Source organism: Pseudenhygromyxa sp. WMMC2535 (genome assembly GCF_011083025.2).
In genome coordinates this window covers 8,692,753-8,750,423 of record NZ_JABJWV010000001.1, presented here as the reverse complement: position 1 = coordinate 8,750,423, position 57,671 = coordinate 8,692,753, and the positions used below count along the sequence as shown (strand labels likewise).

Below are 57,671 nucleotides of genomic sequence, written 5' to 3'. Positions count from 1 at the left end.
TCGGGGGAAAAAAGCGGCTGGTGTGACTATGTGTCAGCGCATGCATATAATTACTATTTGGAGTGAATGGAATCTGTGTACTACCGAATAAAAGACTACTCCTACGAAGGCCGAGAAGACCTCTCCCTGGTCAAGCGCGCCAGCTTCGTCCACATCCCCTGGCTCCTGGGCATCCCCTGGACCGCCACCGTCACCGCCCCGATCACCGTCGACCTCTCCAAAGACATGGGCGGCGACATCATCCCGGACCTCTTCCTCACCGGCCTCCCGCTCCTCTCCCCCAAGGTCCTCGCGATCCTCGAGTCCCTGGGCATCGACAACTTCGACCTCTACGACGCCGACATCACCACCCGCACGGGCGAGCACATCACCGACTACAAGGCCTTCTACCTGATCGGCGCCCTGGCCTGCATGGACGAGGGCAACTCGAACTTCCGCAAGCTACACCCCGGCCGAATCAGCGTCTGGGACCTCGTCATCGACGAGTCGCGCACCATGGGCATGCCCATGTTCCGCCTGGCCGAAGACCCGCTGTGGCTGCTGATCTCCGAAGAGGTCAAGGAGGCCTTCGAGGCCGCCGACGTCCTCGGCGCTTACTACACCCCGGTGCCCTGCACCTGATCCAGCCTGATCCAGCCTGATCCAGCCTGATCCAGCCTGATCCAGCCTGATCCAACCCAGCTCAGTCCTCATCCTCCGGGCAGCCCCACTCGCGCGTGCGCGCCCCTGGCCAGCCCGCCAGCGCCCGGCGCAGCTCCTCGGCGCGCTCGCCTCCCAGCTCCTCCTCCAGCCGCCCAGCGAAGCGCTCCCCCGCGTCATAGCGCAGCCGGTTGTAGCGGTTGTAGGCCGAGAGCGCCGCGGGATCCTCGGGCGGGGATCGCATGCCAGCGCGCTCTTCGGCGACGTGGCGGCGCAGCTGATCATCCCCGGGCTTGCGCGCGCGGCCGACCTTGCGGACCAGGGCCCGGCGCAGGTCCGCGAGGGCGAGGGTGTCCGCCTCGGGGTCGTCGGGGACGAGCTCGCGGTAGATGGCGCGGTAGTGCTCGGCCTCGTCGGCGGCGAAGGCCTCGATGGCGCGCTGATAAGCCGCGCGCTCGTCGGGGTCGAGGCCGAGGTCCTCGGCGCTCTGCTCGTCCAGGCGCGTGGGGTAGTCGGTGCGCACGTCGCAGTGCCGGGCCATGGCCTCGAGCTCGCTTTGGGCCATGCCGTAGTAGCTGAGCTCGCCGGTGACCGAGCGCTCGGCGAGCAGCTCGTTTTGAGCCTCGAGCGTCTCGATGCGCTCGCTGGCCTGGCGGAGGTCGACGCGCGCGGCGGGGTGCGGGCGATCGAAGCCGTCGAGCTCGCCGCCGCCGCGCGCGGGCTCGTCCGTGGGGATGGGCAGCTCGCGGGTGCAGTCGCAGCTCGAGTCGTCGCGGGGGGCAGAGCCGAGCACGCCGAGCTCGTAGAGGGCGACGGTCAGCAACACCGAGGTCGGGGCCGCCAACCAGGGCAGGGCGCGCTCGAGGGACCGCGGGGCCATGGGCGGATGATAGCGCGGCTCGGCTCAGCTCGGGCGTTTGAAGGCCGCGCGGGCCGCCTCGACCTCGGGGCGGGTGGCGCAGCCTTCGAGGTGGTCGTTGACCATCCCCATGGCCTGCATGAAGGCATAGGCGGTGGTCGGCCCAAAGAAGCGAAAGCCGCGGGCTTCGAGGTCCTTGGCCATGGCCTTGGCGCTTGGGGTCTGGCCGAGCGCGGCCAGGCTGGCCTTGTCGTATTTGCGTGGGCGCTCGCTGGGATCGGGCTCCCAGCGCCAAAAGTAGGCCGCGAGCGAGCCGTACTCCTCGGCCAGGGCGCAGGCCTGGCGGGCGTTGCTCAAGGTCGCCTCGATCTTCCCGCGGTGGCGGACGATGTCGGCGTTGGCGAGCAGCTTCTCGGTCCGGCTCGCGGGGCGCCAGCGCGCGATGGCCTCGAAGTCGAAGTTGGCGAAGGCGCGGCGAAAGCCCTCGCGCTTGCGCAGGATCGTCAGCCAGCTCAGCCCCGACTGGAAGCCCTCGAGGCACAGCTTCTCGAACAGGCGGTGGTCGTCGTCGACCGGGAAGCCCCACTCTTCGTCGTGGTAGCGCTGGTAGTCCTCGAGCTCGCCGCACCACCAGCAGCGGGTGATGCCATCGTGGGTGATCAGACCGTCGCGCTTCGCCATTTTCGCGCGGAGTCTCGCACGCCTGGGGAGCCTCGCCGATCCTGGCCAGCGCGCGGCGGAGGGGACGCCCGCGGGGCTATGGTCATATGAAAACCGTGCAGTGTGCATTGCTGGATTTTCATTTGGTGCCATATTCGAAGTGTTGGCAAACCAGGCCCTCCGGGGCCCTTGGCAGCGGGAGAGCGGCTGATGTCGCGCATCGAGGTCATCACCGATTTCGAGCCCATTCGGCTCATGGTCCAGACGGGGCAGCCCTCGGAGCTCGAGCTGCGCGCATTCTTGGCGCAGGAGCGCGAAGACCATGCGCGCTTGTTGTATCGCGGCCAGCGGGCGCTCGCGGTGCTCGATCCCAGCTGCGGTCGAGGGATGCGCTGGGTCCACGAGGAGCTGCGCGCGCTGTGGGTGCTCGAGCACCGCGCGATGCTCGAGCAGACGCTGATGGGGGTCGCGGTGCTGGCGGGGGACTGCGTCGACGCGTGGGAGTGGTTCTCGGCGCTCGCGGTGCCGCGGGTGGTGCTCCGGGACCTCGACGCGGCGATCGAGTGGGGATACGCGCTCTTGGCAGCCGAGGAGCTGCGACTCGAGCGGGCGTCCTAAGCCAGCTCGCGGCGGCCCAGGACCTGGCGGACCAGCGCGAGCACGGTGACCTCGCCCTCGTCGTTCGCGGTCAGGCGCAGGTCGGGGAAGTCGGGGTTTAGGCTGCGCAAGATCAGGGCGCTGCGCACGAGCTCTCCGCTGGGCAGCGGCGCCCACTCGACCTCGACAACCTTGACGCTGAAGCGTCCCGCGTCGGGGGCGTCGCCGGACAGGCGGATCAGGGCTGGGCGGCCGACGGCCTGCTCGATCGGCGCGGGGCGAAATAGGCACCAGTCGCCGTCGGAGATCATCGGCGCCATCGAGGCGCCGCGAACCCGCGCGACGAAGTCGCCAGGGAAGAAGGCGGGGGCGCCCTCCCAGGTCACCCAGTCTTCGCTGTGGGCGGGATCGATAAGGTCTCGCCACGCGCCGCTGAAGCCACCCGCCGCGGCCTCGAAGTCGAGGAAGGGCACGGCCTCGGTCCACGGGGAGCCGCTCGCTGGCTGGACGGAGCGAGGCGCAAAGCTGCGCGGAGACTCGGGCGCGAGGCGTAGGGGTCGAGCTTTGGAGTCGCGGGGTAGTGGAGCGCCGACCGCCAGGCGCTGGCGAGCCGGCCTCGCGGCCAGGCAGGCGCGCAGGTGCTCTCGGGTCTCGTCATCGAGCACGAAGAGGTGGGTCGATCGCATGCCGCGTGTGAGCAGCACGCGGTAGACGTTGCGCAGCTTCTCGACCGGATCGAGCGCGCTCTTGCGCAGCTGCTTTTTGAAGTCGTTGTCCTTGCTGTACTCGAGCTGCGCGACCCAGCGATCCCCTCGCCACACCAGATCCTCGCCCCAGATCACGCCGATGTCGTCGAACTCGAAGCCCTGGACCGCGTAGATGCTCCCGACTTGTTCGTAGGCGTCGTCGTCGAGGGCCCACTTGAAGTACTGGTTCTCCGTTGGCTTTCGATGCTGGCCGGTCTTGTGGATCCACGCGCCCGACCAGCCGCCAAAGCGGGCGTCGAGGAGGTCGTGGGGCTGCTGGCCGAGGCCGTCGAGCTTGGACCAGCGCCAGCAGTAGCCCGCGAGCAGACGGCAGCGTCGCCCCTGGCTGGCGAGCGCGCGCAGGTGGTCATCCATGGCGCGCATCTCGTCCCAGATCCGCGCCTGATAGACGCCGTCGCTCTGCCATTCGTGATCCAGGCCGGCGCGAAAGTCGAGCAGGCCGTCGACCCAGTGGATGTAGCTGGTCGAGCCGGCGCAGCGAAATTGTGCGTCGAGCTCGTGGAGCTCGTGGGGGATGCCGAGGGCTGCGGCGCGCTCGATGATCAGCGAAGAGTTGCCGATCTCTCCGGCGCGCACGGACTGGTTGTCGTCGAGGAAGAACACGCTCACTCGGCTGGCGGCGAGCACCTCGTCGATCATCGAGACCTCGCTGAGCCACTCGACCTTGCCGTTCGGGTACTTCATGCGCCGGTGCTTCCACAGCCGGTGGGCCTCGTCGCAGATCGCTAGATCGAGGCGCTGGGGATCTCGAGCGCCGAGCTTGGCGAGATCGGCGAAGGTCGTGAACAGGTCGCCGAGAGGGAGCGCTTTTTTGGTCCGTACGCCGTGGATCCGCTTGGCCATGTCCAGGGCGAAGGCCTGGGTGCGGCCTTGGAGCACGACCTGGAAGGCCTTGGAGCCGGTCGCGTGGGCGACGGCCCACTGCTGGCGAGCGGCGTCTGCGAGCAGCTGGATCGCCAGCACGCTCTTGCCGGTCCCGGGTCCGCCGCGGACGATGACCACGCGCTGCTCGCCGCCGTCTCGGGCGAGCTGAACGGCGTGGCGGATCGAAAAATAGGCGGTCTTCTGCTCGTCGAGCAGACGCCAGTCGGACTGGCCCTTGATGCACTCGACGAGGGTGTCGAGGAGCTTGGGGCTGGGCAGGGGGTGACCGCGCTGGATCCTGTCGGCGGCGGGCTTGCCCGGGCCGGGGACGAGGCGCTGTGCCAACCACTTCGCGAATAGACGGCGCTCGCGTGCGAAGAAGAGCGGATAGTCCCGAGGGGAGGTTGCGTAGCGCTGTTCGTCACGCAGCTCGGCCTTGTCGCTTCTCGGGTCGAGCTCGTGCAGGAAGCTGGCGCCGTGCAGGGCGATGGGGGCGAGCTGGCCGCTCTTGTTCCCAACCCCGATCTCCGGCGAGGTGAAGGCGCTGTGGTAGTGCCGCAGGGTCTCGACGTAGTCTCTGACCTGCACCGAGGGGTGCAAGACGTTGCGGCCGCCGGCGAACACGTGGTCGCTGAGATGGGAGCTGGTCACGAAGGACCACTGCTTGAGCTCGATGACGATCGCGCTGGGGCCTGCGCTGGTGTGACCGGTGATCAGCGCGTCGCAGCGCCGGCCGTTGAGGGGCATGAAGAGCTCGACGAAGATCTCGCCCGTGGCGAATACCGGGTCGGCGAGGACCTCGGCCAGGGCGGGGAGCGAGCGTCGCCAGGACTCGACCTCGGCGGCGCTCGGTGGGCGATCGGAGAGCTCGAGGAGTCGATCGCGGAGCGTGGGGACCAGGGTCTGGTCGTCCACCGCGGTCAGGAAGTCATGGAGGGGAGCAAAGTAGAGATAGCGAGCCATTGCCCGTCGCCCTTCGCGAAGCTTGGCGATGGTAGCGCCACGTTGGCAGTGCTCCCAGTCCCCGCGGACGAGCAGCGTTGGAGAAGGATGTGCTCCAAGGGCTCACAGTCCGCCCCTGCGAGCTTCGCAGTCCAGCTGCCGGCAAAGCATGCAGGCTTCGCACGCGTCGCCTCGAGTTTCCCGCAGCATTGTCCCAAACCCCGCTCAGCGCCCTCTCACGCCGGTCTGAGCCTCGGCACGGCCTTCGCAATGCAGACCTTGCGATGCTTAGCAAGCCCGATATCGAGCACCTGGCTTTTTTCTTCACCCCTGCCTCGATCGCCACGGCCGTCCTGGTCCTGCCCTTGCTGCTCTCGGGCTGTGACATCGACGAGGACGCGGCCGGCGATGACGAAGCGGAGGCGACCGATGGATCGAGCAACGACGAGTCGAGCGTCGACGAGTCGAGCGCCGACAGCAGCGGCGAGGAGGCGCTGGCCGAGCTGCCCTCACCGACGCTGCCCGATGCGCTGCTGAACTACAGCCCCGAGCTCCCCGATCACTTTCAGACGACCTTCGTGATCAACTCGGACAACACCCCCGGCGACAACCTGATCACCGACGCGGGGGCGACCTTGGGGCGGGTGCTGTTTTGGGACAAGCGGCTGAGCCAAAACGGGAGCGTGGCCTGCGGCTCCTGCCACGATCCGGCCCTGGGCTTCTCGGACGACGTGGCGCTGTCGACCGGCTTCGACGGCGACCTGACCGGGCGCAACTCGATGCCCTTGATCAACCAGCGCTGGTACGGGCGTGGGGCGATGTTCTGGGACGAGCGCGCGGATACGCTGGAGGACCAGGTGCTGATGCCGATCCAGGACAGCGCGGAGATGGGCCTGACCCTCGACGAGCTGCTCGTTCGTGTCGAGGATGCGGACTACTACGCGCCGCTCTTCGAGGCGGCCTTCGGGGACGCCGAGGTGAGCGAGGAGCGGATCTCGCAGGCGCTGTCGCAGTTCGTGCGCTCGATCGTTTCATACCAGTCGCGCTGGGACGAAGGCGTGATCGCCCTGGCCGGCGAGGTGGATCAGGACTTCCCCAACTTCACGGCGGAGGAGAACCTCGGCAAGGACATCTTCTTTGGGCGGGGGCGCTGCGGGACCTGTCACATGTTCGCCAACCCCCTGACGCCGCCGCCGGCCGGGGTCGTTCCGCCGCCGCCCACGGACAACCTGGCCATTGCCTTCGTCAACATTCCCGCCAACAACGGCCTGCCCGACGATGGGGACGAGGGCTACGGGGCCGTCACTGGGGTGGCCACGGACATTGGGACGTTCAAGAGCCCCTCGCTGCGGAACGTCGCGCAGACCGGGCCCTACATGCACGATGGGCGCTTCGACACCCTGGATGAGGTGGTCCTGCACTACAGCGAGGGGATCGAGCTGACGCAGAACCTCGACGCGCGCCTGCGAGATCCAAACAACCCTCAGCTGCCGCTGCGCCTGAACCTCGACGCGAACGAGCGCGCGGCCCTGGTGGCCTTCCTGGGCACCTTCACCGACGAGACCCTGGCTGGGGAGGCGCGCTGGGCCGATCCTTTTTGAGGGGTGCATCGTGCGCAAAAATGAGCGAGCATGGTCGGGCCGGAGCTCGACCATGACTCGACTTGCACCTTGCCCCACCTGCAAAAACCACGTGCTGATCAGCGAGCGCGAGTGTCCCCACTGTGGCGGCGCGCTGCGGACCACGAGCCACAACCCGGCGCTGCCGCTGGTCATGTTGGGCCTGACCCTGGCGGCCTGCCCAGCGGATGCTGAGCCCGCGTACGGGGTGCCGGATCCGACGACCACGGCGGAGAGCGGGAGCGAGACGGCGGACACCGGAGACGCCGACGCTACGGCCGAGACCACGACCGACACGACGACCACGGGGGAGTCGGAGTACGGGGTGCCGGACACGGGGGAGACGACGAGCGCCACGGAGGACTCGGAGTCCACCGGCGAGCCGGAGTACGGCGTGTCCGAGACGGGCGAGAGCGACACCTTCGCGGAGCCGGACTATGGCGTGGCGGAGACGGACTCGGGCGAGACCGACACGATGGGTGAGCCGGAGTACGGCGTGGCCGAGACCGACTCGGGGAGCTGAGCGCGGCTCGCTGGAGCGCGGCGGGTCGCGCTCGCGTTGTCCTCGAGGGGTGCATTTTGCGCAAAAATGAGCGAGCATGGTCAGGTCGGAGCCCGACCATGAATCGACTCACACCTTGCCCCTCCTGCAAAAACCACGTGCTGATCAGCGAGCGCGAGTGCCCCCACTGTGGCAGCGCGCTGCGGACCGCGAGCCACAACCCGGCGCTGCCGCTGATCGTGATGGGCCTGACCCTGGCGGCTTGTCCGGTGGTCGCCGAGCCCGAGTACGGGGTGCCGGATACGACCACGGCGGAGAGCGGGAGCGAGACGGTGGACAGCGGGGACGCCGAGACGACGACCGAGACCACGACGGATACGACGACCACCGGGGAGTCGGAGTACGGGGTGCCGGACACGGGGGAGACGACGAGCGCCACGGACGACTCGGAGTCCACCGGTGAGCCGGAGTACGGCGTGTCCGAGACCGACTCGGGGGAGAGCGACACCTTTGGCGAGCCGGAGTACGGCGTGGCCGAGACCGACTCGGGGGAGAGCGGCGCGCTCGGTCTGGCGGAGATCGACTCTGCGAGCGACACCGACGGCGAGCCGGAGTACGGCGTGCCCAACTCGGGCTGGTAGGGTCCTCCTAACGCTCGGCGAGCCAGGCCGCGAGGCGCTCGCGCTCCTGCTCGGCGGCCATGCTGCCGGCATCGTCGAAGTCGGCCAGGGCGGCGCGGGCGACCTCTCGGGCCGCTTGGTGATCGCCCCGCTGCCACAGCGCGCGGGCTCGGGTCGCGCGGGCGTCTCCCAGCATCGCTTTGGAGTGGCCATCGGCCTCGAGGATGGCGATCGCTCGATCGGCGAGGCTGATGGCTTCGTCGCTGTGCTCGCGGTGGAGGGCCTCCTTGGCCAGGGGGATCAGCGAGTCTGCGACCTCGGGCTTGTCGGGGCCGATGGAAGCCTCGGTCGTAGCGAGGGCGTGCTCGAGCAAGTGGTGGGCTTCGTCGTGGCGGTCGAGCTCGGCGTAGACCAAGGCGAGCTGGACCTGGACGCGGGCGAAGTCGAGGTGCTCGTGCTCGCGGTTGGCCGCGACGATGGCCAGCGCGCGCTCGAGCTGCGCCGCGGCCTCTGGGAGGTTGTCCGCGCGACGCTCGACGAAGCCCAGCAAGGACAGGATCGTGCCGTAGTCGAGGTGGTTCTCTCCGTGGACCCGACGCACGATCTCGAGGGCCGCCTCGAGGGCCTCGCGGGCCTCGTCGAAGCGGCCGAGGTCCGTGAGCGCGAGGGCTTCGGCGGTGTAGTCGTCGGTCAGCTTGGGATTTTCGGGGCCAAAGCTGGTCAGGCGGATCTCCTTGGCGCGGCGGAGCAAGGAGAGCGCGCGCTCGGGCTCGCCGAGGCCCTGCTCGAGGAGCCCGAGGTTGCGCAGGGGGGTCGCTAGCTCGGGGTGGTCGGGGCCGAGGGTGAGCTCGAAGTCGGCGACGATCTGGGCGAAGATGTCGCGGGCCCGCGGCTTGTCTCCGCTGACATCGATGATCGCGGCGAAGTTGCTGCGCTCGTGGTTGAGGAAGGGGTGCTTGGGACCATAGAGCGCTTCGTAGGCTTCGAGCACGCGCTCGTAGCTGCGCGTGGCCAGCGGGTAGTCGCCCTGTTGAAAGGCGGTGAGCGCTCGCGCTCGGTCGAGCCGCGCGTGGAGCAGGCGCTGCTCGCCCTCGAGGCGAACCAGCGCGCTCTCGGCGAGGCGAGCCCACAGCGCGGCGTCTTCGCTGCGCCGGTCGAGGTAGCCCGAGAGGGTCATCAGCTGGATCGCCGCGTCCGCGCGCAGGCGGAGGGTCTCGCTGCGATCGGCGAGGAAGAAGGCGTCCGTGGCGGAAGAGCGCGACTCTTCGAAGCGCCCGAGTTGCAGCTGCATGCGCGCGAGTTGGGCCATGGCCCGAGCCTCGAGCGGGGCCCAGTCCAAGGTCTCGGCGGCGGCGACGGCCTTGATGGTGTGCACGAGGGCGGCGTCGAGCTGCCCGAGCAAGGACAGGGCGTCGGCGCGCGAGAGCGTCTCGATGACCGCGAGCGCCTCGCCCTGGCGCGCCTCGGGGAGCGTGGGCAAGCTGGCGAGGTTCGTGGGATCCCTGCACCAGGCGACCGGGGGGAGCGAAGCCGCGGCGGAGATGGCCCGGGTGGTCGCTAGCTCGTGGCCTTCGCTGAGCTCGTCGAGCAGCGCTTCGAAGGCGGCCCGGCCGTTCTCGAGGCACCACGCGGCCTTGTTCGCCAGGGCGTCGTCGATCTGTCCGCGCAGCTCGTGGTCGAGGCAGGTCTGGGTCTTGGCTTCGCGCCAGTCTTTGGCGTAGTCGTCGAGATAGGCGAGGGCGCGGGTGGTGGCGTCGGCGGCGTAGTCGAGCTCGCTGGATAGCAAGGCGGCGCGCAGATCCTGGTGGCGCGCGGGGGTCCAGGGCTGCTCGATGCTCGCGCCGGCCTGCTCGCAAGCGGCGACGACGCGCGCTTCGCTGCGCTCGCTGGCGATCTGCGAGGCCCCTGCCGCGCCACTGGCCACGGCCACGAGCACGCCGAGGCTGAGGCCGAGGCCGCGCAGGCGGGCGCGCGAGCGGCCCTGGGCCAGGGTCTCGACGAGGGCGTCGATGCTCGGCCAGCGCTGGTCGGGGGAGAGCGCGAGGCCGCGCTCGCAGGCTCGCCGCAACCAGCGAGGCACTCCCGCGCCCGTGCGCGTTGCCCTGCGCTCGCCCAAGACCCCCTCGGTGTCGCCGCGGGCGAAGGGGCGCTCGCCGTAGAGCGCCTCCCACAGCGTGGCGCAGAAGCTGAATTGATCGGCGCGGGCGTCGATGCTCAGCCCGGTGAGCTGCTCCGGGGCCATGTAGGCCGGGGTCCCGAGCACGGCCCCGGGCTGGGTGAGCGTCTCGACCAGGGGATCGTCGCGCCGCGGCGCCTCCCCATCCGCGGGCTCCTGCTCGTCCGCCTCGCCACGCGCGAGGCCAAAGTCCATGACCCGCGCGCGCCCGTCCTCGCCGATCATGATGTTGCTGGGCTTGAGGTCGCGGTGGAGCACCGAGGCGGCGTGGGCAGCCGCGACGCCACGGCCGACCGCGACGAAGATCGCCAGGACCTCGGGCCACGACCGCGGGCGTGCAGCGAGCCACTCGTCGAGTGTCGAGCCGTCGACGAATTCCATCGCCAGCCACAGCTCGTCGCCGAGCACCCCGATATCGTGGACGGCGACAACGTTGGGGTGCGAGAGCCGGGCGAGGGCCCGCGCCTCCCGGCGGATCCGTGTGCTCGAGGCCTGACGCCGATCCCCGCGCAGCATCTTGAGCGCGACCTTGCGATCGAGATCGGGGTCGTAGGCCGCGTAGACGACTCCCATCCCCCCGGCGCCGACGCGGGCCAAGATCACGTAGCGATCGACAAAGTCACCAGGCGCGAGCTCGGTGTTGTCGTGGATCACTGCGGGCAGCGACTGGGCGTGTGTCGTCGACTCGAGCTCGGACAAGCTGGGCTCCCGCGTCGAGCGTATACTCGACTCGTGGCGGACGACAGCACGACTCAGCTCGTCTGGCCCCACGCCTCGGCGGCCTTCCTGCGGTTGGGCTTCGAGATCCTCAATGGCGTGGAGACCGGGCGCGAGCTCTTGCTCCAAAATGCCGAGCATGTGCTCGGTAGGGGCGCAGAGGCAGATTTGCGCATCGATGACACGGGCGTCTCGCGGGTCCACGCCAAGGTCCTGCGCACGTCGCAGGGCATCACGAACTTGATCGATCTCAACTCGAAAAACGGGATCGCGGTCAACGGTCGTCGCGTGGACGTGGCTGTGCTTCGTGTTGGCGATCGCGTCATGCTCGGCCCCTTTGTCGAGCTTCGCTTTGGCGATCTACATGGAGAGGCTCGGACCGTGGAACGCTTGCACCATGCAGAGCAGCTGCGAGCGTTGCTCACGGCGCGTCAATTACAGGTCGCCAAGCTCGTGGCCCAGGGGCTGGGGAATCGCGAAATTGCTGCGCTGCTCGGGCTGCGGGTGCGCAGCATCGAGAGCCACCTCGAGCGGATCTATGGCCGCCTCGACATCAACACGCGCTCGGCGTTGACGCGGATGGTGGTCGAGGCGGGCTTTGGCGAGCTGAGCTGAGCTCAGCCGTGCTCAGTCGATGCCGAGGTCGACGGACCAGCTGCCAGAGTTGTCGCTGAAGATGTCGCCGTCGTTGAAGCCGAGGTAGAGCCGGCCGGCTTCCTCGGCGACGAAGCTGCCCGCGGTGCCGATACACTGCGAGATCCCGTCGGTGCCAACCTTGGCGACGAGCGACCAGGCCGGGCAGCCCGGGGCGATGGACAGCTGCCAGTAGGTGCCCTCCTGGCCGGCGCAAGTCTGAGGGGCGCCGTCAGTCCAGCTGATCTCGCCGGCGTCGTCGGGGCACGAGAGGCTCACGGTCTGACCGGCCGCCACGTCGATCTCGGTGTCCTCCCACCATGACGCGCAGGCCAAGCCGCCGCAGTACTCGGCCTTGTAGCCGCTGACGACCACGGTGGTCTCGAGCGTCTCGCCGGGCGCCTCCTCTTGCTGGCCCTCGCCGTCGAAGAGGTTCTTGGTGCAGTAGCCGAAGCTCGCCGAGCCGCCTCCGGGGAAGTCGTCGTCGGGATCGTCGGGGGTGAGCACGTCGTTCCAGCCTGCGCCAGAGAAGGTGCAGGTGGTCCCGTCGCAGTCGCTGGCCACGGCGTTCCAGGGCGAGCCGGACTGGAGCTCACCTTCGACCTCGAGGATCACCTGCCACTCGACGTAGTCGGTGTCGTAGTTGACCACGCTGACGTTGCGGCACAGCCCAGTCTCCCACTGGGTCGTGACATAGGAGTCGACGACGAGCCCCTCGCAGCCGGTGGAGCCGAGCTCGCAGCCGGCGCTCAGGCCCTCGCGGCAGTAGCCAAAGGAGGCGGTCTGCCCGGGCTCCAAGGTGGCCTGGTAGTCCGCGCCCTCGAACACCAAGCTGGTGCCCTGGTCATCGAGCAGGTTGGCGCTCCAGTACTCGAGATGCTCGCCCTCGGGGGCGTCGACCGTGGCGATCCAGGACACGGGGTAGTCGTGCTCGTTTTTGACGGTGTAGTAGCGACACACGCCGTCGCCCCAGGCGTTCTCCGCGTCGAGGGTGACGGTGGCCTGGGCGCAGTCGCCCTGCTTGGACCAGGGCTCGTTCATGTCCGTCGCGTTGCAGTGCCAGAGGAGGTGGTCTGGGCCGCAGATGACGTCGCCGTTGCGCCCGATGAAGTGCTCGCGCTCATGGGGCAGGCCCTCGCCGTCGTCGCCGGCGCAGAAGGCCCCCTCGCTGGTCCACTGCAAGTTGGGCGGGGTGAAGTCGTCGTAGACGTCGACCCACTCGTCGCCGCAGTCGAGATCTTGGTCCTGGGCGGGGCCGCCCTTCCAGAACATGTAGCTGCACATGTCGTGCTCGAGGCAGTCTCGGCTCCATATGTCGATGGCCTCGATGGAGTCGATGCCGAGCGCCTCCTCGAACATGTCGGGGGTGTCGACCTCGAAGCCGAGCGGACTGCAGCCGTCGCCACACTTGCCCATGCAGGCGTAGTCGCCCACGCCGCCCAGGGATTGGACGTAGTTCGCGCCGACGAGCACCTCGACCTCGTAGCGGTTCCCGTAGCGGTCATCGAAGGACGCGACGACGACCTCCCCAGGCACGATCTTCTGGCTGTGATCGTTGTCGTGCCCGCAGTCATCCATGAGCTCGTCGACATCGCAATCCCAAGAGCTGGAGCAGGCGAGGGCGGCGACGAGGTCGCAGCGTCCGCAAGATTCGAGGCGTTCACCGACGCTGCATTCGAGGTCGAGGCGGCACGCGAGGATCGACGGCACAGCGCAAGGATTGAGGTCTGCGCGCAGCTCGGCGCTGGCGCTGGGGTCGAACTCGGCGGCTGGATCCACGCAGGCGCCAGCGGCCAGACCCGCGCTCAGGGGGAGGATGAAGAGGGAGAGCTCGAGGAGGGGGCGCTTGGAGGGGGAGAGCATGGCCGCAAGCTAGGCCCTACGCGGCGCGGGCGAAGCTGTGAAACCACCTCAGCTGCTGTCTTCGTTTGGGGTAATTTTACGTCAGAGCACCGGCAGGGAGCGGCGCGCGCTTGGCTTGGGGATGTCCGCAGACCAGGGCTGCTCGCGCAGCTCGAAGCGGCCAAAGTCATAGGGCGCGCCAGGAGGGGCGTCGGCGTGGACCAGGAGCTCGCGCAGGCCCTCGCGGCGCAGCTTGTCGGCGCGGTAGTAGCAAAAGGGGTTGTTGCCGCGGCGGCCCAGGGTGCTGTGGCTGGTGAAGGAGCAGCCGGCCCGGCAGATCTCGGCGTAGTAGCAGCTCGCGCAGCGCCCCCACAGCTCCGAGGTCCCGCGCTCGCGCACGAAGGCCAGGTGCTCGGTGTGCTTCCAGATGTCCTCGAGGCTGAGCTCGCGGACGTTGCCGCCCACGTAGGGGGCGGTGGGCAAGGAGGGGCAGCCCTTGACCGCGCCGTCGGACTCGATGCCCATGACGAAGCGCCCGGCCTGGCAGCCGCTGAAGAAGCGGTCTTGACGATCGGGGCGCGAGCGCAGCGTGGACTCGTGCGGCCCGTAGTAGCCGAGGTTGTTGCCCAAGGTGATCCGGAAGCTCTGCATCGGCCCCAGCCCGCGGGCCTCGGCGCGGGCCCGGGCGTCGCGCTGGATCTCTGCGAGGGTGTCGATGATGTCGAGGATCATGTAGGGCTGGATGATCCACTCGGGGTGGTCGCCGGCCCGGCCCATGGGCGCGGTCAGCTGGCCGCGCCAGACGAGCACGCCGGCCGCCTCGAGCTCGGCGGCGATGGCCGGGAGCTCGCCCATGTTGAGCTGGTTTATCTGGGTGTTGCTGGTCACCGTCATCCCGACCGCGCGGGCGTTGCGGATCGCCTGGATGGCGGCGGCGTGGCTGCCCGGGCTGGCGCGCAGGCGATCGTGGACCGCCTCGCTGCCGTCGATGGACACGCCGATGGCGGCAAGGCCGGCGGCGCGGAGCTTCTCGGCCCGGGTCGGGGTGAACCCGCGCCCGCCGGTCTGCATGGTCACCCGGATGCCCTTTTGGGCGAGGTAGGCGACGAGCTCGTAGACGTCGCCACGCAGGTAGGCCTCGCCGCCGATCAGCGTGACCTCGCGGGCGCCGAGGCGCTCGAGGGCGTCGGCGACCTCGAAGAGCTCGGCGGTGTCGAGCTCGTCATCGCGCACGGGGCCCGCGCGCGAGCCACAGTGATCGCAGGCGTGGTCACAGCGGAGGGTCGTCTCCCAAACGACGTAGATGGGTCGCGGGGTGTCGAGCTCCTCGGGGCGGACGCTGCGTGGGCTGGCCATGGCCCCGCGATTGTATCAGCGCACCGCGTAGCGCTCGCGCAGCTCGGTCATGAGCTCGGCCTCGACGCTCTCGAGGCGGGCGGCTCGCTCGGCGGTGACGAGCTGCTCTTGGACCTTGGGGTCGTCGAAGGGCAGGGTCGTCGCGGGCTGGATCTCGTCGACCTCGCCGATGAGCACCACGGTCCCCGAGAGCACGGGCACCGGCAGGGGGTCACCCTCGGCGAGGGCGGGGTCGAAGAGCGCGCTGTGGAAGGTGGGGTACTCGTCGTCGTCGCGCTTGGTCAGGGGCGTGCGCAGGACCTTGCCGTCGGGGAGCTCCGCGGCGAGCTCCTCGAGGGTGGCCTCGCCGGCGAGCATCCGGGTGAGGGCCGCCTCGGCGAGGTCGAAGGTCGGGAAGCCGGTGGCCCGCATGCTGCGACGCTCGGGCTCGGTGAACTGCTCGCGCTCGCGCTCGTAGCGGGCGCGCAGGGCCTCGGTGTCGGCGGCGACGCTGGCCCGGGGGAGGCGACGCTCGAGCACGGCCGCGCGCTGGAGCTCGGCGAGCTCCTCGAACACCGCCCACTCGACGCGCGGGTCGTCAGCGAAGCCAGCGTCGCGGGCCTCCTGAACCAGCAGCTCCTCGGTGATCAGCGCGTCGAGCAAGGCTCGCTGCCCGTCGGCGCCACGAAAGCGTGCCTGACCGTAGGCGTCGAGCTGGGTGTGCGTCCCGTCGAGCTGCTCTGGGGTGATGACCTCGTCGCCGACCCGGGCGAGGGCGCCCTCGGGCACACCGCTGAGCTGCGCCTCACAACCTGCCGTAGCTGCGATCGAGGTCAGGGTCAGGGTCAGCAAGGCGCGGCGATGCGCGGCCTGGGGCGTGTCGATCCGTCGCACCTGCGGACGATAGCGCCTTTTCGACTCACCTTGGTCCATGGGTGGAAAAGTGTTTCGTTTGGTAGCGAACACAGACGAGATCAGCCTCTGAGGTCGCCGTGGGCCGTGCTATCGGAGGACACTGGGGTGGTCGGCCACGGGACGGGCATGCGCTCGGCGTCACAGTGGCTAGGCGCGGAGCCACCGCATGTCTGGAGTGACGCGAGGGTCGGAGCAGGCTGTTTGGATTGCGTCCAGATCGCAGCTGGCGTGCAGTGCAGTCGCGTCTGGGGCGATATGGCGGGTGATCCTGGAGGCGCTCGCGGGTCGGCGAGATGCTGCGGATTACGTAGGCTAGCGTGCGTCGATGCGCGTTCGGCCAGTCGGCCCGAAACATGCACTACGAGTTGCGCGTATGTTCGGCCGTCCCACGTTTGAGCCCTCCAAGAGTCTACAGCTCTCGGGTATGGGCGGCGTGCTCGGGCGAACTTGCCAGTCCAATCGCATGACTTACGTTGTGCCCCGTCGCGCGGTTCTTCCCCGTCGCGGCCCCGAAACTCGTAACCTTTGGTCTCCGTATTGGCTCTTTGCATCGAGAGCTACGCGCGACAGCGTCGGACCTTCGCGCCAAAACTGAGAGGAGCGGTCATGGCCACCACTCAAAAAATCACCCCCCCATCTAGCCGCAGCAACCGGCGGCGCTCCGAGACTCCCCTGGGCTCCTACCTTGGTGAGGTCTCGAAGGTAAACATGCTGACGCCGGACGAGGAGAAGAGCCTCGCTGCGCAGATCGCCGACCGTCGAGTCGCGCTGTGGCGCGCGCTGCTGAGCTACGCGCCCTTCGCCAGCGCCATCACCGAGCTGATCGACGAGGCGATGCGCGCAGACAACTGCGACACCATCCCCAGCGAGGCCCTCGAGGCCCTCGCGCTCGGCTCCCGGGCGTTTCGCAACCGCGAGACCAAGGTCAACCGCGAGGCTTTCCAGGCTGCGCAGCAGGCCCTGGCCGAGTCGATGGCCGCCATCGATCTCGACAACAAGTACGCCGATCGCATCGCCGCGGATCTCGAGGCCATCGACGCCAACCGCCGCGAGGGCGTGTCCTTGCAGGTCACCTACCCGCCCCGGGGCAGCCGGCCGTTCGCGCGCTACGTGCAAAAAGTCCGCGCCGCCAACCAGGCCCTGCGCTGGTCCAAGAACAAATTCGTCAAGGCCAACCTGCGCCTGGTCGTGACCATCGCGCGGCGCTTCGACCTCGGCCTGATGCCTCTGCCGGACCTGGTCCAGGAGGGCAACCTCGGCCTGATGAAGGCCGTCGATCGCTTCGACGGCGCGCGCGGCTACCGGTTCTCGACCTACGCGACCTGGTGGATCCGGCACGCCATCAACCGCGCGCTGGCCAACAAGGGCCGCACCGTCCGGCTGCCGGCGCACGTGTCCGCGGACCTCCAGCGCCTGCGCCGAGTGTCACGGGAGTTCGAGGCCCACAACGGCCGCGCCGCGACCATCGAGGAGCTCGCCAAGGACGCTGGCCTGAGCAAGGCCCGGGTCCGCAAGCTCAGCAAGCTCAGCCTCGACGGTGCGGTCAGCCTCGACGCTCCGGCCAACGACGGCGAGGGTCGGGCGATGCTCGACCGCCTCGAGGACGAGACGCCCGAGATGACCCAGCTGCTCGAGAGCCGGGCCCTCGCCGACGAGCTCTACGAGGCCCTCGAGGAGCTCCAGCCGATCGAGATCGACATCCTCCGGGGTCGCTACGGGATCGGCGGCGGGGATCAGGGGACCGGGGACTTCCGGCCGATGACCCTGCGCGAGCTGGGTGAGCAGCATTCGCTTTCGCGCGAGCGCATTCGCCAGCTCCAGGAGCGCGCGCTTCACAAGCTGCGTCAAGAATTCACACAGCGCGAGCTCGGTGAGTCATTTTGAGCCACCACCGGCGGGTCCCTACCCGCCGGGCGGTGAATGCACGCACTGACGCGCGCCGGCGGGATGTCCCCGTCGGCGCGCGTCTTTCGAATGGTGCACTGCGCGGATCGCCAGGACGCGGGGCGGGGCAGCTGGTCGGTATCCACGCAGATTGACCGGGCGCTTGCCGTCTGAGCTCAGACGCGCAAGATCGAGGGGCACGAGATGGTGCATTCGGACATAGCCGAGCTCGACCGCCAGGCGCGGCGGAGGCTGCCGGCCTTCGTCTTCATCGGCGTGGCGCTCGGGGTCCTGGGTCTCGGCGTGCACTGGCAGCACGAGCCGCGGGTGCGCACGGCGAGCCACGGCGAGCCGGAGCTGCCGCCCCAGGCCTGGTCCATGGGCTACCGGATCGTCCCGGAGCAGCCCGGTCCGGCGACGCCCGAAGAGCGCCTCGAGGCGCGCCTGGCCGCCTTCGCGCGCTACGTCGAGCGGGCCCAGGCCAGCGCAGAGCCGCCCCTGGTGGCCTTTGGGGCCGAGGCTCTGCGCGAGGACATCGAGGACATCATCGACGACCTCGACGACCGCGCCCAGCTCTCGGTGCACATTCGGGACATTGCGTCTTCGCGGGTGCTCTTCGACTACTACGGCGACACCCTGCTCAACCCGGCCAGCAACCACAAGCTGCTGACCACCTCCGCGGCCATCGACCTGCTCGGGGCCGACTTCGTGTTCGAGACCGAGGTGCTGCGCGCCGACGACGAGCTCTACCTCGTCGGCGGCGGGGATCCGACCATCGACGCCGAGGCCCTCGAGGCCCTGGTCCACGAGGTCGCCGAGCGCGTCCCCGCCGGCTCGCTGCGGGGGATCGTCGTCGACGACAGCGCGTTCTCGCCACAGAGCTTCGGCCCCGGCTACTCCGAGGATCCCTGGGGCGTGTCCTATATGGCGCCCAGCGGCGCGCTCAGCCTCAATTTCAACACCGTCGAGATCTCGGTCTACCCGGTGCTCGGGTCCAGCCGGCCCGCGGTCAGCGTCGAGCCCGACAGCCCCCACGTGGTCGTCAGCAGCAGCGTGCGCTACGGGGCCGAGCAGCTCGAGGTCCGCTCGCGGCGAAAGGTCCAGGCCGGCGCGGGCTCGGAGCCGCCACGCGAGAAGGTCCGGACCGAGGTCAGCGTCGCAGGCAAGGTCCCCAAGGGAAGCCGTGGCTACCGCATCCGCCGGCGGATCGTCGACCCCGGGATGTTCACCGGCGGCGCCTTCAGCCTGATGCTCGCCGAGGCCACGCAGAGCGAGCCGCTGCCCGTGCGCGTGGGCGTGGCCCCGCACCGCTACGATCGCGTCGACGACGTCGACCACGGCCACGACCACGCGGGAGAGCTGCCGCGGCTGCTCGGCCACGACCGCGAGCTGGGCGACGTCGAGCTCGTGGCCCTGCGCCGCTCGCCGCCGCTGCTCGAGGTCGTCAACGGCCTGCTGACCTACTCCAACAACTTCACCGCCGAGCAGATCCTGCGCACCTTGGGCTGGCGGATGACCGGGAGCCCCGGCGACTGGGACAATGGCCGCGAGGTCGTGCTCGGCTACTGGCAGGCCCTGGGCAACGACCCCGGCGACCTGGTGTTCGAAAACGGCTCGGGGCTGAGCTCCGTGGGCCGGGTGACCAGCGCGGGCCTGGTCGATCTGATCGCCATCGCCAGCCGGACCCAGGCCCGCGGGGCCAGCTTGATCGACGCCCTGCCGGTGGCCGGGAGCGCCGGCACGGTCAGCGCGAGGCTGCGCCGCTCGGGCAAGCGCGTGCGGGCCAAGACCGGGACCTTGGTCGGCGTCAGCGGGCTCACCGGCGTGATCACCAGCGAGGCCGGCGAGCCCCAGGTGGCGTTCTCGATCCTCATCAACGTGCGCGAGAGCGACCGCGTCGCCGCCTACGCCCGCCGGCGCATCGAGGACGCCATCGTCATGACCGTGCTCGATCACATCGACGACTGGGAGGCGACGCGGGGGACCTTGATCCTCGACCTCGAGCCCATCGACGTCACCCGCGAGGGGTGACGGGCCCTATGAGCGTGGTCGGTCAGGAGGGCGCGCCGGGGAGGGGCGCCGCGAGCAGGGCCTCGACCCGGGGGCGGAGCGCTCGACCCTCGCGCTGGCCCTGCGCCCATAGATCCAGCAGCCGATCGGGCGAGGCATAGTCCCACAGGCTCGCCGGGAGCTCCTCGGCCGGGTGGAGGTAGAGGATCAGCCCGCCGTCCACGGTCCGCAGCGGGCGGCGGGCGACCTTGCGCGGGCTGGTGAGCAGGGCCAGGACGCGGCCGGCTCGGGCCGCGTTGGGGAGCGCGCGGACGGGCACGTTGTCGACCAGGGCGCCGTCGACATAGCGCCGCCCGCCTTGAAATTGCGGGCGCGTGACCAGGGGGGTCGACGAGGACATCAAGGTCCAGTCGACGAGCTGCTCGCGGCTCCCCGCCGTCACCGAAGACACGACCTGCATGCCCATGCCCGGGGGCAGCTTGGCGGGGCCGTGGGCCCAGCCCGCGCGGCTGCGCCGCTCGAAGGTGCGAAAGGCGGACAGGCCGGTGCGCCAGGGCGAGCGCCCCGCGGCGATATAGGACAGCAGGATGTGGATCGGTGGCCCGGCCTGGATGCGCTCGAAGCCGCCGTCTTCGAGGACGAAGTCCATGGTCCGGCGGAGCATGGCCTCGTGGGGGAAGGGCCGCCCGCCGCGGAGCAGGGCGCCGGGGTAGAAGTTGCGCTGGTTTTGGCGGGTGGCCGCGACGAAGAAGTCGAGCGAGGCGTCGACCCGCTCGCTGACCTGGACCACGGCCATGACCGCGCCGCCGCTGACCCCGGCGTAGTGATCGACGGGCGGGAGCAGATCGGCGATGGAGCGGAGCACGCCCATGCTCCAAAATGTCTTGATCCCGCCGCCGGCGAGGACGATGGAGAAGCCTTCGCCGGTGGCGGCGGCCATGCGCGCAGATTAGCAAGGATCGCCGCGCAGCGGGGTAGAGAGCGGTCCTGCCCGTTTGCAGGGGGCGCGGGTGGGCGCCAGCCCTTGCACTTCGGGGCGTGGGGCGCCAAAAAACCAGGGATGAGTGACGCCCCGAGCCCCGATCTCGAGCAAAATCCGCTGGTCCGAGAGACCTTCCGCATCCCCTTCGACGAGATCGAGCCGACCCACGTCGTGCCCGCCGTCGACCACCTGCTCGCCGAGGCCGAGGCCGAGCTCCAGGCGATCGTCGAGCTCCCCGAGGGCGCCGCGCGGACCCGCGAGAACACCCTCGACGCCTTCGAGTCCCTCGGGCGCGGGCTCGAGTGGGCGATGGGCGTGGTCTCGCACCTCGAGTCCGTGGCGACCACCGACGGCCTGCGCGACGCCTACGAGGCGGTCCAGCCCAAGGTCAGCGCCTTCGGCTCGCGCGTGTTTCAGGATCCGGCGCTGTTCTCGGCGCTGCGTGACTTCGCGGCCACGGACGCTGGCAAGACCCTGGATGCCACCGCCGCGCGCCTGCTCGAGCACACCCTCGACGCCTTCCGGCGAAACGGGGCCGAGCTCGACGAGACCGGCAAGCGCCGGCTCGCCGCCATCGACGTCGAGCTCGCCCAGCTCACGACCAAGTACTCGCAAAACAGCCTCGACTCGACAAACGCCTTCGAGCTGGTGATCACCGACGAGGCCAGGCTCGCCGGCCTGCCCGAGAGCGCGCGCGAGGCCGCCCGCGCCCGGGCCGAACAAAAGGATCTCGAGGGCTGGCGCTTCACCCTCCAGGCGCCCTCGTGGATCCCCGTGCTCACCTACCTCGAGGATCGTGACATCCGCCGGCAGATCTACCTGGCGCTCAACGACCGCGCGAGCGAGGGCGAGCTCGACAACCGCGGGCTGATCGAAGACATCCTGCGCCTGCGCGAGGAGAAGGCCCGGCTGCTCGGCTACGCCAGCTTCGCCGACCTCGTGCTCGAGGATCGCATGGCCAAGACCGGGGAGGCGGCGCGGCGCTTCGTCGATGATCTACGCGGGCGCAGTGAGCCCTTCTTCGTCGAGGAGAGCGCGGCGCTGCGGGCCTTCGTGGCCGAGCAAGACCCGAGCTACGGCGAGCTCCAGCCGTGGGACGTGGGCTTTTGGGCCGAGCGCCAGCGCAGGGCGCTCTACGACTTCGACGACGAGCAGCTGCGCCCCTACTTCTCGCTCGAGGCCGTGCTCGGCGGGCTCTTCGACCTCGTCGATCGCCTCTATGGGATCCGCGTCGAGCCCGTGGACGACCTGCCGGTGTGGCACGAGTCGGTCCGCACCTACCGGGTGCTCGACGGCGAGCGCGACCTGGGCTGCTTCTACGCCGACTTGCACCCGCGCGAGAGCAAGCGCGGCGGGGCGTGGATGAACTCGCTGATCACCGGGCTGCCCCACGCCGGCCGCCCGCACCTCGGCTTGATCTGCGGCAACCTCAGCGAGCCGCTGGGCGACAAGCCGGCGCTGCTGACCCACAACGAGGTCGAGACCGTCTTCCACGAGTTCGGCCACCTCCTGCACCACATGCTCTCGGAGGTCGAGATCCCCAGCCTGGCCGGGACCAACGTGGCCTGGGACTTCGTCGAGCTGCCCTCGCAGATCATGGAGAACTGGTGCTGGGAGCGCGAGTCCCTCGACCTCTTCGCGCGCCACTATCAAAGCGGCGAGACCATCCCCGAGGCGCTGTTCGCCAAGCTCCAGCGCGCCCGCAACTTCCGCAGCGCGAGCGCGAGCATGCGCCAGCTGGGCTTTGCGACCCTCGACCTGAGCCTGCACCTGGACTACGCGCCCAAGCTGCTCGCCGGCGAGGACCACCCCGCGCTCCTCGACTTCGCCCGCGAGGTCTCCCAGCCCTTCACCTTGGCCACGCTGCCCGAGCGCTACGCGATGATCTGCCGCTTTGGCCACCTGTTCTCCTCGCCGGTGGCCTACGCCTCGGGCTACTACAGCTACAAGTGGGCCGAGGTCCTCGACGCCGACGCCTTCGGCATGTTCAAGGAGCGCGGGCTGTTCAGCCCCGAGGTCGGGGCCCGCTTCCGGGCGCTGATCCTGGCCCGGGGCAACAGCCGTGACCCCGCCGAGCTGTTCCGCGAGTTTCGCGGCCGCGAGCCGCAGCTCGACGCGCTGCTCGAGCGCGAGGGCCTGGTCGGGCGAGGTGCCGCATGAGTCGGCGCCCCAAGATCGCCATCACCTCGTGCCTGATGCACGAGGATCCCGACCGCAAGCTCTTCAAGGGCAAGGCGCTACAGTTCACCGAAAAGAAGTTCGCCAAGGCGGTGTGGCGCGGCGGCGGCCTGCCCATGCCCCTGCTCGAGCTCGACGACCGCGCTCTGCTCGAGGCGGCGATCGCCGAGGTCGACGGGCTGCTGCTCCAAGGCGGCGCCGATGTGTCGCCGACGAGCTACAGCGAGGAGCCGATGCGCCCCGAGTGGCACGGGGACCGGGTCCGCGACCTGTTCGAGATCGCGGCCATGGAGATCGCCCTCGCCCAGGGCAAGCCGGTGTTCGGGATCTGCCGGGGCATCCAGCTGATCAACGTGGCCCTCGGCGGGAGCCTCTATCAGGACATCAACACCCAGGTCGAGGACAGCCTGGTCCACCGTGACTGGCACCGCTACGAGGTCATCGAGCACGGCGTGCGCGTCGACGACGACTCGTGGCTGGGCCGGCTCTACGGACGCGGCGAGCTGCTGACAAACACGATCCACCACCAGGCGATCAAGGACCTCGCGCCGGGGCTGCGCGCGACCGCGTGGGCGCCCGATGGGATCACCGAGGCCGTCGAGGACATCGGCTCCGACCGCTGGATCGCGGCCGTGCAGTGGCACCCCGAGTGGCTCGACGGCAGCGAGCTGGGCGGGCCACACCGTACGCCGGGCGGCCCGATCTTCGAGCGCTTCATCGCGGTCTGTGGCGAGCGCGGGCGCGGCTCATGAGCCGCGGCGCCAAGCGAGCGCAGGCCAAGCTCGTCCGGGCGGGCTTCGACGAGGCCGGGCTCGGGCCGACCCTGGGTCCGCTGGTGGTCGCGGGCTTCGCCACGGCGCGGCGCGATGACTCTGCTTCTGGCTCCGGCTCCGGTTTGGGCGCGGATATTCGCGGCGGGGCGCGGGGGACGGGGCCGGTCGATGATCTGCGCGGGCCGCTGGCTGCCCTCGTGGGCGAGCCTGGGGATCGCAAGGGGCGCCTCGAGGTCGGCGACAGCAAGAAGATCCACACCGGCACGCGCAAGCTCGCCCGGGTCGAGCGCACGGCTCTGGCCACGGTCGCGTGGATCCACGGCCGCGTGCCCGCGACCGTCGCCGAGCTGCTCGAGCTGGTCTGCGCCCTCGACCACGAGGGCCCCGGAGACCGGCGCGCGCCGTGGTGGTCCGCCGAGGCCCTCGACGAGGCGTTGCCGATCGCCCACGAGAGCGAGGCGATCGCCGCGCTCGGCGAGCAGCTGCGCGCGCTCGGGGAGTCGGCCGGGGTCGAGGCGCTGTGGTATCGCGCCGACGTGATCTCGGCGGCCCGGGTCAACCGCGAGCTCGCGGCCGAAGACGAGCTCGTGGGCGGGAGCAAGAACACCTGGGCGACCCACGCCGTGCTCCGCCACGCCGCGGGCCTGGTCGCGGGCCTCGACGGCGCGCGACCGGGGACATCGCCGGGGACATCGCCAGGGTCTTCTGCGGTGATCTGGTGCGACAAGGCCGGCGGTCGCCAGGCCTACGTGGATCCGCTGCGCCGTGCCTTCCCCGAGCTCGCGCAGGCCGAGGAAGAGCAGGGCGCAGGGTCTTCTGGCGAGGGTCCGCTCTTCTCCGGCAAGGCGCGCACGAGCGCCTCGCTGACCACCGTCGAGGAGGTCCGCGCGCGCAGCCACTACGCCCTGACTCGCCCAGGCATGGGCGCCGTCGACATTGGCTTCGTCATGGGGGGCGACCTGATCGAGCCGCGGATCTCGTGGGCCTCGATCCTCGCCAAGTACCTGCGCGAGCTGATCTTGCGCGCCTTCAACCGCCACTTTCAGGCCAAGATCCCCGGGCTGCGCGCGACCGCGGGCTACCCCCAGGACGCGCGCCGCTTCATCACCGAGGTCGAGGCCGCGCTCGGACCCGAGGGCGGCCTCGAGCGCGCGGCCTGGGTGCGCAGCAAGTAGCTCGGCTGCCCGGGCAGGCTGGGCTCGGGCTGGGTTTGAGAGTTGCGGCCCAAGCTCAGCCTGCGCTGGCAGGCTGAGCCGGCTCGGCGTCGGCAGGCGCCGGCTCGGCGCTCGCGTGATCCTGCGCCGCGGGCTCGGGCTCGGGCAGGGCCGCGAGCACGCTGGCGATGAAGGCGTCGAGGTCGAAGGCCGAGCGGTCGTGGGTCATGCCCAGGCGGACGATGACCGCGTCGCGCGAGGGCACGATGACCACGGCCTGGCCCTGAAAGCCGCTGGCCTGGATCACGTCTCGCGGGGCGCTGGGGAAGCGGCGCTCGCTGGGATCCTCGGGCTTGCCCTGGTTGAGCCAGATCTGCGCGCCGTACTCGCGCATGGGCGCGGCCGGGGCCGGCGTCGCGGCGTACTCGACCCATCCCTCGGGCAGCACGCGCTCGCCTTGCCACACGCCGTCGTGGAGGTAGAGCAGGCCAAAGCGGGCCCAGTCGCGGGCGCTGGCGTACATGAACGAGGAGCCCATGAAGGTCCCCGAGGGATCGGGCTCGTAGATCGCGGTGCGCATGCCCACGGGGTCGAAGAGCGCGCGGCGGGGGAGGGTGGCGTAGGCCTCCCAGCCGCCCTCGGCCTCGACGGCCTGGCGGGCGATCCACGAGATGATGTTGGACGTCCCGCTCGAGTAGCTCCACAGCGTGCCGGGCTCGGCGATCAGCGGCTTGTCGATGGCCACGGAGGCGGCGTCGTGGCTCTCGAAGAGCATGGTGGTCGCGTCGCTCAGCGGGCCGTAGACCTCGGCGAACTCGAGGCCGGAGCTCATGTGCAGCAGGTTCTCGAGGGTGATCGCGGCCCGCTCGTCGCCCTGCCAGGCGGGCACCGGGGCGGGGGCCTTGACGTCGAGCTTGCCCTCGCCCTGGAGGATCCCGACCAAGGTCGCGCCCACGCTCTTGGTCATCGACCAGCCGAGCAGGGGGGAGTCCTTGGTCACGCCCTCGGCGTAGCGCTCGGCGATCAGCTGGTCGCCGTAGATCACGACCACCGCCCGGGTCAGGGCGAGCTTGTCGGGATCGGGCTCGGCGAAGGCGGCGTCGATGGCCGCGTCGAGGACCCCGTAGTCGACGCCGGGGGCCGGGGTCTCGTCGACGACATCACCCACGGGCCAGGGCTGCGCGCTGCGATCCGGGCGCGCCTCGAAGAGCTCGGCCTGGGCGCGCAGCTCGTCCTCTTCGACCTCGATCGCCAGGGTGCAGCCGAGGTTGTCGCGGTACACCGCGGTCCGCGGGGCCATGCCAAAGAGCCGCGCCTTCACGCTGCGCGCGTCCTCGTCGACCCGGCTTTGGATGTACCAGTAGGGCCGCAGATCCTCCTCGGAGACGCGCTCGGGATCGAGCCCCGAGATGAACACCGCGGAGCACATGATCTTGGCGTAGTAGCCGGTGCCCGTCGGGGCGATCTTGGCGTTGACGAAGGCGAGGCCACCAACGAGGACGGCGCCGAGGCCGATCAAGCTGGCGCGGAGGATAGGGCGCTTGCTCACGCGTGGAGCCTATCAGCCGGACGTCGCCGTCCGCATCGTGAGTTGGAGCGCGCAGGGGGGGGGCTGCGCGTGACCCAGACCACGCTCAATCGCCCCATCGCCGGATAGCGTCCTGTCCATGTCTGAAGCCGCGCAGAACCTCGATCAGCAGGTCCATGTTGCCATCCCGTGCATCGACCCCGGCACCGGCGAGCGCCTCGGCGAGGTCCCGGCACTGACCGCCGAGCAGGTTCGTGAAGAGGTCGCGCGGGCGCGCAAAGCCCAGGCCGAGTGGGCGCGGACCAGCTTCGCCGAGCGCCGCCGGGTGCTCCGCCACCTGCTCGACATGATCCTCGAGCACAGCGACGCGCTGTGCGAGGAAATCTGTCGCGACGCTGGCAAGACCATGCACAACGCGATGCTCGGCGAGATCTGGCCGATCGCCGAGAAGCTGCGCTGGACCATCGCCGAGGGCGAGAAGCACCTGCGCACCGAGGTCGTGAGCTCGGGCCTGCTCAAGCACAAGCGCGCGAAGATCGAGTACCAGCCGCTGGGTGTCATCGGCGTGATCACGCCGTGGAACTTCCCGCTCCAGAACATCCTCGGCCCGACGATCCCCGCGCTCTTCGCTGGCAACGCGGTGGTCGTGAAGGTCAGCGAGTGGACCTCGTGGTCGGCCGCGCCCTTCCAGGGCTTCCTCGAGCGCTGCTTCGCCGACTGCGGCTACTCCAAGGACCTCGTCCGGGTGATCACCGGCTACGGCGACGCCGGGGCTGCGCTGGTCTCGGGCGGCGTCGACAAGATCGTGTTCACCGGTTCCATGGCCAACGGCCGCCGCGTCGTCGAGGAGAGCGCCAAGACCCTGACTCCCGTGATCCTCGAGCTCGGTGGCAAGGATCCGATGATCGTCTGTGACGACGCCGACCTCGAGCAGGCCGCCCACGCCGCGGCCTCGGCCGCGTTCATCGCCTCGGGCCAGATGTGTCTCGCGGCCGAGCGCGTGCTCGTCTTCGACGCCATCTACGACGACTTCGTCGCCCGCGTTCAGGACATCGCCCTGCGCCTGCGCCAGGGCGCGCCCCTGGCCGGCAAGCTCGTCGACATCGGCGCGATGACCATGCCCGGGCAGCTCGACATCGTCGACGCCCTGGTCGAGGACGCCTTCGACAAGGGCGCCTCGCTCAAGGCCGGCGGCACCCGGGCCAAGCGCAAGCCGAGCAAGAACTACTACGAGCCCACGGTCATCGCCGACGTCACCGAGGACATGCGGATCATGCACGAGGAGACCTTTGGCCCGGTCCTGGCGATCTGCCGGGTCAAGAACGAGGCCGAGGCGATCCGGGTGGCCAACGCCACCGAGTACGGCCTGAGCTCCTCGGTGTTCTCCAAGGACCACGCCCGCGCGCGGCGGATCGCCGACCAGATCGTCGCCGGCTCGACCTGCATCAACGACTGGGCGCTGGCCTACATGGTCCAGGACCTGCCCTTTGGCGGGGTCAAGGGCAGCGGCTACGGCCGTCTCAACGGGCGCGAGGGCCTGCGCGCGTGCTCCAACATCAAGGCCGTGATCGAGGATCGCCTGCCGCTCCATCGCGCCATCGAGCTCTTCCCCGGCCGCCACTTCGACTACGAGGTGACCCGCGAGGGCGTGCGCCTGCTCTACACCCAGGGCCTGGTCAACAAGTTCGACGCCTTGGTCGATCTGGGTCGGGCCGTGGTCAAGCGCGCGACTACGTAGGCGCCCGAGGTGAAACAAAGAGCGTGAGGGCCCGCCGTGCCGATCGATGGCGGGCCCCCACGCGTCCGTGGGCCGAGGGGCTCAGCCCTGGACGTCGAGGTAAACGGGGCTCGACCAGGTCTGGTCGTAGTCGGTCTGGGGCGGGAGGTTGTCGATGTTGTCGTTGGGGCCGGTGGCCCGGCGCGCGCGGACGTAGATCCAGTGGCGCGCCGCGGGGTCGAGGTCGCTCAGCTCGTGGCGCAGCTCGTTGCCCGAGAAGGTCGCCACGGTGCAGCCGTCGACGACCAGCTCGAGCTCCTCGACGTGCTCCCCGGCGAGCACGTAGAGCGTCGCGTTTTCGTCGGCGGCGAGGTTGCCGATGTCCCCGCCGAGCAGCTGCTGGTCGCCGACCTCGACGCCGACGAGCAGCGGCGCCGGCCCGGTCGACGAGTAGTAGGTCGCGGCGATGGTGTGGCGCTGGGCGAAGGCGTCGAAGAGCGCGTCGCGGGTGGGCGTGGCGGTGATCAGCCCGGTCACGCCGCCGTTGCCGTCGCCGTCGCCGCCGGGCTTGCCGGCGTGGTCGTCGCTGCCGCCGACGAAGCTCAGCGCGTAGCGAGCGTCGCCGTCGATCCGCCAGCGCTGGTCGATCTGCGGGCGGATCAGGTCGGCGTTCTCGTTGACGTTGTCGGGCGGCAGGCCGATGACGATGTCGTCTTGGTTGGCGCAGGCCTCGGGCGGCGCGCCCTCGGAGTTCCCCCACTGCGAGAAGATCTCGACGTTGCGCACGAAGTCCGAGTCGATCGCGTCCCAGTCGTTGTGGTGGATGTTGCCCGGGGTGTGGATGATCGTCAGGGCGTCGGGGGCCTCTCCGGGCTGGGCCGGGGCGAAGCCGGCGTCGCGCAGCCAGTCCCACAGCAGGTCGTTGTCCTGGGCCCACGCCGTGTAGTCGGTGAAGAAGCAGTAGGCCGGGGCCTGGTTGGTCATGCACTGCACGCCCTCGACGTTCATGATCGCGGGATCGAGGTAGGAGACGCGCTCGCTCGGGGCCGAGTCGATGTCGCGGAAGAGCACGTTCTTGTGGCCGTGGGCGCTGCAGCTCTCGTTGCCGCCCAGCGAGACGCACTCCCCGGGGCAGTCGTCGGTGCAGGGGAAGGGGTTCGTGTACTCGTAGCCCATGAAGGGGATGAACACGCTGTCCTCGTCGTCGACCGTGTCCTCGGCCGCGAGGCTGTAGGCGCGCGTGCTCTCCCAGACGTTGCTGGCCGGGGCGTCTTCGGGGATCTGCGTGGGCACCGGGGCCTCGGCGTGGTCGGCCAGGGCGTTGAAGTGCAGCCCCCGCTCGCGGGCCATGGCGTAGGCCGTCTCCGGGGTCGCAATCTCGGGCTGGCCCGGGGCGAAGGAGCCCAGGTAGGCGTCCTGGGAGTAATAGGTGTGGGTGTGCGTGTCGCCGAAGTGGATGTCGGCCAGGGTCAGCCCGTGGACCTGCTCGAAGTAGGCCGCGGGGGTCAGCGGCTCCCCGCTGGTCGTCTCGGACTCGGTGTCGCTGCCAGACTCGGTCTCGGTGCTCGTTGTGCTCTCACCGATGTCCTCGCCCGCGCTCTCGGTCTCGGTGTTGGTGTCGGTCTGGGGGCCGGTCTCGGTCTGGGCGTTGCTCTCGTCGCTGCCAGCGCTGGAGTCGTCGCTGCAGGCGGTCACGGCCAAAAGTGTGCCCAAGGATAAAGTGGCGCCAAAGACTATTGAAATACCATTCGTGTTAGTCAGCATTGGCGCGAGTATGTCGGCTCTCGGTGGTCATGAACGCGCCGAAACAAAGGGACACACTTGTCGACGGAAGCGTCCAGCTCGCGCGACGGATCCTGCGAGCCAAGTCCCGGCGACGTTGCAGCTTGCAACGGTGACACATCCACTTCGTTGCGGTGTTCAACGCTGCATGCTCCCTAGCCTCGTCTTCGCCTCACTCCTCGCCGCGGCACCTCAGGCCGAGGCCAAGGTTTCCATGTCCACGTCGGCCTCGACCGAGGCCTCGGCTTCAGCTTCGGGGTCGGCTTCGGGGTCGGCTTCGAGCCCAGGCCCGGCGCCGAGCTCGGCCCCGACCCCGGCGGCAAAGCCCTCACCGGCGGAGCGCCTGGCCGTCATGGATCACAAGCGCGTCGAAATGCACATTGGCGGCCGCGGCTATGGTCGCTTCGGTCAGGGGCAAGCCTACGGCGGCGCCCTCGAGCTCGGCCTGGGCGTCCGACTGATCCGCGGGCTGCACCTCGTCGGCGAGATCGACATGGGCGCCCACGGCCTGCCCTTTGGCGTCCAGGCGCGGGCGGGGCTCGGCCTGCGTCATGAGCTGCGCCTGACCCGGTGGGTCCGACCCAGCGTGTCGCTCGGGTACAGCTACCTCGCCGAGGCTGGCTTCGAGTTCGAGTGCGGCTGCGCGCGACCAGTGTGGGAAGGCGTGAGCTTGCGCGCCGGAGCCGAGTTCGCCGAGCGCCACGGCGTCGAGGCTGGGCTGGGCCTGCGCTTTCCCATGCCCTTCGCGCCGCGGCTGTCGGCCTATCTGCGCGGAGATGGGGCCTACTACTTCGACGCGCGGCCTGGGCGGGTGCAGCTGGGCGGCGGGGCCGGCGTCCAGGTGGTGTTTTGAGCAGTCAGTGATTTGGCAGCTGGCGCTCGAAGAACGCGCGCTCGCCCTCGGCGAGGTGTTGCTCGCGGAGCTCGAGGAAGTCCTGTGTTTCGCCTTGCTCGAGCTCGGCGAGAGCGTCGCTGGGGATGGCGTGCTGAGCGAGGAGCTGCTCTCGGTCTGTCGTGCCAGGACTGAAGAGTGCTTCGCGTAGTCGCGTGAGCGCAGCGCTGTCCGCGATGACTCGGGCGCCGGGGTGGCTGCCGGACATGCTGGGAGTGATCTTCTGGAGGGCGTTCGAGCCGAGCTCACCCAGCAGACGTCCGCGCTCCTGGCGAAGGCGCTCGTCCTGAATCTGTCCCAGCAGATAGAGCGCGCGTACCTTGGTTCGCACGGACGAGAAGTTGTGCTGACGCAGCGCGGGAAGCTCGAGATCATCGCTGTCTGCGAAGGCCTCGAGCTCGCCGTCGGCCACCTCGAAGAGGTGCTCGGTGGCCTCGCGGATCATCTTGGAGGTCATGCCCGTGAAGTGACCGATGAAGCTGGTCAGCCAAAACCACCGAATCAGCCGCTCGCTGGCCGCTTCGAAGGCCTCGTCGCTACCCAGGCGGCGACGAACTTCTGCGAGGGCGACGAACTGATAGATATAAGGCAAGGCGGCGGGGCCCCAGACCTCGCAGCGTCGAAGTAGGCCGATCACGGCCTTGAACTGGTCTTCGAGCTCGTCGAAGATGCGCTCGAAGACCTGTTCGTCGGACTCGTCTTCGCGCTGCTCGCCCTCGATGTGCTCGAGCATGGCCTCCGGTCGAGATCCATAGATCTCGATATCCCAGCGCAGCTTGAGGGTGCTCAGGATCACCCGGTCATCGAGCTCTCCCCAGCCCAGATCGGCGAGGTTGTCGCGGATCGTGTCGCTGCGATCTCGCATGCGAAAGCGCGAGTACGCGAGGGCTTGGACCATGTAGGTCTCCGCCATCTTTCGTCCGCCGCTGTTGATGCGCACGAAGGCGTCGGTGACGATGTCCATGTCCTCGGTGACGAGGGGCAAGACGGGGATCTGGTAGTCCTTGAAGGTGTTGGCGAGCTCCTCGACGCGCTTGGCGGCGGTGTTCTTGCCCGCTTCGAAGAGTCCGCGTTGGGCCCTCCACAGCAGCTCGGGAGAGAGCAGGGCAGGGGCGGGGAGCAGGGTGTCACGCGCGGGCTGCTTGCCACGGAGGATCGTGAAGGCGCGCTCGCCCTCTTCGACTTCGAGGTCGTAGTAGATCGGCCACCCCTCTGCGTCGGCGTGGGCCACGATGGTGGCCGGATCGCTCAGCGCGGCATAGAGCGTGGTCAGGCGCTGGTGCCCATCGATGAGGTAGTGACGTGGCCGGGCGTCGGGAGGCTCGGGGAGCTCGATGTGTCCGAGCTTTGGGAAGCAGTCCAGGTCGTGTTTGGAGGTCCGCCAGACCAGGAGGCTGCCGATCGGGACGCCGCGGACGATGCTGTCGAGGAGCAAGATGCGCCGCTCTTCCTCCCACTCGAAGGGTCGCTGAAAGGCTGGGATCAGGATCTCGCCGCTCTTGACCTCGGCCAGGAGCTGGGGGAGTCGCGTGATGATCGGTTGAGCGAAGACGCTGCGGCGGGTCATGGCTCTCACAGTTGCGTGAGGATTGACTCGACGAGCGTCTGCGCGCTGGATTGCTCGTTCGGGCCACGTTCATACTCGCGGATGAAGCGCTCGCCGTCGAGATCCTCGTGAAAGCCTTCTGCGATGTCGTCACCAAAGCCAAAGGCGAGGGCGCCGCGCTGCTTCATGGTGAGGCCGTGAAAAAACTCGGGGAGCGCGTCATCCGGGAGATGGTTGGCGAGAGCCTCGGGGAGCGGTGTCTTGCGCCCTCGTCGTGCCTGCTTGAGCTGCGCTCGATGTTCGCCGGAGACATTGGCCTGAAGACCCTTTTTCATGTCGAGCTGCCAGGCGACGCGAGGGTGGGTCGAGCGAAGAGCCTTGAGCGCTTCGAGGGTCTCGCGGCGTCGTTTCGTCTCGTTGCCCCTCGCTCTCGCCACCCACAATTCCAGGGTTTCCTCGGGCAGGTAGCTCTCGATGGTTCGCCGACCGAGCTGAAGCCAGGGGAGGGGCCAGGGATCACCGCGCTCGTTGTGGTCGCGCTCGCACAGCGCGACCACGGCGCTGGACGTCACCGACGGCTCGGCGGGATTGTTGAGGTCTGCGTCTCGATCGAACATCACCCAGGTCCGCAGGCGTCGGAGCCTCCGCGGCTTGTCCTGTTCTCGGTGATCGAGCCGGGTCTCGAGGATCTTCTTCATCTCACCGAGGCCGCCGCCATGCTCGATCTCGAGGGCGCCAGATCTCAGCGCGCCATCGAGCTGCTCGCGGTAGGCCGCCGGCACGAGGCGCTCGAGAAAGGCGACGTCGCTGCGCCCGTTCTCGACGAGCAGACGTAGGGGAGCCATGAGCAGCGAGATCGCATCATCGAGGGTCAGCTGCGCTCGAGACCACTTCGATTCCGAGGCTGCGACCACTTCGATCTGATGAGAGCCTGCAGGGAGCTGCCTGCTGCGCATCTTGAGCGCCCTCAGGAGTTCGGTGACCTCTGGCCCCTGGCTCCTTTGCCACTGCGCGTAGGCCGATGAGAGTGGAGAGCCCCGAGGCGGAAAGGGGGAGACCAACGCGTGGCCGCGGAGCCGACACAAGTGCAAGAGCGCGTGGAGCTTGGTGACGCTACCGCGAAAGCAAGCGTCATGGACGATGACCAGCATCTTCAGTCTCCCCCGATCTGGAGTAGTTCGTCGATGAGCCGCTCGTCCTCGTCGAGGACGCCCCGCAGGAGCGAGCTTCGGGGGCGCCCGCTGGCGTCGAAGTCGATGGGCAGCGCCATGGTTCCGGTCTCGGGCTGAGGATCCATCCACATCATGCGGACATGGGCGGGATCGAGGCGTGTGGCCGGATCGCCCTGCTCGCGACCCCAGCGTGCGATGGCGAGCTGCACGGCGAGGAGAGAGGTCCGCGAGTGGGTCTCGAGCACGAAGCAGGCCTGCTCGTTGGCCTGCTCGTTGGCCTGCTCATTGGGCGCTTCGTTGGTCTGATTGATGACGCGGATGAGGTGATCGGCGAGGGCCTTGCGCGCGTTGTCGTGGAGGAGCGCGCCAGGGTCTTCCACCGCGACGACCCGGGGTTTGTTTGGGCGCTGGGCTTGGGCAGCCGCGACGAGCACGGGGAGGACTTGACCCATGCCTGCGCCGACGTCGTTCAAGGGGATCCTCCACTCGGAGTGACCCATGGTGTCGAGCATCAGGCGATGGCGGCCGTCGCCGACCGGCTCGATGCGGAGGTCTCGCTGGAGCTCGTCGTCGGCGTAGAAGCGGCGCACGGACTTGAGCACTTCGGGGGTGGCGACGACCATCGAGCCGGCCTCGCGCCCGTCTGAAGACATCGCGGGCAGGCGGGGATCTGCGGGGCGTAGATGGAGCTCGGGGATGGCGCGAGTCCCGAGGAGCCACTGCACGCGGCCGCGCAAGCTGACCATGCGAGAGGCGAGGTCTGCGATCTCGTCGTGTACATCGACGCGGCCAGGGACGAGGCCGCGAAAGTCGAGGACGACCTCCCCTCCGCCATCGACCTCGAAGGTGTCCTGCTTTGGGTAGAAGAGGGCCCGGGCGCCGAAGGTCTTCCCGCCCGACTCGTCGGTGAGCTCGATGTGGCGGATGATGACACCAGGCAGCTCACTGACGTACTCGAGGGTGAAGCGGTCGCTGCGCTCGCCCTTGGCTGTCTGCCAGTGGAGGACCAGCTCCATCGTCTTGAGGAGATCGCCACGCCAGAGCATGTCCTCGAAAGAGGAGCCCTGGCCGGGACCCTGGGGCCCGCCCAATTCCCAGGGAGAGGTGGCGTCTGCGGCCACCGAATTTGCGAGGATCGGCAGCACCCGCAGCAGGGCGCTCTTGCCGGCGTTGTTGCGCCCGTAGAGGAGCGTGAGCGGACGCAGATCCAGACGAGTCTGCTTGGAAAAGCATCGGTAGCCCTGCACCGAGAAGCCGACAAATTGCGCAGTAGTTGGCATGGAGGCGATTTTTGAAGGGTACCACGCAGCCCCTGCGCGGCTGGAGGATGTCGACACCATGTCGGCCGGGGTCCGGGCCAAGACAAATCACGGCTAGCAGTGACCCAGGCCACCCCGCATCCGTCCAGGGCCGGCTAGCGTCCCCTCAGTCCCATGTCTGGCGCCTCCGCAACCCCCATCCGCACCTCCCTCCCGCCGATCGCCTGCCACGACCCGGCCACCCTCGAGGACCTCGGCGAGGTCGCGGCCATGGATCGCGAGCAGGTCGACGCCATCGTCGCCCGGGCTCGCGCGGCGCAGCCTCGGTGGGCGGCGACGAGCTTCGCCGAGCGCCGGGCGGTGCTCCGCGACATCCTCGACTGGATCATCGAGCACCAGGCCGAGATCTGTCGCCTGGCCGCCCGCGACTCGGGCAAGACCATGGTCGACGCGGCCATGGGCGAGGTCTTCCCGGTCTGCGAGAAGCTGCGCTACACCATCGCCCAGGGCGAGCGCGACCTGGCCCCGCAGCGCCGCCGCCCCGGCTTCTTGCTGCACAAGCGCGGTCGCGTCGAGTACCACCCGATGGGGGTGGTCGCCGTGATCGCCCCGTGGAACTTCCCCTTTCACAACATCTTTTGCCCGCTGATCCCCGCGCTCTTCGCCGGCAACGCCGTGGTCGTGAAGGTCAGCGAGTGGACCTCGTGGTCGGCCGGTGAGTACATCGAGATCGTCCACCGGGTGCTGCGTAAGCACGGCTTGCCCGTGGACCTCGTGCAGACCGTGACGGGCTGGGGCGAGACCGGGGCGCACCTCGTGCGCAGCGACATCGACAAGGTGTTCTTCACCGGCTCGCCGCAAAACGGGCGCAAGGTCATGGCCGAGGCCTCCGACGGCCTCACGCCGGTGGTCCTCGAGCTCGGCGGCAAAGATCCGCTGATCGTCTGCGACGACGCCAATCTCAATCAGGCCGCCGACGCGGCCATGCTCGGGGTGTTCACGGCCTGCGGACAGATGTGCGTGGGCGCCGAGCGGATCTACGTGTTCGACGCGGTCTACGACACCTTCGTGGACATGATGCGCGCGCGCGTCGAGGCCCTGCGCCAGGGCCCGCCGCTGGGCGAGACCCTGGTCGACTGCGGCGCGACCACCATGCCGCGGCAGCTCGAGATCATCCAGGGCCTGGTCGACGACGCCGTGGCCAAGGGCGCGCGCGTGCTCGTGGGCGGCCGCCGCAACCCCGATCACGACGGCCAGTACTTCGAGCCCACGCTGCTCGTCGACGTCGACCACGGCATGCGCATCAGCCAAGAAGAGATCTTTGGCCCGGTGATGACCATGGTCCGCGTGCGCGACGAAGAAGAGGCGCTGCGCCTGGCCAACGACTGCCCCTACGGCCTGGGCTCGAGCGTGTTCACGCGCGACGCGGCTCGGGGGCGGCGCATGGCCGCGGGCATCCGCGCGGGCATGACCGTGATCAACGACTACGGCGTGGCCTACATGATGCAGTCGCTGCCCTTTGGCGGCGTGGGCATCTCGGGCTTCGGGCGCATCAACGGCCGCGAGGGCCTGCGCGCGTGCTGCTACGAGAAGACCCTGGTCGAGGATCGCGTGCCCCTGGGTCAGAGCGTCAGCTTTCACCCCGTGCGCCCGCACAGTTACGACCTGGTCGAGAGCGCCGTGCGGGTGATCTACACCCGCGGGCTGGTGGCCAAGGGTCGCGCGGTGATCGACGCGGGGCGCAACCTCGCGGCGGTGCTGCGCGAAGCCCCCTGATCAGGCTTGATCAGGCTGCGCAGCCAGAGCCACGCCGCGCCGCGATGACGCCGCTCGGCTGCGCCTGGTGACGGCCGTTTCGCGAGCACGGCGGCGTGCTACAACCGCGCCGCCATGCTCGTGCTCGTGGTCAATTGCGGCAGCTCCTCCATCAAGGCCGAGGTCATCGGGACCGAAGAAGGCCGGCGCCACGGCGGCTTCGTCGTCGAGCGTCTCGGCGACGGCGACGGCGTGTCGACGCTGCACTGGAAGGGGGGCTTCGCCGCGGGGGAGCCGAGCGAGGGCGAGACCCTCGCCGCCGATGATCACGCCGGGGCGCTGGCGCTGGCGCTGCCTGGCCTGCACGCGCGGCTGAACGCGGCCGAGCTGCACCTCGACGGCGTCGCGCACCGGGTCGTCCACGGCGGCGATCACTTCGCCGAGCCGCGCCGCGTCGACGCCGAACTCGAGGCCGCGATCGAGGCGCTGATCCCCCTCGCGCCCTTGCACAACCCCGCCAACCTCGGGGGCATCCGCGCCGCCCGGGCGCTGCTCCCGGGCCTGACCCACGTGGCCGTGTTCGACACCGCCTTTCACCAGACCCTGCCCCGGCGCGCGCGCAGCTACGCCATCCCCGGCGAGGTCGCCGAGCGCCACGGCGTGCGCCGCTACGGCTTCCACGGCCCCAGCCACGCCCACGTGGCCGCGGCCGCGGCCAAGCACCTCGGCGAGGACCTCCGCGACCTGCGGCTGATCACCTGCCACCTCGGCAACGGCTGCTCTGTGGCCGCCGTCGAGTACGGGCGCAGCGTCGAGACAAGCATGGGCATGACCCCGCTCGAGGGCCTGGCCATGGGCACGCGCAGCGGCGACATCGACCCCGGGGCGCTGCTCCACCTGCTGCGCAGCGGCGAGTTCGACGTCGACGGCCTCGACGAGCTGCTCAACGCGCGCAGCGGCCTCGCGGGGCTCTCGGGCGTGGGCAACGACATGCGCGACATCGAAGCGCGGGCCGGCGAGGGTGACGAGGCCTGCCGCCTGGCGCTGCACGTCTTCGCTCACCGCCTGCGTAAGTACATCGGGGCCTACGCCGCGGTCATGGGGGGCGTGGACGCGATCGTGTTCACCGGGGGCATCGGCCAAAACAGCGCGTTGATCCGCCACCGGGCCTGCCAGCGCCTCGAGTTCCTGGGCGCGCGCTTGGACGAAGACAAGAACCGCGACGCCGAGGTCAGCGAGAAGCTCGGCCCCGGCTGCCCGCCCAAGGTCGCCGAGATTGCGACCGCGCACAGCCGCGTGGCGCTCCTGGTCGTCGCCACCGACGAGCAGCTCGAGCTCGCCCGCGAGGCCGCGGCGATCCTCGCCGACCGCGACAAGGTCGGCGTGGGTCGCAAGCCAGCCGTCGCCACCGTTGACGCTGGGCTCGAAGCGACGAGCGCCGACGCGAGCCTCGACGGCGAGGCCGAAGCCGGCGCCAAGCCGATCCCCATCGCGATCTCGGCCCGCCACGTCCACCTGACCCAGGAGGCCGTCGAGCAGCTCTTTGGCAGCGGTCATCACTTGACCCCCCGCAACCCGCTGTCGCAGCCCGGCCAGTTCGCCTGCGAGGAGACCGTGGATCTGATCGGCCCCAAGCGGAATATCGAGCACGTGCGCGTGCTCGGCCCGGTGCGCTCGCGCAGCCAGGTGGAGATCAGCCGGACCGACGAATTTCACCTCGGCATCGACGCCCCGGTCCGCGCCTCTGGGGACGTCGCCAACAGCCCGGGCATCACCTTGCGCGGCCCGGCGGGCAGCCTGTCCCTGCGCGAGGGGGTGATCTGCGCCTGGCGGCACATCCACATGCGCCCCGAGGACGCCGCCCGCTACGGCGTGGAGGACCGCGACGTCGTCGAGGTCGCCGTCAGCCACACCACCGAGGGCCGCGAGCTGGTGTTTGGCGACGTGATGGTCCGGGTCTCGCCCAAGTACGCGCTCGAGATGCACATCGACACCGACGAGGCCAACGCCGCGGACCTGAGCCCGCACGCCGAGGGCATGCTCGTGCCCACGGGCGGCGCGGCCTTGCTGACGCGGCGCAAGGTCGTGGCCAGCCGCAAGGTCTGAGCCGCGGCTGCACGCGGGCGCCGTGGCCTGGATGCGCCCGACAGGTCTTTGGCCATCGGTGCCTCAGTCTCGAGACCCCGCGAGGTCGGGAGCTGATAAGCTCGCGCACCGTGGACGAGGCCGGCACGCCGACGACCGAGCACCCCCTGGGCCGCGCGCTGCTGATCGCCTCGGCGGTCTTTGGCGCCGCCTACTTGATCGATGGCCTGGGCGTCGAGGCGCCCTATCCGATCGACGTCGTCATCAAGGCCGCGGGCATCGTGCTGCTCGCGGTCTACGCTGGGTTGCATCGGCGCTGGCTGCTGGCCGCGGGCCTGGCTCTGGGCGCCGCCGGCGACGTGTTCTTGGCCTTGCAGCCTTCGCAGGTCGCCGCGGGCATCGCCAGCTTCGGCCTCGGCCACCTCGTCTACGTCGCGCTCTTCATCGGTGTGTGGCGACGCGAGGGCAGGGGAGGCAACGCTGGGGCCATCGCCGCCGTCGCGCTCGCGGTGTTCGGCGTGGTCATGCTGATCCTCTTGCAGCCCCACTTTGGCGAGCTGCGCGTCGCCGCGAGCGTCTACAACGCCGTGATCATCGTCATGGCCTGCCTGGCGTTGATCGCCCGCTCGCCCAAGCTCGCGTGGATCGGCGCGCTGCTCTTCGTGGCCTCGGACACGATCCTCGCCCTGCGGATGTTCGCCCACGTGTTGCCGTGGGCGGGGCCGGTGGTCTGGATCTCCTACTACTTGGGCCAGGCGGGCATCGCCCTCGGCCTGAGCCGCGACGAGCCACGCGCGGGCTGACGCTCGCCGCGGACAGGGCAGACGGGTCAGGCGCGACGAGATCGGGTACACCCGCCTCGCATGGCCAAGCCCGAGGCTCGCAGCGCCAACCTGCGCATCTGGAAGATCGCCGGCCCTGCGATCCTCGCCAATTCCTCGGGGCCGCTCGTGGGCCTCGTCGACACCTGGGCGGTCGGCCACCTGCCCGCGGCCCACAGCCTGGCGGCCGTCGGCCTCGGCGGCGTGATCTTCAACTACCTGCTGTGGGCCTTTGGCTTCTTGCGCATGGGCACCACGGGGTTGATCGCCCAGGCCCGCGGACGAGGCGAGCGCGAGGTCGAGCTGGCCACGATTGTCCGCGCCGCCGCTCTCGGCCTCGGCCTCGGGCTGCTCTTGCTAGCCGCCCAGAGCGTGCTGATCCGCCTCTCGCTGCGGATCATGGCCCCGCCCGAGGAGGTCGCAGCGCTCACCGCCGAATACCTGCGCGTGTGCATCTGGTCGGCGCCTTTCACCTTGCTGGGCTACGCGATCACGGGGGTGCTCTTTGGCCTCGAGCGCACCCGGGCGATCCTCGCGCTCCAGCTGATCTTGAACCTCAGCAACGCCGCGCTGAACCTCTACTTCGTCGTGGGCCGCGGCATGGGCGTGGCCGGGGTCGCCTGGGGCACGCTGATCGCCCAGGGGATCACCGCCACCATCGGCGTGGGCCTGCTGTTGCGGATCTACGGACTCGAAGACCTGGCGCGAGCCCTGCGCGAGCGCGCGACCTGGGCGCTGGCTGGCTTTCGCAAGCTCGCCGCGCTCAACGGCTTTTTGTTCGTGCGCACGATCTTGCTGATGACCGCCCTGGCGCAGGTCATGCGCAGCGCCGGCGGCCTGGGCGAGGCGCCGATGGCTGCCAGCCACGTCGCCTCGCAGTACATGATGCTCGTATCCCTGGGCCTCGACGGCCTCGCCCACGCCGCCGAAGCCCTCGCGGGTGGCGCCTGGGGCCGAGGCGCGCGCGAAGAATTCCGCCGCTGGGTGAAGCTGACGGCGCTGTGGTCCGCGCTGGTCGCCCTGGCCTACGCGCTGATCTTCTGGCTGGGTGGCGCGGCGATCACCGCAGCGCTGACGGATCTCGAGGCCGTGCGCGCCGAGTTTGGGGAGCTGCTCCCGCTGATCATCGCATTGCCGATCGTCGCGGTGTGGTGCTACCTCTTCGATGGGGTCTACGTCGGCGCGACGGCGGGATCGGCCATGGCTGGGACCATGGCGGTGGCCTTCGTGGTCTACCTGATCGCGCTCGGACCGATGACCGAGGCCTGGCAGTTGAAGGGGCTGTGGGGGGCCGTGCTCGTGTTCCTGGGGGCGCGCGGGGTGGCCCAGGCGCTGTGGTATCCGCGGCTCGAGCGGTCGATCTGAATGCGGCGATCTGAATATGGCGACTTGCTCACCCCGGCGAGAACATGCGCCAAGCCGAGTAGCCGATCAGCGTGAACATCATCATCACCGTCGGATAGTTGGTCAGCGCGAACCCAAACGCGCGCGCGGGCGCCCCCTTGGCGTAGCCCGCAAAGAAGAGCAGCCGCCCCACGGCGAAGCACAGCGTGGCCAGAGGCACGACGGACAGCCAGTCGCCGGGGGCCAGCAGTGACCAGCCCACGTAGACCGCCGCGGCCATGCCCGCCTGCTCGAGGGTGTTTTGCAGCAGCGACTGGAGCAGCAGCACGCGCGCGCTGCCTTTGGTGAGCCCGCCGCCGTCGATGTCCTCGGCGTTGAGGAAGCGGTGGTTGCCCACGCGCCCGATCGCCACGGCGAGGAAGAACGCGGGCACCAGGCAGGCCTGGCCGAGCAGGCGCAGACGCAGCGGGGCGTCGGCGTGCTCGGGGAAGCCGAAGGGGTTGAGGAGCACGCCCAGGACCACGACGCCGAGGCCCGTGAGCGCGGCCGGGAGCATGCCCCGAAGGACGCCACTTTGTTTGTCGGAGAACTCGACCATGTCGCCACATTCTCAGAGCGGAGGACGCGCGACAAGCTCATACACGAGATACAAAAGAGCCCACGCCGAGGTGGCGCGGGCTTCTTGTCTGGGGCGAGCGGGGATCAGGCCTGGCGCGGCGCGCTGGGCATGACCGGCAGGCGCCGGGCGTTGGGCTGACGCTCGCGCTCGGCCAGGTACTCCTCCCACTTGGCGATGGTCAGGCGCTGGAACTCGTGCACGGCGGGGTTGAGCTCGGCGATCGGCGCGTCGAAGTGGCGCTCGTAGCCCTCCTGCTCGGCCTCGACGGCCTCGCCGTCCTCCTCGAGCAGCGGCCGCATGAGGATGCGGTTGGCGACGGTGAGGATCGGGGTCATCAACCAGCGGGGGATGGCCACGGGCAGCATCGGGATCTTGAGCTGCTTGTAATAGAACAAGAAGAAGGCCCGGGTGGTCCGCTCGTCGATCGGCAGGACCAGGCACCAGTGCTTGATCCAGTTGTCGGTGTTCGACCACTGGTGCGGGTACTCGTAGCACAGGCGCATGTGGCCGGTGTCGGCGTCCTCGCGGGGGATGAAGTGGCTGTAGAGCTTCCCGGCGCCGACCTCGGTGTCGTACTCCACGAACACCTTGGAGGCCTCGTCGTCGACCTCGACCTTGGTCAGCTTGGGGTTCTTGAAGGGCTCGTACTTGCGGTGCAGGTAGGCGTGGGTGAAGTCCGAGACGTTGTCGATGATCATCGAGTGGTGGGCCTTCCAGGTGAAGTCCACCGGGACGCAGGCCCACGCGTTGGCCCCCTCGATCTCGGGGATCTCGGGCATCGCAACTTGGTCGGCGCGCTCGCGCTCGCCGGGGAACAGCCAGATCAGCCCGTAGCGCTCGCGCACGGCGTAGTCGGGCAGGCGCAGCTTGGGCAGCGGCTTCTCGAACAGCTCGTGGGGGACGTCGACGAGCTTGCCCTCACCGTCGAAGGTCCAGCCGTGGTAGGGGCAGACGACCTGGCAGCCGTGGACCTCGCCCTTGCTGAGCTCGAGCTGGCGGTGGGCGCAGCGGTCCTCGATGGCGCGCAGCTGGCCGTCGTTGCCCCGGAACAGGGCGAAGCGCTTGCCCCAAAACACGACCTGGGTGACCTCGCCGACGCCGACGTCGCCGACGTAACCCACGGGGTACCAGTAGTTGGGGTTCATGCCGGCGGCGCGGACTTTTTGGCGCCGGTTCTTGGCCTCGGTGAAGCTGGGGATCTGGATGTTTGTGGACATGGCGATCACTGAGCGGCAGAGCCGGCGAGGTCGGTGCGGGGCACCTGGGTCAGGGGCGCCCGGGACAGCATTCCCTGGCGCGCGTAGAAGTCGAGGGCCTCGTGGATGGCGGTGCGCAAGCTGGTGGGCTCGAAGCCGAGCTCGCGCTGGGCTCGAGAGATGTCGACGCGCCTGCGCATGCGCAGCACGGCGATCGAGCCCGGGGTCAGGCGCTGAGAGGCCTTGGGGAACAGGTGGGCGAGGGTGCCCGAGTAGAGCGCGGCGACCTTGCCGACGAGGTCGAGGGGGAGCTCGACGAGCCCGTGCTCGACGCCGGTGAGCTCGGCGGCGGTCTCGAAGAGCTGGGCCAGGGTCATGAACTGCGTGGCGAACAGATACTTCTGACCCTTGCGCCCGCGCTCCATGGCGAGCAGGTGCCCGCGCGCGACGTCCTGGGCGCGGACCCAGGTGAAGCCGCCGTCCACGTAGACGCGCAGCCGACCCTCGACGTAGTCGCACAAGGTCCCGCCCATGCGCGAGGGCAGGTAGTCCCACGCCCCGATGCAGCCGCAGGAGGTGGCGATGACCGCGTCGAGGCCCTCGGCGCAGGCCTTGAGCAGCTCGTGCTCGGCCAGGGCCTTGGTGTGGGCGTAGGGCATCGCGTGGGCGAAGGGGAAAAACGGCTGGGTGGGCGCGCTGGGCTTGCTGGGATCGTCGAGGTCGAAGCCCGTGGCCGAGAACGATCCCGTGAGCACGAAGCGAGCGACGCCGGCCTCGAGCGAGGCACGCAGCAGGTCGCGGGTGCCGAGCACGTTGATCGCGTAGAGCTTGTGCTGCTCGGCCGGCGTGGCGCTGGCCGTGCAGATCATCGCGGCGGCGTGAAAGACCCGGGTCACGCCATCGACGGCGCGGCGCAGCGAAGCCGGATCACGCAGGTCACCCTCGACGCGCTCGACCTCGAGTCCGTCGAGGCCGCGGTTGTCGGCGCCGGGCTGGACGAGCACGCGGACGTCGTGGCCGTCCTCGAGCAGCAGGTGAACGAGGTTGTTGCCCAGGTGGCCGCTGCCACCGGTGACGAGCACCTTGCCGGTGGGGATACCGGCGGGGGCGTTGATCGTCTCGGTCTCGTCGGTCTCGCTCATCGATCGGCTCGTTGGCTGGCGGGCTCGCGGGCGTGGCTCAGCGCAGGCAACGCCTGGCTAGCATGGGCGTGGGAGGGAGCGAAGTGGGGTGCAGCACGGCGAGCCCCAGGCGCAGTGTCGGCTCTCACGCGCGATTTTTGCGCTGATTTCGGCGCCGACTTTCACCTCACAGGACGCACTCGTGAAGGCGCGGACCAAGGGCGCTTGCTCGGCGTACAGGGTCACGTGGACGCCTTTGGTGGCGGTGCGAGGTCGCGGCGCTGGACTCGCGCCAGGGGATCGTCCCGTGCTCGAAGGCGGCGTGACGTCGGCGTGCCAGGTGGCGCTCAGTTGGGCTGCGACGGCGGCTGGATCGCGTCGAGGAAGCTGGCCCCGCGCAGGTCGGCGCCGCTGAAGTCGGCCCCGCTGAGGTCGGCGCGTTCGAAGTCGGCGTCGCGCAGGTCGGCCCCGGCAAAGCAGGCGTCGACCAGGCGCGCGCGCGAGAGGTCGGCCTCGCGTAGATCGGCGCCGCGAAAGCAGGCGCCCTCGAGCTGGGCGTCGGTCAGCGCCGCGCCGTAGAGCACCGCCGCCGAGCAGTCGAGGCCCGGGGCGTAGAGCCCGACGAGCCCGACCCAGCTGAGCACGCGGCCCGAGAGGTCGCAGCCAGCGAGGTTGGCGAGCTGAAGGGCGAGCGCCTCGCCCTGGTCGACCTTGGGCGCTTGCAGCAAGGCCATGGGGATGCCCGAGACCTCGAGCAGCACCCAGCTGGCCTGGCCAGGTGGCCCGCCGCTGCGGGCGTGGAGGCCCGCGAGGTACTTGGCGTGGGCACGCAGGCGATCGTCGAGGTTTGGGGGGACGTCGTTATTCGCGGCCATGCGCCAGGTCAGCGCGCTGTCGATGACGCCCGCCCGCTGCTCGTCCTGATCTTTGGTGCACTCACCTTCGGGTGCTGGCCACGGGCCAGACAGCGGGTGCTCGTCGAAGGCCGCGAGCAGGGCCTCGGCGTCGGCCCGCTGCACGCTGCGATGGAGCCTGAGAAAGGCGAAGAGCGTGTCGGCATCGGGGGTCTCGTCGTCGCCTAGCCATTTTTTCAGCGAAACCCATCGCGCACGATCCAGGAATGACCGAATCAACGCTGCCTTCGTCGACGAATCGCCCATATGCCCAGTGATACCAATCTTCGATTCTGGTAGATAGGGAGCATGAGCGAGATGATGAACGTCAGCCTGAGCGACTACGCGGAGTTCGACGCCGAGACGGCGCTGCGGCGCTACCTGGCCCGCGGCCGCGACGAGGAGTGCGCGCTCGAGAAGCTGGCCAAGGGCGGGACGTGGATCGAGCTGCGGATCCATGCGTCGACCTGTCACCCCGACGCCTACTGTGACACGAGCGAGGAGCTGTTCTTGCGGCTGATCGCCGAGGCCTCGCTCGCGGCCGGAGCCCAGTATGGCAAGAGCGCCATGGCCCAGCACTTCGTCGAGAAGTCGGGCAAGAAGGGGAAGGCGGCGAGCGGCGAGAGCGAGCTGTGGAGCATGGGCTTCTCCGTCACGGACTCGACATCTCCGCTGATCATCGTCGAGCTCGAATTCGAAGATCGCGGCCCGGATGGCCCCTACGCCGGCGGCCGCGACACCACGGTCGAGGCCCTGGTGCTCGTGCCCAAGGCGCTCGCCCCCGACATCAGCGAGATCGGCGCCTTCGACTCGGCGGCCTGGGGCGGGGCGAGGCGCCTCGACGACGCCGAGCGGGCGCGGCAGCTGGCCCCGGTGCGCGCGGAGGTCCGGCTGATCCCGGCCAGCGTTGCGATCTCCGGCAAGCATGGCGTCCGGCATCACAGCGACGCCGGCTGGAAGAAAGTCGGACCCGCGAGCGGCATGGACAACTACGTGCACGGCATATGCGTGCACGACGACGCCGTCTACGTGATCGACGCCAGCAAGGCCAAGGGCCCGCTGCGGCTGGGCGACGACGCCAAGCCGGAGCGGGTCGACCTCGGCTTGAAGGAGCACAGCCTGAGCTGCATGACCTCGGCCGAGGGCGCGCTGTGGATCGGCGGGGCCAAGGGGCTGGTCGAATTCCGCGAGGGCGAGGTCGCCGGGCGCTGGGACAAGAAGTCGGGCCTGGTCCGCAACGACGTCTCCGCCATGGCTCGGACCGCCGACGGCGGGTGGTTTCTGGGCTCGGGTGGCGGCGTCAGCCTGCTGCGCGAGGGCGAGGTCGTCGAGACCGTGAGCAAGGGCCTGGCCGACAGCAAGATCCGCCAGGTGCTCGTGGGTAGCGACGGTCTTCGCTGGTCCGCGGGTCAAAAGGGAGTCACGCGCCACGAAGCCGGCGGCAAGCTCGAGGTGTTTCAGTCGCGCCAGAACATCCAGGGGGTGGTCGGCGTCGTCGAGTTCCAGGGCGGCGTGCTCGTGGGCTCGCTCGAGGGCTCGCGCTACATCCCCGCCAATGACGATCGCAGCTATGCGATCGACGGCCTCGAGACCCTCCCCGGGGTCGTGGCCGGCTTCGAGCAGTGCGGTGTGTACTGGCTGTTGACCATCGCCGGCCAGCTCCTGCGCATCGTCGAAGGCGAGCCCATCCGGGTGTTCGTGTTCGACAACCCCCCGCCCGGGGCGAGCGTCACGAGCGGCTATGGAATGGCCATGCACGCGGGCACGCTCTACCTGGCCCTGCACTGGGGGGTGCTCGGCGTCGAGATCGACACCCTCGTCGCGGCTCTGGAGCGCCCCGCCGACAACCTCGCGATCGTCAGCGAGGAGCGCGCCGCAAAGATCGTCCCCTTCCAGCTGCCCAGCGTGGGGGCGACGAAGGCGGTCGCAGCCAGCGTCGACGTCGTCGGCAAGAAGGTGTGCATCACCGGCCGCTTCTCTCGCCTCGATCGCGCCGACGCCTCGGCCAAGCTCGAGGCCCTGGGAGCCAAGATCGCCGGCAGCGTCGGCAAGCAGACCGACATCTTGTTCGCGGGGGACCGCGCGGGCTCGAAGCTCGCCAAGGCCGAGCAGCTGGGCATCGAGATCTACGGCGAGGACGAGCTGCTCGCGCTGATCGCCGCCTCGCCCGAGGCCGCCGCCGCCGAGGCGCCCGCCAAGACCAAGCCCACGCCCGCGGCCGACGCCTCGGGCCGCTTCGCGGGCAAGAAGGTCGTCGTCACCGGGACCATGCAGAACATGTCGCGGGCCGAGATCAGCGAGAAGCTCGCGTCGCTCGGGGCCGAGGTCATGAGCGGCGTCAGCAAGAAGACCGACTTCTTGATCGCCGGGGCCAAGGCGGGCTCGAAGCTCGCCAAGGCCAAGTCCCTGGATGTCACGGTGATCAGCGAAGACGAGTTCATCGCCGCGATCCGAGCCTGAGGATCGGGCTCGAAGTTCGGGCCCGAAGTTCGGGCCCGAGCGCGAAGCTAGTGTACGATCCAGAGGATCGGAAGGGGGATCGACATCGAGTCCCGATGGTGATCTACTGGCCGGGTGACGACGCCAATCTCCGTCGACCTCCGCGCCCGGATCGCCGAAGCCATCGAAGCTGGCGAAGAAAGTCAGCCCCTCATCGCCGAGCGCTTCTCCGTCTCGGTCACCACCGTCGAACGCATCTCGCGGAAGCTGCGCCAAGGCGAGAGCTTGGTGCCGAAGAGTCCACCTGGCCGGACGCCCAAGTTGAAGGAGCGCCACCTCCTGTGGATTCGTGGCGAGATGGAGAAGGACCCCTACCTCGGCTCCTACCACCTCTCGGCGCGCTTCAATCGACGATTTCCCAAGAACCGGGTCCATCGCTCGACGATCCTCCGGGCGCTTCACCAACTTGGCCTCAGCTTCAAAAAAAACTCCCTACGCTCCCCAGCGGGACCGAGCTGACGTCGCCGAGGAGCGCGCCCAGTTTCGGTTGCGACAGCGGCGACTCGACATCGGACGTCTCGTCTTCGTGGACGAATCGGGCACGCATCCAGGGATTGGTCCGCGCCGGGGCTGGTCCCCACGCGGCGAGCCGCTCTACGGACCGCACGAGCCCTATTCCCGCGGTCGCCACGTCTCGATGATCGCGGCCTTGCGCGTCGACGGCATCAGCGCCTTGATGACGACCGATGGCGGGGTCAAGACCGCTGACTTTCTGCGCTTCGTCCGACAGCGCCTGGCACCCACGCTCGAGCCGGGCGACATCGTTTGCTGGGATAACATCAACATGCACAAGAATGCAGAGGTCGTGGCTGCGGTGCTCGAGACGGGTGCGAAGGTCGTCCGCTTGCCCCGGTACAGTCCCGACTTCAACCCGATCGAGGCCGCTTGGGCGAAGGTCAAAGCTTGGATACGCCGAGCGATGCCCACGACCGTCAGCGAGCTCAAGAAGGCGATGCGTAGGTCCCTGCGTCGGATCCGAGCCTCGGACGCACTCGGCTGGCTCAAGTACTGCGGATATCGCCTTCCGTGATTCTGATCCGTACACTAGTGTGCGCGGCAGAGGACTTGAAGGGTCCCAGGCGCCGGACCGCCGGTTGCTGACGAGGCGCGAGGAGGGAGTTTGTCGGGCACAAATGACTGACGAGCAACGAAGTCAGCGGCCGGTGCTCCAAGCCTGGGACCCTTCAAGTCCTCTGCCGCGCACACTAGGCAATTGCTTCGAGAGCCGAGCCCCGCGGCCGGAGCTCGCGCTCAGCTGCGGAGCACATCGAGGGGCAGGGGATCGCTCGGATCCGTCCCGCGGCGCAGCATCGCGCGGACCCGAGCGAGCGCGCCCGTGGCCACACAGCGCAGCATCAGCGGCGGCGGGAAGGCGTTGAGGGGATCGACGCGGCGGGTCAGGAAGTCGGCGTAGCGCCGGCCGTAGTCCTCGTTGGTCAGCAGCCAGCGCATCACGGTCTTGGCGATCAGCGGCGGCGGGCTCTGATAGATCTCGCGCTCGAGGCGGCCCGTGGTCACCTCGAACATCGGGCGCAGCTTGGCGTGGGCGGCCTTGGCGTAGCCCTCGAGCGCATCGTCCAGCCTGCGCTCGCCAGCGTGGGCCGAGATCAGCGCACCAGCCAGGAGCTTGGCTGCCAGCAGCGCGTCGTAGATCCCCTGGGCATCGATCGAGTCTTTTTGGTGAAAGGCGTCACCGACCAGCGCCCACCCCGGACCCGTGGCCTGGCGAAAGAGGTTGGCGAACGGCTTGATGCCCGAAAGCGAGCTGACCTGCTTGGCCTCGGACAGGCGGGCCCACAGCCGCGGGCGGGCGCGCAGCAGCGCCAGGTAGGCCGCCTCGGGGTTCTCGCTGTCTGCGAGGTGCTTCGCGTAGAAGTCCGCGCGACCTTGGGCCGTGACCATGGTCTGGCCCGCGGCCGAGGGCATGAACACGAAGCTGAAGCCGTCGAGTGAACTATGGATCACTGCCGAAGGTGCGCACGCGCCGTCGCTCCCCAGACCACGCACGCCCTCCCAATGTGCGTAATAGAGCGTGGTGTCCACGTCGGTGCGAGATTCGGTGACAAGCGCACCAACCTCGCGTGCAACGAGACTATTACGACCATCTGCCCCGACGACGCAGTCACCGTAGAAATACTGCAACTCCTGTACGCCAGGTATCCGGGCGCACACGCCGGTCACGCGTCCTGCATCATCGCGCAGGATGCCCTCGACCTTTGCGCCCTCGATGGCACGCACGGATTCGAAGCGTTCCAGGTTACGCCACAGGCAGCCATCGAGGCGCGCCCGGTCGATGGCGTAGAAGTAGGCGCGGCCTGCGAGAGCTTCGAAGAAACGCAGCGGAGAGCGGAAATAGTCGCCAAATTCGAGGACGAAGCGGTCCAGGCGCGGCGTCTCGGCGGCGTACACTTCCTCGTCGACGCCGAGCTCGTCGAGCAGCGCGAGGGCGTGCGGAAGGACAAAGGGCGCGGATACTGCGGGTCGACTCGGGAAACTGGACTTATCGAGGACGAGTACGCGCAGACCTGCGGCTGCGACGCGAGCTGCGAGGCTGGCCCCGGCTGGGCGACCTCCCACGACGATGACATCGAAGTGATCCTCGTTCATGTCGTGAGAATCTAGATCGGAAGCCTCGCGGTCAGGTCGCTTTATTTGGCAAGATGATGTGAGTGAGCAAAAAGGAGGATGAGGCTTTAGCGGAGGTACTCGGTGCCAATCCCGCCGACCTCGCGCGAGTGCTCGCGTCGATCTCCGACTATCTGTGGAGCGGCGAGGTCAGCCCCGCGGGCTTCCACTACCGCTACTACTCGCCGGCGGTCAAAGAGATCACGGGTCGGCCGCCCTCCTTCTACATCGAGGACGCCTCACGCTGGTCGAGCACCGTCCACCCCGACGACCTCCCGGCTGCGCAGGCCTCGGCCGATCGTCTGCTCAGCGGCGAGAGCATGGCCGAGGAGCTCGAGTACAGGGTGCTCCTCCCCGACGGCGGGATCCGCTGGGTTCGCGATCGAGTCGTCAGCGAGCGCCGCGGCGACACCATCTTGCTCAACGGAGTGGTCCGCGACATCACCGAGCGCCGCCAGGTCGAGCGCGAGCGCCACGAGCTCGAGATCCGCGTGCAGCAAGCCCAGCGCCTCGAGAGCCTCGGCATGCTCGCCAGCGGAATCGCCCACGACTTCAACAATTTGCTGGTCAGCGTGCTCGGGAGCGCCGATCTGGCCATGCTCGAGCTCGGCCCAGAGCACGCCGTGCGCGGAGATCTACTGCGCATCAAGGCCGCCGCCAACCAGTGCGCCGACCTCTGCCAGCAGCTGCTCGCCTACTCGGGCAAGGGCGGCAACGAGGCGCGGCGAGTCGAGCTGCCCACGCTGATCGTCGAGATGGTCCAGCTGCTCGAGGTCTCGATCTCCAAGGCCCACGCGATCAGCTACCAGTTCGAGCCCGGCCTGGCCCCCGTGTTCGGCGACCCCACTCAGCTGCGCCAGGTCGTCATGAACCTGGTCACCAACGCCTCCGAGGCCATCGGCGAGCGGGCCGGGACCATCGTCTTGCGCGCTGGCCTGGCCACCGAGCCACGCGAGGTCCTCGCGGAGCGCTTCGACCTCGTGCCCGGAGCCCTGAGCGCGGCCGACTACGTGCGCCTCGAGGTCGAGGACTCCGGCAAGGGCATGGACGAGTCCACCCGCGCGCGCATCTTCGAGCCCTTCTTCACCAGCAAGGTCACCGGCCGCGGGCTCGGCCTGTCGGTGGTCCAGGGGATCGTCCGCGCCCAGGGTGGGGCCATTCGAGTACAGAGCGCGCTCGGCCGCGGGACCACCTTCGAGCTGCTCTTGCCGGTCGACGCGCGCAGCGACGTGCGCCGGCCGGGGCGGCAGGACACGGGCGCGGGCGAGAGCGGCGTGCACGCTCGGCTGTGCGTGCTCGTCGTAGATGACGACGAGCGCGTGCGCGCGGTCTGCAAGCGCATGCTCGAGCTGCACGGCTACGACGTGTTGCTCGCCGCAGACGGGGTGGAGGGGCTCGAGCGCTATCGAGACCATCGCGAGCGCGTGGCGCTGGTCCTGGCGGATCTGATCATGCCGCGGATGCATGGGCGAGAGCTGTGCGCGCGACTGCGGGCCGAGAACCCGCGGGTGAAGTTGGTGGTGATCAGCGGGCACGACGTGCGCGCGGTGGCGCCGGAGCTCGTCGAGGCTGGGGTTGGGGTGTTGGCGAAGCCCTTTCGGGTTGGGGAATTGTTGGGGGCGATTGAGGAGGTGTTGGAGGATGAAGGGGAGATGGGGGAGGCGCGGGGGCGTGTTGGGCGGGCGCCTTGAGGGTGTCTCGCTGGGGGCGATTTAGGTGCTGTCAGTGATGGGAGATGGAGGCACTCGCACTTGGTAGACATAGGGCTTTGGAGGGAGCTGGACAGGCTGGCCGAAGCCTGTGAAGGGCTCGTCGTATGGGAGGAGCAGGTGCTCGCAGTATCCGGTCTCGTGCTCGAGGTGGAGTTCGACGGCGGGCTGGTCACCGTGCGGTGTCTGGTGATGGCAGGGGCGAGCGATGCCACCGGCGAGTTGGGTGAGCGCGGACGTGATGAGGTTGCGCGCCATGGCTTGTAGAAGGCTTCATGCCCTAAGTGGCTCTTAACCTGCTCTCGGATATATGATACATGCGCGTAATTATTTTTTAAATCGTGCAGGGATTGGGTTAGCTGGATATAGATGCGGCCGTCGGAGGTCTTCCATGTGCGATAGGCTGGGGCAGAAAGGATCCGGCTCTCCCCGAATAGTTCAATGTAAGGGGGGCCGAATACCATCATCCAGTGTATGTTGGGGATGTATCGACGGAGTTCATGAGTGGTCCAGTACATTCCATGGCTGGGGATGCGCTGATCTTCCACGGATACTTCACGATAGGCCCAGCCCTGCTCGAGGTCGGGCTCTGTGAGAGTGTGCAGGTATCCAATGTCTGCTTTGTATGACTTGGACCATTGCTCGAACACTGAGATGAACTGTTCGTCAGAGAAAAGCTCATCCTCGATGATGTTGATATCCAGTGTGTCGTGACGAGGCAGAGGTAGTCCAGGCTTGACAATGTCTATGGATCCTGAGCTCTTTGGCCGTTTTTTTGTCCAGTAAATACTGCCCTGCCATATTTTTGCTGCATCGCTTGGTGAACGAAAACGTTTGCGGATGGGCTCGTAGTTGTTGATTTTGTCAGGTCGGAGTGATGGTTCAGTGTTCAGGAGAGGTGAGAAAAGAGTTTCTGACCAAGTTGGGTCGGAAATGCTCAGCGAAGAGAATACCTGGATAAATGTTCCTGCAATCATTGTAGTGGTATCTCTGTGATCGTGTCTCGATGGTGGCGGCGCCTTCGGGCGTGCGGACGCGGGTGCCGGGGACGAAGCAGCCGATCGCGGCGATGCCCTCGAGGCCGGCGCGGACGCAGTTTCCGCGGCAGCCGCTGAGGGTGCGGCCGAGGCCGGCGCGGACGCTCTGGCTGGCGGTCTCGGCGAGGCCGGCGAGGCCGGCGGAGATCAGCTCGGTGGAGAAGCGGGTGCCCTCGTAGGTGAGGGAGTCTGGGGTGGCGGCGAGGGTCTCGCTGCCGAGCATGCGGCCGATGGCTTCGCGGGCGGCGGCGGAGGGGTTGCCGTTGGTGGCCCAGTAGGCGGCGACGACGAAGGGGATGGTGGGCGGAAGAAAGTTCTGAACTACTTGTCTATTCAGATCTTTCGTGCATGTCGCTCATAGATATAGGGCTGAGGCTCGAGGGAGATGCAGTCTTTGAACCCATCAAAAGGTTGATTGTAGGTGAACAGGAGGTTTTGGGAGTAGCCGCTTTCGTGTTCGAGGTGCATCTGAATGGCCGAAACGGTGCGGCCACCTACACTGTGACTCGTTGGTCGGGCAATGCCGCCTGCGATTGAGACTGTCAGTGCCTCAATTTTGAAAGTACGCTCTATATCCGTGACGATGTCTTCCTCAGTCTTGGTGAGGAGTATGGCTTGTTGTAGTTCGTGATTGACGAGACGCTCTCGCTTGTCCATCCGCGCTGCGAGTGGCCAGTGAAGTTTGCCTGCTGTCAGCGCGGCGCTGACCCGGTCTTGCAGGTTGGACTTCAGCGCCTCGAGTGCTCGCTGAGGGTCGATGGCTGGGGCAACTTCACGATGCTGAATCTCGAATCGTGGTGCATGATATGTGGAGCGCCTGGGCTTGTAGAACGCATCCGCGCCGAGGTGCTCTTTGACACGCTCTCGAGTTTTGTGCACGTGCTCGTAGTCGTGCTCGAGATCAAAGAGTGAGCTGGTGAGCTGGAGAAATATTTGGCCGCTGGGAGTTTCCCAGACACGGTGAGCTGGCGCGCTGAGCAGTTTTTCTCGTCCAAATAAATCTATATACGGGCTTCCGAAGACCATGCCCCAGTGAATGTTGGGGAGGTATTTCCTCAGGGTGTGTGTCGTCCAGTACATTCCATAGCTTGGAATGCGTTGGTCTACGGTGAAGACTTCTCGGCAGGCCCTGCCAGGTTCAAGATCCGGCTCCGTGAGAAGTTGAATGTATCCGATGTCAGCCTGGCAGGATAATGACCAGGGACAAAATATTGACTCTACTGCCTCTTGGGGTATGCTCCTGTAATCTTCTATATGTAAGATGATTCCGTCGTGAATTGGTTTAGGGCCCGAAGCTCCGTCCATGTCTACCTGGCCGGAGCTTCGGGGGGACATTGATTTCCAGAGTATTGGGTTGTTCCAAATCTCTGAGACGTCCTCAATGGAGCTGAAACGCTTGCGAAGAGGCTCGAAATTGTTAATCTTCTTGGGTTTGAATGAAGGTGTTGAGTTTAGGAGTGGAAGGAATAGTCGCTCTGCCCATTTTGAATTGCTGAGGTCTAAGGGGGAGAGGACTTGTATGAAAATTCCAGCGTTCACTTGAGTGGAATCTCCATCTGAGATCCAGCTTGAGGGTCAATGCGAAGAAGAAAGCCTTCTGTTCGCTCTATTGCACGCTTGACGGATTGAGTTATATGTTTTGTTCGGGGAGATACATAGACGTTGAAGGGAACCCCTAGCTGCTTGGCTACGTTCGCCTGAATCTGCATTTGACGCGTATTGCTCACGACCATCCGGTTCTTGATCTCGCCGACTTCGGCGCCCATTATATCAGGGATGGTGTTCCCCGCACGCCCGTTGAGCGCCGTTCCGCGGACCTTTGTCGTATTCTTGCGACGATGAGGTCGCTAGGGCAAAGGTCTCGATGAGGGCGATTTAGGTGCTGTCGGTGATGGGAAATGGAGGCACTCGCACTTGGTAAACATAGGGCTTTGGAGGGAGCTGGACAGGCTGGTCGAAGCCTGTGAAGGGCTCGTCGTATGGGAGGAGCAAGTGCTCGCAGTATCCGGTCTCGTGCTCGAGGTGGAGCTCGACGGCGGGCTGGTCACCGTGCGGTGTTTGGTGATGGCAGGGGCGAGCGATGCCACCGGCGAGTTGGGTGAGCGCGGACGTGATGAGAAGCCTTTCCATGGTGAGGAAAATTTCTTCATCTGTGTCATTCTCGAGAGAAATATAGGGAGACATGCACGTTCGATATCGCTCTTGGATATCCATAATGCTGACAAGAGGGTGGCGAAAGCCACCCGAGGTGATGGCTTCCCTTGCGTCGCGGCAGAGCTTGTCTTTGAGAACGGAGAGGAGAATGATTGGGTCTGTCCGAGGTTTTATTGTTATATCTCGCTCAGGGAAGTGAAAGGTCGGAGCATGAAAGGTTGCGCGCCATGGCTTGTAGAAGGCTTCATGCCCTAAGTGGCTCTTAACCTGTTCTCGGATAGATGATACATGCGCGTAGTTCTCTTTTAGATCATGTAAGGATTTTGTTAGCTGGATATGGATGCGGGCATCGGAGGATTTCCACGTGCGATACGCTGGGGCGGAAAGGAGCCGGCTTTCCCCGAATAGTTCAATGTAGGGGGGGCCGAATACCATCATCCAGTGTATGTTGGGGATGTATCGACGGAGTTCATGAGTGGTCCAGTACATTCCATAGCTGGGGATGCGCTGATCTTCCACGGAGACTTCACGATAGGCCCAGCCTTGCTCGAGGTCGGGCTCTGTGAGAGTGTGCAGGTATCCAATGTCTGCTTTGCATGACTCGGACCATTGCTCGAATACTGAGATGAACTGTTCTTCAGAGAAAAGCTCATCCTCGATGATGTTGATATCCAGTGTGTCGTGACGAGGCAGAGGCAGTCCAGGCTTGACAATGTCTATGGATCCTGAGCTCTTTGGCCGTTTTTTTGTCCAGTAAATACTGCCCTGCCATATTTTTGCTGCATCGCTTGGTGAACGAAAACGTTTGCGGATGGGCTCGTAGTTGTTGATTTTGTCAGGTCGGAGTGATGGTTTAGTGTTCAGGAGAGGTGAGAAAAGAGTTTCTGACCAAGTTGGGTCGGAAATGCTCAGCGAAGAGAATACCTGGATAAATGTTCCTGCAATCATTGTAGTGGTATCTCTGTGGTCGTGTTTTTTGTAGGATCCACTCGAGTGAGCTTTCCTTCCATTTTCTTGATTGCCCTTTTTAACGGTTTTGTGACGTGTTTGGTTCGGGGGGATATATAGACGTTGAAGGGAACGCCCAGTTGCTCGGCCACGTCCGCCTGAATCTGCATTTGACGCGTATTGCTCACGACCATCCGATTCTTGATCTCGCCGACTTCGGCGCCGAGTATATCAGGGACGGTGTTCCCCACACGCCCATTGAGCGCCGTTCCGCTGACCTTTGTCGTGTTTTTTGCGACGCCGAGCTGCTTCAAGACCGCCTGCTCGAAGGCCCGCCCCAATCGATAGTTCGCAGAAAGCCGCGCGGCGAGGTCGGAGCATACGCCATTGTGCACCAAGACCGCCGGCCCATCACCAACCGGCGCGGCGAAGTAGTTGTGCGCGTCCTCGACGGAGAGGTTGAAGACCTCGAATTCACCTTCGCGTCGCGCGATCCCCTCGACCACGGCGAGCTGGCCGTCTTCGAGCAAAAGCTGGTCTCCCAGGGCGAGCGCGGCCGCCTGGAGGTAGGCCTGGTATTCAGGCGCAAAGAGCGGGTGATCGGGCGTCAGCTCGAGGGTGGCGCGCTCGCCGGTTTCAGTGAGGTAGCGCAGCTCGATGATCTCGGAGATCTCGCGAACCGAGATCGCTTCGATCACGCGAGGAACCAGGCGCAGCTCGCCGTCGATCCACACGCCGGCGAGGACCTGATCCCCGGGGGCGAGGGTCTCGATGGTGGCGGATCCCTCGGGGGTGCGGACGCGGGTGCCGGGGACGAAGCAGCCGATCGCGGCGATGCCCTCGAGGCCGGCGCGGACGCAGTTTCCGCGGCAGGCGCTGAGGGTGCGGCCGAGGCCGGCGCGGACGCCCTGACCGGCGGTCTCGGCGAGGCCGGCGAGGCCGGCAGAGATCAGCTCGGTGGAGAAGCGGGTGCCCTCGTAGGTGAGGGAGTCTGGGGTGGCGGCGAGGGTCTCGCTGCCGAGCATGCGGCCGATGGCCTCGCGGGCGGCGGCGGAGGGGTTGCCGTTGGTGGCCCAGTAGGCGGCGACGACGAAGGGGATGGTGGGCGGGAGGAAGGCGATGACGCCCCCGCCGACGACGGCGCTGCCGGTGTTGGCGAGGCCGTCGAAGAGGCCGAGGCCGATCTCGGTGGGGGTGCTGGTGTTGCTCGAGGGGGAGGGGGCCTGGGCGCGGGCGTCGTTGGATGGACCGAGGTCGGTGCTGGTGCCGGCGCTGCTGCCCTCGCGCTGGGCGGTGACGGTGAGGGTCATCTCGAAGCCGCCAAAGGGGTTGGCGCGGATCTCCGAGGCGGTGACGGTGGTGCCGCCGGAGCCCTCGCTGTCGTCGCCGCCGCTGGGTTCGGGGGCGAAGCCGCTGGGGTCGATCTGCGAGAGCGGATCGTTTTGGACGTAGGCGAAGCGGTTCCAGCCCTGGGCGGTGTAGGCGTCGACGATCAGCGGATCCGCCGAGGTCATGCGGCCGAGCTGGGGGTCGTAGAGGCGCCCGCCCATGTCGACGAGGCCGAGGTCGGCGCGGGACTGGTGGCCGGTGTAGCCGCGGGCGACGGCGGCGAGGACCGAGAATTCTTCGGGCGCGCTCCAGTCGTCGGGGTCGCGGTCGCGGCCCCAGGCATCGAAGGACAGGCGCTGGACGAGTTCGCCCTGCTCGTCGGTGACGATGTCGGTGGAGCCCTGGTGATCGTCGTGGAGGTAGCGGGTGCGGGCGGAGAGTATCTGCTGGCTGTCGAGCTCGTGCTCGATCTGGGCGACGACGCGGCCGCGGCCGTGGATCAGGTAGCGGTGGCGCTCGCGGCCCTGGTCGAGGTCGCGCTCGCGCTCGTAGATGTTTGCGAAGCTGCGCAGCTGGACATTTTGGAGCTCGTCGACGCGCAGGACCCTGCGCTGGTCGGCGTCGTATTCGAAGCGCAGCGTCTCGCCGGTGCTGGCGGCGATCTTGGCGGGCTTGGCGAAGCTGGTGTAGGCCAGCCAGCGCTCCTGGTCGGCGTTCTTGGTGTGGATCAGGCTGCCCTTTTGATCCCAGCTCAGGCTCTGATCCCCGGCCCAGGTCAGCAGGCCGCGGGCGTCGTAGTCGTAGTCGCCGACGTCGCTGGCGTGGACGAGGTTGCCGAGCGGGTCGTAGGCGAACCAGCGCTCGTGGTGGTGATCGTCGGGGCCGCTGATCTCGAGGTGAGCCAGGCGCAGCAGGCCGTCGTAGTCGAAGTCCTCGCGCTGGCCGACGCGCAGGTCCTCGCGCCAGGCCAGG

The 57,671-nt window shown here is 68.2% G+C and carries 46 protein-coding genes (2 of these 46 only partly in view); 23 read left to right on the top strand and 23 right to left on the bottom strand.

Annotated features, from left to right (window positions below; translation table 11 throughout):
* Both G6O69_RS33815 and G6O69_RS33810 read left to right on the top strand, forming a co-directional pair.
* Positions 1-66 carry the final stretch of an AHH domain-containing protein gene (locus G6O69_RS33815; RefSeq protein ID WP_172307596.1) on the top strand. The gene continues 1,023 nt to the left of window position 1, outside the view, so only the last 66 of its 1,089 coding nucleotides appear in the window; its start codon lies off the left edge, out of view; it ends in the stop codon at positions 64-66.
* A complete protein-coding gene (locus tag G6O69_RS33810) occupies positions 67-621 on the top strand; it encodes a hypothetical protein (RefSeq protein ID WP_172307595.1) in 555 nt (184 codons plus the stop codon). It begins immediately after the preceding gene.
* Positions 622-682: 61 nt separating this feature from the next.
* Here the strand turns inward: G6O69_RS33810 and G6O69_RS33805 are convergent, their stop codons facing one another.
* Both G6O69_RS33805 and G6O69_RS33800 read right to left on the bottom strand, forming a co-directional pair.
* Positions 683-1,519, bottom strand: a complete 837-nt coding sequence (locus tag G6O69_RS33805; RefSeq protein ID WP_172307594.1) for a hypothetical protein — start codon at positions 1,517-1,519, stop codon at positions 683-685.
* 24 nt (positions 1,520-1,543) lie between these two features.
* Positions 1,544-2,179, bottom strand: coding sequence for a DNA-3-methyladenine glycosylase I (locus G6O69_RS33800; RefSeq protein ID WP_172307593.1), 636 nt, complete (start codon positions 2,177-2,179; stop codon positions 1,544-1,546).
* 189 nt (positions 2,180-2,368) lie between these two features.
* On the opposite strand from G6O69_RS33800, the gene G6O69_RS33795 reads away from it, so the two are divergent.
* A complete protein-coding gene (locus tag G6O69_RS33795) occupies positions 2,369-2,776 on the top strand; it encodes a hypothetical protein (RefSeq protein WP_172307592.1) in 408 nt (135 codons plus the stop codon).
* Here G6O69_RS33795 and G6O69_RS33790 read toward each other — a convergent pair.
* Positions 2,773-5,349, bottom strand: a complete 2,577-nt coding sequence (locus G6O69_RS33790) for a DNA/RNA helicase domain-containing protein (RefSeq protein WP_172307591.1) — start codon at positions 5,347-5,349, stop codon at positions 2,773-2,775. The two genes, G6O69_RS33795 and G6O69_RS33790, sit on opposite strands and share 4 nt — an antisense overlap.
* A 263-nt stretch (positions 5,350-5,612) precedes the next feature.
* Between G6O69_RS33790 and G6O69_RS33785 the strand changes: the two genes are divergently transcribed.
* The 3 genes from G6O69_RS33785 to G6O69_RS33775 all read left to right on the top strand — a co-directional run bounded on the left by G6O69_RS33785 (position 5,613) and on the right by G6O69_RS33775 (position 8,090).
* Positions 5,613-6,929, top strand: coding sequence for a cytochrome c peroxidase (locus G6O69_RS33785; protein WP_172307590.1), 1,317 nt, complete (start codon positions 5,613-5,615; stop codon positions 6,927-6,929).
* 52 nt (positions 6,930-6,981) lie between these two features.
* The gene (locus G6O69_RS33780) at positions 6,982-7,470 is read left to right on the top strand and encodes a hypothetical protein (protein ID WP_172307589.1); all 489 of its coding nucleotides are present in this window, start codon (positions 6,982-6,984) and stop codon (positions 7,468-7,470) included.
* 98 nt (positions 7,471-7,568) lie between these two features.
* On the top strand, positions 7,569-8,090 hold the full coding sequence (locus G6O69_RS33775; protein WP_172307588.1) for a hypothetical protein: 522 nt from the start codon (positions 7,569-7,571) through the stop codon (positions 8,088-8,090).
* 7 nt (positions 8,091-8,097) lie between these two features.
* Here G6O69_RS33775 and G6O69_RS33770 read toward each other — a convergent pair whose 3' ends face one another.
* Positions 8,098-10,944: a serine/threonine-protein kinase gene (locus tag G6O69_RS33770; protein WP_172307587.1), complete on the bottom strand. Its 2,847-nt coding sequence runs from the start codon at positions 10,942-10,944 to the stop codon at positions 8,098-8,100.
* A gap of 33 nt (positions 10,945-10,977) precedes the next feature.
* On the opposite strand from G6O69_RS33770, the gene G6O69_RS33765 reads away from it, so the two are divergent.
* Positions 10,978-11,577 carry an FHA domain-containing protein gene (locus tag G6O69_RS33765; protein ID WP_172307586.1) on the top strand — a complete coding sequence of 200 codons (600 nt, stop codon included), beginning with the start codon at positions 10,978-10,980 and terminating at the stop codon, positions 11,575-11,577.
* A 12-nt stretch (positions 11,578-11,589) separates the two neighbouring features.
* Here G6O69_RS33765 and G6O69_RS33760 read toward each other — a convergent pair whose 3' ends face one another.
* The 3 genes from G6O69_RS33760 to G6O69_RS33750 form a co-directional block, all read right to left on the bottom strand.
* Positions 11,590-13,458 (bottom strand): cellulose binding domain-containing protein, encoded by a 1,869-nt coding sequence (locus tag G6O69_RS33760; protein WP_172307585.1) that lies wholly within the window; start codon positions 13,456-13,458, stop codon positions 11,590-11,592.
* An 81-nt stretch (positions 13,459-13,539) separates the two neighbouring features.
* A complete protein-coding gene (locus G6O69_RS33755; protein WP_172307584.1) occupies positions 13,540-14,793 on the bottom strand; it encodes a radical SAM protein in 1,254 nt (417 codons plus the stop codon).
* A gap of 15 nt (positions 14,794-14,808) precedes the next feature.
* The gene (locus tag G6O69_RS33750) at positions 14,809-15,666 is read right to left on the bottom strand and encodes a peptidylprolyl isomerase (protein WP_172307583.1); all 858 of its coding nucleotides are present in this window, start codon (positions 15,664-15,666) and stop codon (positions 14,809-14,811) included.
* Positions 15,667-16,293: 627 nt separating this feature from the next.
* On the opposite strand from G6O69_RS33750, the gene G6O69_RS33745 reads away from it, so the two are divergent.
* Positions 16,294-17,571, top strand: coding sequence for an RNA polymerase sigma factor RpoD/SigA (locus tag G6O69_RS33745; protein ID WP_172307582.1), 1,278 nt, complete (start codon positions 16,294-16,296; stop codon positions 17,569-17,571).
* A 207-nt stretch (positions 17,572-17,778) separates the two neighbouring features.
* Positions 17,779-19,602, top strand: a complete 1,824-nt coding sequence (locus G6O69_RS33740; RefSeq protein WP_217909972.1) for a D-alanyl-D-alanine carboxypeptidase — start codon at positions 17,779-17,781, stop codon at positions 19,600-19,602.
* Positions 19,603-19,624: 22 nt separating this feature from the next.
* On the opposite strand, the gene G6O69_RS33735 is transcribed toward G6O69_RS33740, so the two are convergent.
* On the bottom strand, positions 19,625-20,521 hold the full coding sequence (locus G6O69_RS33735; RefSeq protein WP_172307580.1) for a patatin-like phospholipase family protein: 897 nt from the start codon (positions 20,519-20,521) through the stop codon (positions 19,625-19,627).
* A gap of 120 nt (positions 20,522-20,641) precedes the next feature.
* Here G6O69_RS33735 and G6O69_RS33730 point away from each other — a divergent pair, with 120 nt between their 5' ends.
* Genes G6O69_RS33730 through G6O69_RS33720 form a run of 3 tightly spaced genes read left to right on the top strand, consistent with a single transcriptional unit; the run spans position 20,642 to position 24,689 of the window.
* The gene (locus G6O69_RS33730; RefSeq protein ID WP_172307579.1) at positions 20,642-22,723 is read left to right on the top strand and encodes a M3 family metallopeptidase; all 2,082 of its coding nucleotides are present in this window, start codon (positions 20,642-20,644) and stop codon (positions 22,721-22,723) included.
* Positions 22,720-23,493, top strand: a complete 774-nt coding sequence (locus tag G6O69_RS33725; RefSeq protein ID WP_172307578.1) for a gamma-glutamyl-gamma-aminobutyrate hydrolase family protein — start codon at positions 22,720-22,722, stop codon at positions 23,491-23,493. Before G6O69_RS33730 ends, G6O69_RS33725 begins: the two co-directional genes overlap by 4 nt.
* Positions 23,490-24,689 carry a hypothetical protein gene (locus G6O69_RS33720; RefSeq protein WP_172307577.1) on the top strand — a complete coding sequence of 400 codons (1,200 nt, stop codon included), beginning with the start codon at positions 23,490-23,492 and terminating at the stop codon, positions 24,687-24,689. The genes G6O69_RS33725 and G6O69_RS33720 overlap by 4 nt, the downstream gene beginning before the upstream one ends.
* 55 nt (positions 24,690-24,744) lie before the next feature.
* Here G6O69_RS33720 and G6O69_RS33715 read toward each other — a convergent pair whose 3' ends face one another.
* Positions 24,745-26,217 (bottom strand): serine hydrolase, encoded by a 1,473-nt coding sequence (locus G6O69_RS33715; protein ID WP_172307576.1) that lies wholly within the window; start codon positions 26,215-26,217, stop codon positions 24,745-24,747.
* A gap of 118 nt (positions 26,218-26,335) precedes the next feature.
* On the opposite strand from G6O69_RS33715, the gene G6O69_RS33710 reads away from it, so the two are divergent.
* Positions 26,336-27,934 (top strand): aldehyde dehydrogenase family protein, encoded by a 1,599-nt coding sequence (locus G6O69_RS33710; RefSeq protein WP_172307575.1) that lies wholly within the window; start codon positions 26,336-26,338, stop codon positions 27,932-27,934.
* 81 nt (positions 27,935-28,015) lie between these two features.
* On the opposite strand, the gene G6O69_RS33705 is transcribed toward G6O69_RS33710, so the two are convergent.
* Together G6O69_RS33705 and G6O69_RS33700 are read right to left on the bottom strand one after the other, a co-directional pair.
* On the bottom strand, positions 28,016-29,608 hold the full coding sequence (locus tag G6O69_RS33705; protein WP_176397247.1) for a hypothetical protein: 1,593 nt from the start codon (positions 29,606-29,608) through the stop codon (positions 28,016-28,018).
* Positions 29,609-29,887: 279 nt separating this feature from the next.
* Positions 29,888-30,049, bottom strand: a complete 162-nt coding sequence (locus G6O69_RS33700; RefSeq protein ID WP_172307574.1) for a hypothetical protein — start codon at positions 30,047-30,049, stop codon at positions 29,888-29,890.
* Here G6O69_RS33700 and G6O69_RS33695 point away from each other — a divergent pair.
* Complete coding sequence (locus G6O69_RS33695) at positions 30,048-30,548, top strand: hypothetical protein (RefSeq protein ID WP_172307573.1); 501 nt, start codon at positions 30,048-30,050, stop codon at positions 30,546-30,548. The two genes, G6O69_RS33700 and G6O69_RS33695, sit on opposite strands and share 2 nt — an antisense overlap.
* A 4-nt stretch (positions 30,549-30,552) precedes the next feature.
* Here G6O69_RS33695 and G6O69_RS33690 read toward each other — a convergent pair whose 3' ends face one another.
* The 3 genes from G6O69_RS33690 to G6O69_RS33680 are packed head-to-tail and all read right to left on the bottom strand — an operon-like array spanning position 30,553 to position 34,585.
* The gene (locus G6O69_RS33690; protein ID WP_172307572.1) at positions 30,553-32,154 is read right to left on the bottom strand and encodes a DUF262 domain-containing protein; all 1,602 of its coding nucleotides are present in this window, start codon (positions 32,152-32,154) and stop codon (positions 30,553-30,555) included.
* Between the two features lie 5 nt (positions 32,155-32,159).
* Positions 32,160-33,284, bottom strand: coding sequence for a hypothetical protein (locus G6O69_RS33685; protein ID WP_176397246.1), 1,125 nt, complete (start codon positions 33,282-33,284; stop codon positions 32,160-32,162).
* A 2-nt stretch (positions 33,285-33,286) separates the two neighbouring features.
* A complete protein-coding gene (locus G6O69_RS33680) occupies positions 33,287-34,585 on the bottom strand; it encodes an AAA family ATPase (RefSeq protein ID WP_172307570.1) in 1,299 nt (432 codons plus the stop codon).
* 153 nt (positions 34,586-34,738) lie between these two features.
* Between G6O69_RS33680 and G6O69_RS33675 the strand changes: the two genes are divergently transcribed.
* From G6O69_RS33675 to G6O69_RS33660, 4 genes are all read left to right on the top strand, one after another.
* Positions 34,739-36,340, top strand: a complete 1,602-nt coding sequence (locus G6O69_RS33675; protein ID WP_172307569.1) for an aldehyde dehydrogenase family protein — start codon at positions 34,739-34,741, stop codon at positions 36,338-36,340.
* A 114-nt stretch (positions 36,341-36,454) separates the two neighbouring features.
* A complete protein-coding gene (locus G6O69_RS33670) occupies positions 36,455-38,425 on the top strand; it encodes an acetate/propionate family kinase (protein WP_172307568.1) in 1,971 nt (656 codons plus the stop codon).
* A 110-nt stretch (positions 38,426-38,535) separates the two neighbouring features.
* Complete coding sequence (locus G6O69_RS33665) at positions 38,536-39,207, top strand: lysoplasmalogenase (RefSeq protein WP_172307567.1); 672 nt, start codon at positions 38,536-38,538, stop codon at positions 39,205-39,207.
* A 60-nt stretch (positions 39,208-39,267) separates the two neighbouring features.
* The gene (locus G6O69_RS33660; RefSeq protein ID WP_172307566.1) at positions 39,268-40,590 is read left to right on the top strand and encodes an MATE family efflux transporter; all 1,323 of its coding nucleotides are present in this window, start codon (positions 39,268-39,270) and stop codon (positions 40,588-40,590) included.
* A gap of 28 nt (positions 40,591-40,618) precedes the next feature.
* On the opposite strand, the gene G6O69_RS33655 is transcribed toward G6O69_RS33660, so the two are convergent.
* The 4 genes from G6O69_RS33655 to G6O69_RS42525 all read right to left on the bottom strand — a co-directional run bounded on the left by G6O69_RS33655 (position 40,619) and on the right by G6O69_RS42525 (position 44,524).
* Positions 40,619-41,167 carry an MAPEG family protein gene (locus G6O69_RS33655; RefSeq protein ID WP_172307565.1) on the bottom strand — a complete coding sequence of 183 codons (549 nt, stop codon included), beginning with the start codon at positions 41,165-41,167 and terminating at the stop codon, positions 40,619-40,621.
* 104 nt (positions 41,168-41,271) lie between these two features.
* Entirely contained in the window at positions 41,272-42,405 is a 1,134-nt protein-coding gene (locus G6O69_RS33650) for a Rieske 2Fe-2S domain-containing protein (protein ID WP_172307564.1), read from the bottom strand.
* Between the two features lie 5 nt (positions 42,406-42,410).
* On the bottom strand, positions 42,411-43,526 hold the full coding sequence (locus tag G6O69_RS33645; protein ID WP_172307563.1) for an NAD-dependent epimerase/dehydratase family protein: 1,116 nt from the start codon (positions 43,524-43,526) through the stop codon (positions 42,411-42,413).
* Between the two features lie 326 nt (positions 43,527-43,852).
* Positions 43,853-44,524, bottom strand: coding sequence for a pentapeptide repeat-containing protein (locus G6O69_RS42525; RefSeq protein WP_346017118.1), 672 nt, complete (start codon positions 44,522-44,524; stop codon positions 43,853-43,855).
* 183 nt (positions 44,525-44,707) lie between these two features.
* Here G6O69_RS42525 and G6O69_RS33635 point away from each other — a divergent pair, with 183 nt between their 5' ends.
* The 3 genes from G6O69_RS33635 (at position 44,708) to G6O69_RS33620 (ending at position 47,927) form a co-directional block, all read left to right on the top strand.
* Positions 44,708-46,858 carry a BRCT domain-containing protein gene (locus tag G6O69_RS33635; RefSeq protein WP_255215943.1) on the top strand — a complete coding sequence of 717 codons (2,151 nt, stop codon included), beginning with the start codon at positions 44,708-44,710 and terminating at the stop codon, positions 46,856-46,858.
* A 114-nt stretch (positions 46,859-46,972) separates the two neighbouring features.
* Positions 46,973-47,356, top strand: coding sequence for a helix-turn-helix domain-containing protein (locus tag G6O69_RS33625; RefSeq protein ID WP_172304573.1), 384 nt, complete (start codon positions 46,973-46,975; stop codon positions 47,354-47,356).
* Complete coding sequence (locus G6O69_RS33620; RefSeq protein ID WP_172304574.1) at positions 47,304-47,927, top strand: IS630 family transposase; 624 nt, start codon at positions 47,304-47,306, stop codon at positions 47,925-47,927. Before G6O69_RS33625 ends, G6O69_RS33620 begins: the two co-directional genes overlap by 53 nt.
* A gap of 221 nt (positions 47,928-48,148) precedes the next feature.
* Here G6O69_RS33620 and G6O69_RS33615 read toward each other — a convergent pair whose 3' ends face one another.
* On the bottom strand, positions 48,149-49,504 hold the full coding sequence (locus G6O69_RS33615; protein WP_172307562.1) for an FAD-dependent monooxygenase: 1,356 nt from the start codon (positions 49,502-49,504) through the stop codon (positions 48,149-48,151).
* Positions 49,505-49,632: 128 nt separating this feature from the next.
* On the opposite strand from G6O69_RS33615, the gene G6O69_RS33610 reads away from it, so the two are divergent.
* Together G6O69_RS33610 and G6O69_RS33605 are read left to right on the top strand one after the other, a co-directional pair.
* The gene (locus G6O69_RS33610; protein WP_172307561.1) at positions 49,633-51,213 is read left to right on the top strand and encodes a PAS domain-containing sensor histidine kinase; all 1,581 of its coding nucleotides are present in this window, start codon (positions 49,633-49,635) and stop codon (positions 51,211-51,213) included.
* A 138-nt stretch (positions 51,214-51,351) separates the two neighbouring features.
* Entirely contained in the window at positions 51,352-51,498 is a 147-nt protein-coding gene (locus tag G6O69_RS33605; protein WP_172307560.1) for a hypothetical protein, read from the top strand.
* A 615-nt stretch (positions 51,499-52,113) separates the two neighbouring features.
* On the opposite strand, the gene G6O69_RS33600 is transcribed toward G6O69_RS33605, so the two are convergent.
* The 4 genes from G6O69_RS33600 to G6O69_RS33580 form a co-directional block, all read right to left on the bottom strand.
* Positions 52,114-52,491: a hypothetical protein gene (locus G6O69_RS33600; protein ID WP_172307559.1), complete on the bottom strand. Its 378-nt coding sequence runs from the start codon at positions 52,489-52,491 to the stop codon at positions 52,114-52,116.
* Between the two features lie 110 nt (positions 52,492-52,601).
* A complete protein-coding gene (locus G6O69_RS33595) occupies positions 52,602-53,807 on the bottom strand; it encodes a hypothetical protein (protein WP_172307558.1) in 1,206 nt (401 codons plus the stop codon).
* A 336-nt stretch (positions 53,808-54,143) separates the two neighbouring features.
* A complete protein-coding gene (locus tag G6O69_RS33585; RefSeq protein ID WP_172307557.1) occupies positions 54,144-55,370 on the bottom strand; it encodes a hypothetical protein in 1,227 nt (408 codons plus the stop codon).
* Positions 55,367-57,671: the 3' portion of an RHS repeat-associated core domain-containing protein gene (locus G6O69_RS33580; RefSeq protein WP_176397245.1), read on the bottom strand. It continues 4,922 nt past the right edge of the window; 2,305 of the gene's 7,227 nt are visible here — the last part of the coding sequence; its start codon lies off the right edge, out of view; its stop codon occupies positions 55,367-55,369. Before G6O69_RS33580 ends, G6O69_RS33585 begins: the two co-directional genes overlap by 4 nt.

Coding starts and splice junctions, on each gene's coding strand:
- G6O69_RS33645 (WP_172307563.1), bottom strand. CDS start 43,526: ATGAGCGAGACCGACGAGACCGAGACGATCAACGCCCCCGCCGGTATC.
- G6O69_RS33790 (WP_172307591.1), bottom strand. CDS start 5,349: ATGGCTCGCTATCTCTACTTTGCTCCCCTCCATGACTTCCTGACCGCG.
- G6O69_RS33775 (WP_172307588.1), top strand. CDS start 7,569: ATGAATCGACTCACACCTTGCCCCTCCTGCAAAAACCACGTGCTGATC.
- G6O69_RS33585 (WP_172307557.1), bottom strand. CDS start 55,370: ATGATTGCAGGAACATTTATCCAGGTATTCTCTTCGCTGAGCATTTCC.
- G6O69_RS33600 (WP_172307559.1), bottom strand. CDS start 52,491: ATGCTCGGCAGCGAGACCCTCGCCGCCACCCCAGACTCCCTCACCTAC.
- G6O69_RS33725 (WP_172307578.1), top strand. CDS start 22,720: ATGAGTCGGCGCCCCAAGATCGCCATCACCTCGTGCCTGATGCACGAG.
- G6O69_RS33720 (WP_172307577.1), top strand. CDS start 23,490: ATGAGCCGCGGCGCCAAGCGAGCGCAGGCCAAGCTCGTCCGGGCGGGC.
- G6O69_RS33670 (WP_172307568.1), top strand. CDS start 36,455: ATGCTCGTGCTCGTGGTCAATTGCGGCAGCTCCTCCATCAAGGCCGAG.
- G6O69_RS33655 (WP_172307565.1), bottom strand. CDS start 41,167: ATGGTCGAGTTCTCCGACAAACAAAGTGGCGTCCTTCGGGGCATGCTC.
- G6O69_RS33650 (WP_172307564.1), bottom strand. CDS start 42,405: ATGTCCACAAACATCCAGATCCCCAGCTTCACCGAGGCCAAGAACCGG.
- G6O69_RS33680 (WP_172307570.1), bottom strand. CDS start 34,585: ATGCCAACTACTGCGCAATTTGTCGGCTTCTCGGTGCAGGGCTACCGA.
- G6O69_RS33675 (WP_172307569.1), top strand. CDS start 34,739: ATGTCTGGCGCCTCCGCAACCCCCATCCGCACCTCCCTCCCGCCGATC.
- G6O69_RS33810 (WP_172307595.1), top strand. CDS start 67: ATGGAATCTGTGTACTACCGAATAAAAGACTACTCCTACGAAGGCCGA.
- G6O69_RS33695 (WP_172307573.1), top strand. CDS start 30,048: ATGGATCACAAGCGCGTCGAAATGCACATTGGCGGCCGCGGCTATGGT.
- G6O69_RS33685 (WP_176397246.1), bottom strand. CDS start 33,284: ATGCTGGTCATCGTCCATGACGCTTGCTTTCGCGGTAGCGTCACCAAG.
- G6O69_RS33785 (WP_172307590.1), top strand. CDS start 5,613: ATGCTTAGCAAGCCCGATATCGAGCACCTGGCTTTTTTCTTCACCCCT.
- G6O69_RS33780 (WP_172307589.1), top strand. CDS start 6,982: ATGACTCGACTTGCACCTTGCCCCACCTGCAAAAACCACGTGCTGATC.
- G6O69_RS33805 (WP_172307594.1), bottom strand. CDS start 1,519: ATGGCCCCGCGGTCCCTCGAGCGCGCCCTGCCCTGGTTGGCGGCCCCG.
- G6O69_RS33755 (WP_172307584.1), bottom strand. CDS start 14,793: ATGGCCAGCCCACGCAGCGTCCGCCCCGAGGAGCTCGACACCCCGCGA.
- G6O69_RS33730 (WP_172307579.1), top strand. CDS start 20,642: ATGAGTGACGCCCCGAGCCCCGATCTCGAGCAAAATCCGCTGGTCCGA.
- G6O69_RS33635 (WP_255215943.1), top strand. CDS start 44,708: ATGAGCGAGATGATGAACGTCAGCCTGAGCGACTACGCGGAGTTCGAC.
- G6O69_RS33660 (WP_172307566.1), top strand. CDS start 39,268: ATGGCCAAGCCCGAGGCTCGCAGCGCCAACCTGCGCATCTGGAAGATC.
- G6O69_RS33760 (WP_172307585.1), bottom strand. CDS start 13,458: ATGCTCTCCCCCTCCAAGCGCCCCCTCCTCGAGCTCTCCCTCTTCATC.
- G6O69_RS33690 (WP_172307572.1), bottom strand. CDS start 32,154: ATGACCCGCCGCAGCGTCTTCGCTCAACCGATCATCACGCGACTCCCC.
- G6O69_RS33615 (WP_172307562.1), bottom strand. CDS start 49,504: ATGAACGAGGATCACTTCGATGTCATCGTCGTGGGAGGTCGCCCAGCC.
- G6O69_RS33710 (WP_172307575.1), top strand. CDS start 26,336: ATGTCTGAAGCCGCGCAGAACCTCGATCAGCAGGTCCATGTTGCCATC.
- G6O69_RS33800 (WP_172307593.1), bottom strand. CDS start 2,179: ATGGCGAAGCGCGACGGTCTGATCACCCACGATGGCATCACCCGCTGC.
- G6O69_RS33700 (WP_172307574.1), bottom strand. CDS start 30,049: ATGACGGCCAGGCGCTCCGCCGGTGAGGGCTTTGCCGCCGGGGTCGGG.
- G6O69_RS33735 (WP_172307580.1), bottom strand. CDS start 20,521: ATGGCCGCCGCCACCGGCGAAGGCTTCTCCATCGTCCTCGCCGGCGGC.
- G6O69_RS33745 (WP_172307582.1), top strand. CDS start 16,294: ATGGCCACCACTCAAAAAATCACCCCCCCATCTAGCCGCAGCAACCGG.
- G6O69_RS33795 (WP_172307592.1), top strand. CDS start 2,369: ATGTCGCGCATCGAGGTCATCACCGATTTCGAGCCCATTCGGCTCATG.